The sequence below is a fragment of the Hymenobacter sp. NBH84 genome, assembly GCF_014217645.1.
GTDB lineage: Bacteria > Bacteroidota > Bacteroidia > Cytophagales > Hymenobacteraceae > Hymenobacter > Hymenobacter profundi.
The window spans coordinates 1,776,725-1,833,887 of record NZ_CP043644.1 but is presented as its reverse complement, the minus strand read 5'-3'; the positions used below and the strand labels follow the sequence as shown (position 1 = coordinate 1,833,887).

50 protein-coding genes, 1 pseudogene and 1 riboswitch (2 of these 52 cut by a window edge) are annotated in these 57,163 nt (G+C 57.8%); of the genes and pseudogenes, 20 read left to right on the top strand and 31 right to left on the bottom strand.

Annotation, left to right across the window (positions count from 1 at the left end; translation table 11 throughout):
* From F1C16_RS07670 to F1C16_RS07645, 6 genes are all read left to right on the top strand, one after another.
* Positions 1-316, top strand: partial view of an SRPBCC family protein gene (locus F1C16_RS07670; protein WP_258049062.1) — the 3' portion only. The gene continues 113 nt to the left of window position 1, outside the view; only the last 316 of its 429 coding nucleotides appear in the window; the start codon falls outside the window, past its left edge; its stop codon occupies positions 314-316.
* Positions 317-416: 100 nt separating this feature from the next.
* The gene (locus tag F1C16_RS07665) at positions 417-1,538 is read left to right on the top strand and encodes a type I restriction endonuclease (RefSeq protein WP_185283736.1); all 1,122 of its coding nucleotides are present in this window, start codon (positions 417-419) and stop codon (positions 1,536-1,538) included.
* Positions 1,539-1,667: 129 nt separating this feature from the next.
* Entirely contained in the window at positions 1,668-2,462 is a 795-nt protein-coding gene (locus F1C16_RS07660; RefSeq protein WP_185283735.1) for a thymidylate synthase, read from the top strand.
* A 94-nt stretch (positions 2,463-2,556) separates the two neighbouring features.
* Positions 2,557-3,168, top strand: a complete 612-nt coding sequence (locus F1C16_RS07655) for a TonB family protein (RefSeq protein WP_185283734.1) — start codon at positions 2,557-2,559, stop codon at positions 3,166-3,168.
* A 207-nt stretch (positions 3,169-3,375) separates the two neighbouring features.
* Entirely contained in the window at positions 3,376-3,933 is a 558-nt protein-coding gene (locus tag F1C16_RS07650) for an energy transducer TonB (RefSeq protein WP_185283733.1), read from the top strand.
* A 194-nt stretch (positions 3,934-4,127) separates the two neighbouring features.
* Entirely contained in the window at positions 4,128-4,397 is a 270-nt protein-coding gene (locus tag F1C16_RS07645; RefSeq protein ID WP_185283732.1) for a hypothetical protein, read from the top strand.
* A gap of 18 nt (positions 4,398-4,415) precedes the next feature.
* On the opposite strand, the gene F1C16_RS07640 is transcribed toward F1C16_RS07645, so the two are convergent.
* The 3 genes from F1C16_RS07640 to F1C16_RS07630 all read right to left on the bottom strand — a co-directional run bounded on the left by F1C16_RS07640 (position 4,416) and on the right by F1C16_RS07630 (position 7,073).
* The gene (locus F1C16_RS07640; RefSeq protein WP_185283731.1) at positions 4,416-5,279 is read right to left on the bottom strand and encodes an aminotransferase class IV; all 864 of its coding nucleotides are present in this window, start codon (positions 5,277-5,279) and stop codon (positions 4,416-4,418) included.
* Between the two features lie 50 nt (positions 5,280-5,329).
* Positions 5,330-6,451 (bottom strand): DNA-processing protein DprA, encoded by a 1,122-nt coding sequence (dprA, locus tag F1C16_RS07635; protein WP_185283730.1) that lies wholly within the window; start codon positions 6,449-6,451, stop codon positions 5,330-5,332.
* Between the two features lie 217 nt (positions 6,452-6,668).
* Positions 6,669-7,073, bottom strand: a complete 405-nt coding sequence (locus tag F1C16_RS07630) for a MerR family transcriptional regulator (protein WP_185283729.1) — start codon at positions 7,071-7,073, stop codon at positions 6,669-6,671.
* A gap of 233 nt (positions 7,074-7,306) precedes the next feature.
* Between F1C16_RS07630 and alaS the strand changes: the two genes are divergently transcribed.
* The 5 genes from alaS (at position 7,307) to F1C16_RS07605 (ending at position 14,935) form a co-directional block, all read left to right on the top strand.
* On the top strand, positions 7,307-9,988 hold the full coding sequence (gene alaS, locus F1C16_RS07625; protein ID WP_185283728.1) for an alanine--tRNA ligase: 2,682 nt from the start codon (positions 7,307-7,309) through the stop codon (positions 9,986-9,988).
* Positions 9,989-10,089: 101 nt separating this feature from the next.
* Positions 10,090-10,884, top strand: coding sequence for an energy transducer TonB (locus tag F1C16_RS07620; protein ID WP_185283727.1), 795 nt, complete (start codon positions 10,090-10,092; stop codon positions 10,882-10,884).
* A gap of 59 nt (positions 10,885-10,943) precedes the next feature.
* Positions 10,944-12,431 carry an Asp-tRNA(Asn)/Glu-tRNA(Gln) amidotransferase subunit GatB gene (gene gatB, locus F1C16_RS07615; protein WP_258049061.1) on the top strand — a complete coding sequence of 496 codons (1,488 nt, stop codon included), beginning with the start codon at positions 10,944-10,946 and terminating at the stop codon, positions 12,429-12,431.
* Positions 12,432-12,609: 178 nt separating this feature from the next.
* Positions 12,610-13,626 carry a TlpA disulfide reductase family protein gene (locus F1C16_RS07610; protein WP_185283726.1) on the top strand — a complete coding sequence of 339 codons (1,017 nt, stop codon included), beginning with the start codon at positions 12,610-12,612 and terminating at the stop codon, positions 13,624-13,626.
* A gap of 175 nt (positions 13,627-13,801) precedes the next feature.
* Entirely contained in the window at positions 13,802-14,935 is a 1,134-nt protein-coding gene (locus F1C16_RS07605; RefSeq protein WP_185283725.1) for a TlpA disulfide reductase family protein, read from the top strand.
* Positions 14,936-15,056: 121 nt separating this feature from the next.
* Here the strand turns inward: F1C16_RS07605 and F1C16_RS07600 are convergent, their stop codons facing one another.
* The 3 genes from F1C16_RS07600 to F1C16_RS07590 all read right to left on the bottom strand — a co-directional run bounded on the left by F1C16_RS07600 (position 15,057) and on the right by F1C16_RS07590 (position 17,511).
* Complete coding sequence (locus F1C16_RS07600) at positions 15,057-15,845, bottom strand: hypothetical protein (RefSeq protein ID WP_185283724.1); 789 nt, start codon at positions 15,843-15,845, stop codon at positions 15,057-15,059.
* A gap of 3 nt (positions 15,846-15,848) precedes the next feature.
* Positions 15,849-16,364, bottom strand: a complete 516-nt coding sequence (locus F1C16_RS07595) for an acyl-CoA thioesterase (protein WP_185283723.1) — start codon at positions 16,362-16,364, stop codon at positions 15,849-15,851.
* A gap of 85 nt (positions 16,365-16,449) precedes the next feature.
* Positions 16,450-17,511 (bottom strand): TlpA disulfide reductase family protein, encoded by a 1,062-nt coding sequence (locus tag F1C16_RS07590; protein ID WP_185283722.1) that lies wholly within the window; start codon positions 17,509-17,511, stop codon positions 16,450-16,452.
* Between the two features lie 131 nt (positions 17,512-17,642).
* Between F1C16_RS07590 and F1C16_RS07585 the strand changes: the two genes are divergently transcribed.
* Entirely contained in the window at positions 17,643-18,881 is a 1,239-nt protein-coding gene (locus F1C16_RS07585; RefSeq protein ID WP_185283721.1) for a serpin family protein, read from the top strand.
* 145 nt (positions 18,882-19,026) lie between these two features.
* On the opposite strand, the gene F1C16_RS07580 is transcribed toward F1C16_RS07585, so the two are convergent.
* Positions 19,027-19,680, bottom strand: coding sequence for a protein-L-isoaspartate(D-aspartate) O-methyltransferase (locus tag F1C16_RS07580; RefSeq protein ID WP_185283720.1), 654 nt, complete (start codon positions 19,678-19,680; stop codon positions 19,027-19,029).
* A gap of 170 nt (positions 19,681-19,850) precedes the next feature.
* Between F1C16_RS07580 and F1C16_RS07575 the strand changes: the two genes are divergently transcribed.
* From F1C16_RS07575 to F1C16_RS07565, 3 genes are all read left to right on the top strand, one after another.
* The gene (locus F1C16_RS07575; RefSeq protein WP_258049060.1) at positions 19,851-21,257 is read left to right on the top strand and encodes a sugar transferase; all 1,407 of its coding nucleotides are present in this window, start codon (positions 19,851-19,853) and stop codon (positions 21,255-21,257) included.
* A 111-nt stretch (positions 21,258-21,368) separates the two neighbouring features.
* Positions 21,369-21,959, top strand: coding sequence for a riboflavin synthase (locus F1C16_RS07570; protein WP_185283718.1), 591 nt, complete (start codon positions 21,369-21,371; stop codon positions 21,957-21,959).
* A 35-nt stretch (positions 21,960-21,994) separates the two neighbouring features.
* On the top strand, positions 21,995-22,471 hold the full coding sequence (locus F1C16_RS07565) for a hypothetical protein (protein ID WP_185283717.1): 477 nt from the start codon (positions 21,995-21,997) through the stop codon (positions 22,469-22,471).
* Between the two features lie 137 nt (positions 22,472-22,608).
* On the opposite strand, the gene F1C16_RS07560 is transcribed toward F1C16_RS07565, so the two are convergent.
* From F1C16_RS07560 to hemF, 8 genes are all read right to left on the bottom strand, one after another.
* Entirely contained in the window at positions 22,609-24,984 is a 2,376-nt protein-coding gene (locus F1C16_RS07560; RefSeq protein WP_185283716.1) for a GH92 family glycosyl hydrolase, read from the bottom strand.
* Between the two features lie 51 nt (positions 24,985-25,035).
* Positions 25,036-26,412: a sugar porter family MFS transporter gene (locus F1C16_RS07555; RefSeq protein ID WP_185283715.1), complete on the bottom strand. Its 1,377-nt coding sequence runs from the start codon at positions 26,410-26,412 to the stop codon at positions 25,036-25,038.
* Positions 26,413-26,553: 141 nt separating this feature from the next.
* A complete protein-coding gene (locus tag F1C16_RS07550; protein ID WP_219160023.1) occupies positions 26,554-27,354 on the bottom strand; it encodes a DeoR/GlpR family DNA-binding transcription regulator in 801 nt (266 codons plus the stop codon).
* A 145-nt stretch (positions 27,355-27,499) separates the two neighbouring features.
* Positions 27,500-29,269: a class I mannose-6-phosphate isomerase gene (locus F1C16_RS07545; protein ID WP_185283714.1), complete on the bottom strand. Its 1,770-nt coding sequence runs from the start codon at positions 29,267-29,269 to the stop codon at positions 27,500-27,502.
* Between the two features lie 191 nt (positions 29,270-29,460).
* Positions 29,461-31,794, bottom strand: coding sequence for a GH92 family glycosyl hydrolase (locus F1C16_RS07540; RefSeq protein WP_258049113.1), 2,334 nt, complete (start codon positions 31,792-31,794; stop codon positions 29,461-29,463).
* A 7-nt stretch (positions 31,795-31,801) separates the two neighbouring features.
* Positions 31,802-32,653, bottom strand: a complete 852-nt coding sequence (locus tag F1C16_RS22955) for a polysaccharide lyase family protein (protein WP_258049059.1) — start codon at positions 32,651-32,653, stop codon at positions 31,802-31,804.
* A 139-nt stretch (positions 32,654-32,792) separates the two neighbouring features.
* On the bottom strand, positions 32,793-33,380 hold the full coding sequence (locus F1C16_RS07535; RefSeq protein WP_185283713.1) for a phosphatase PAP2 family protein: 588 nt from the start codon (positions 33,378-33,380) through the stop codon (positions 32,793-32,795).
* On the bottom strand, positions 33,373-34,335 hold the full coding sequence (gene hemF / locus F1C16_RS07530) for an oxygen-dependent coproporphyrinogen oxidase (RefSeq protein WP_258049057.1): 963 nt from the start codon (positions 34,333-34,335) through the stop codon (positions 33,373-33,375). Before hemF ends, F1C16_RS07535 begins: the two co-directional genes overlap by 8 nt.
* A 135-nt stretch (positions 34,336-34,470) precedes the next feature.
* Here hemF and F1C16_RS07525 point away from each other — a divergent pair, with 135 nt between their 5' ends.
* The gene (locus tag F1C16_RS07525) at positions 34,471-36,576 is read left to right on the top strand and encodes a thiamine pyrophosphate-dependent enzyme (RefSeq protein ID WP_219733449.1); all 2,106 of its coding nucleotides are present in this window, start codon (positions 34,471-34,473) and stop codon (positions 36,574-36,576) included.
* A 105-nt stretch (positions 36,577-36,681) separates the two neighbouring features.
* Here F1C16_RS07525 and F1C16_RS07520 read toward each other — a convergent pair whose 3' ends face one another.
* Positions 36,682-39,192 (bottom strand): BamA/TamA family outer membrane protein, encoded by a 2,511-nt coding sequence (locus F1C16_RS07520; protein WP_185283712.1) that lies wholly within the window; start codon positions 39,190-39,192, stop codon positions 36,682-36,684.
* Between F1C16_RS07520 and F1C16_RS07515 the strand changes: the two genes are divergently transcribed.
* Positions 39,183-39,923, top strand: coding sequence for an RNA methyltransferase (locus F1C16_RS07515; protein WP_185283711.1), 741 nt, complete (start codon positions 39,183-39,185; stop codon positions 39,921-39,923). The genes F1C16_RS07520 and F1C16_RS07515 overlap by 10 nt on opposite strands.
* A gap of 83 nt (positions 39,924-40,006) precedes the next feature.
* Here the strand turns inward: F1C16_RS07515 and F1C16_RS07510 are convergent, their stop codons facing one another.
* Genes F1C16_RS07510 through F1C16_RS07500 form a run of 3 tightly spaced genes read right to left on the bottom strand, consistent with a single transcriptional unit; the run spans position 40,007 to position 42,569 of the window.
* Complete coding sequence (locus F1C16_RS07510; protein ID WP_185283710.1) at positions 40,007-41,218, bottom strand: outer membrane beta-barrel protein; 1,212 nt, start codon at positions 41,216-41,218, stop codon at positions 40,007-40,009.
* 12 nt (positions 41,219-41,230) lie between these two features.
* On the bottom strand, positions 41,231-42,010 hold the full coding sequence (locus F1C16_RS07505) for a hypothetical protein (protein WP_185283709.1): 780 nt from the start codon (positions 42,008-42,010) through the stop codon (positions 41,231-41,233).
* Complete coding sequence (locus tag F1C16_RS07500; protein ID WP_185283708.1) at positions 41,991-42,569, bottom strand: RNA polymerase sigma factor; 579 nt, start codon at positions 42,567-42,569, stop codon at positions 41,991-41,993. The genes F1C16_RS07505 and F1C16_RS07500 overlap by 20 nt, the downstream gene beginning before the upstream one ends.
* 231 nt (positions 42,570-42,800) lie before the next feature.
* Here F1C16_RS07500 and F1C16_RS07495 point away from each other — a divergent pair, with 231 nt between their 5' ends.
* Positions 42,801-43,229, top strand: coding sequence for a cupin domain-containing protein (locus F1C16_RS07495; protein WP_185283707.1), 429 nt, complete (start codon positions 42,801-42,803; stop codon positions 43,227-43,229).
* Positions 43,230-43,408: 179 nt separating this feature from the next.
* Here the strand turns inward: F1C16_RS07495 and F1C16_RS07490 are convergent, their stop codons facing one another.
* The 6 genes and pseudogenes from F1C16_RS07490 to F1C16_RS07465 all read right to left on the bottom strand — a co-directional run bounded on the left by F1C16_RS07490 (position 43,409) and on the right by F1C16_RS07465 (position 49,047).
* Positions 43,409-43,768: a CoA-binding protein gene (locus F1C16_RS07490; RefSeq protein ID WP_185283706.1), complete on the bottom strand. Its 360-nt coding sequence runs from the start codon at positions 43,766-43,768 to the stop codon at positions 43,409-43,411.
* 196 nt (positions 43,769-43,964) lie between these two features.
* Positions 43,965-44,675: pseudogene (locus F1C16_RS07485) on the bottom strand (SDR family NAD(P)-dependent oxidoreductase).
* Positions 44,676-44,839: 164 nt separating this feature from the next.
* Positions 44,840-45,691 (bottom strand): AraC family transcriptional regulator, encoded by an 852-nt coding sequence (locus F1C16_RS07480; RefSeq protein ID WP_258049056.1) that lies wholly within the window; start codon positions 45,689-45,691, stop codon positions 44,840-44,842.
* Positions 45,692-46,020: 329 nt separating this feature from the next.
* A complete protein-coding gene (locus F1C16_RS07475) occupies positions 46,021-47,601 on the bottom strand; it encodes an NAD(P)/FAD-dependent oxidoreductase (protein ID WP_185283704.1) in 1,581 nt (526 codons plus the stop codon).
* A gap of 210 nt (positions 47,602-47,811) precedes the next feature.
* Positions 47,812-48,219 carry an acyl-CoA thioesterase gene (locus F1C16_RS07470; protein ID WP_185283703.1) on the bottom strand — a complete coding sequence of 136 codons (408 nt, stop codon included), beginning with the start codon at positions 48,217-48,219 and terminating at the stop codon, positions 47,812-47,814.
* Positions 48,220-48,400: 181 nt separating this feature from the next.
* A riboswitch (cobalamin riboswitch) is annotated at positions 48,401-48,602 on the bottom strand.
* Between the two features lie 85 nt (positions 48,603-48,687).
* Positions 48,688-49,047, bottom strand: a complete 360-nt coding sequence (locus tag F1C16_RS07465) for a hypothetical protein (RefSeq protein WP_185283702.1) — start codon at positions 49,045-49,047, stop codon at positions 48,688-48,690.
* Between the two features lie 172 nt (positions 49,048-49,219).
* Between F1C16_RS07465 and F1C16_RS07460 the strand changes: the two genes are divergently transcribed.
* The gene (locus F1C16_RS07460) at positions 49,220-50,524 is read left to right on the top strand and encodes an MFS transporter (protein ID WP_185283701.1); all 1,305 of its coding nucleotides are present in this window, start codon (positions 49,220-49,222) and stop codon (positions 50,522-50,524) included.
* A gap of 7 nt (positions 50,525-50,531) precedes the next feature.
* Here the strand turns inward: F1C16_RS07460 and F1C16_RS07455 are convergent, their stop codons facing one another.
* From F1C16_RS07455 to mgrA, 4 genes are all read right to left on the bottom strand, one after another.
* A complete protein-coding gene (locus F1C16_RS07455) occupies positions 50,532-50,858 on the bottom strand; it encodes a hypothetical protein (protein WP_185283700.1) in 327 nt (108 codons plus the stop codon).
* 298 nt (positions 50,859-51,156) lie between these two features.
* The gene (locus F1C16_RS07450) at positions 51,157-52,245 is read right to left on the bottom strand and encodes an NADH:flavin oxidoreductase/NADH oxidase (RefSeq protein ID WP_185283699.1); all 1,089 of its coding nucleotides are present in this window, start codon (positions 52,243-52,245) and stop codon (positions 51,157-51,159) included.
* A gap of 151 nt (positions 52,246-52,396) precedes the next feature.
* Positions 52,397-53,698, bottom strand: a complete 1,302-nt coding sequence (locus tag F1C16_RS07445) for an OmpA family protein (protein ID WP_185283698.1) — start codon at positions 53,696-53,698, stop codon at positions 52,397-52,399.
* Between the two features lie 354 nt (positions 53,699-54,052).
* Positions 54,053-55,054 (bottom strand): L-glyceraldehyde 3-phosphate reductase, encoded by a 1,002-nt coding sequence (mgrA, locus tag F1C16_RS07440; RefSeq protein WP_185283697.1) that lies wholly within the window; start codon positions 55,052-55,054, stop codon positions 54,053-54,055.
* Between the two features lie 150 nt (positions 55,055-55,204).
* On the opposite strand from mgrA, the gene F1C16_RS07435 reads away from it, so the two are divergent.
* Entirely contained in the window at positions 55,205-55,762 is a 558-nt protein-coding gene (locus tag F1C16_RS07435) for a DUF2911 domain-containing protein (RefSeq protein WP_185283696.1), read from the top strand.
* Positions 55,763-55,906: 144 nt separating this feature from the next.
* Here the strand turns inward: F1C16_RS07435 and F1C16_RS07430 are convergent, their stop codons facing one another.
* Together F1C16_RS07430 and F1C16_RS07425 are read right to left on the bottom strand one after the other, a co-directional pair.
* Positions 55,907-56,047, bottom strand: a complete 141-nt coding sequence (locus F1C16_RS07430; protein ID WP_185283695.1) for a hypothetical protein — start codon at positions 56,045-56,047, stop codon at positions 55,907-55,909.
* A gap of 214 nt (positions 56,048-56,261) precedes the next feature.
* Positions 56,262-57,163, bottom strand: the 3' portion of a protein-coding gene (locus F1C16_RS07425; RefSeq protein WP_185283694.1) for a tetratricopeptide repeat protein. 94 nt of this gene lie beyond the right edge of the window; the window shows 902 of its 996 coding nt (coding positions 95-996); its start codon lies off the right edge, out of view — the gene reads right to left on this strand; it ends in the stop codon at positions 56,262-56,264.

Below are 57,163 nucleotides of genomic sequence, written 5' to 3'. Positions count from 1 at the left end.
CTTTGGTATTTGGCAAACTTTAACCAGTAAAGTAACCGAACTGGAAACCCCCATTTACTTCTGCGACGAGATGCAGCAAGGTGCTTTTCAGCGCATGCGCCACGAGCATCATTTCGAGAAGCAGGGCAATACTACGCTCATGCGTGATGTATTCGAGTTTGCTTCTCCGTTGGGATGGGTAGGAAAAGCGGTAGATACGTTGTTTATGAAACGCTACCTGACTCATTTTCTGAAAGAGCGTTGCAGTGTGATAAAGCACTATGCTGAAACTGAGGCTTGGCGAGAGGTTTTACCTTTGATGGATAACCTTAAATAACATAGGGAATTGATTTAGTCATTAGGATGTGACTTTTATTTGGAGAGTTTACATAAGAATATTAGATTTCAGAATCTTACAATTTTTATAAAATCGATACATGGAGCTTATTGACCAACTTACCAATCTAGCTGCACGAGCGCAAAAACAGATTGGCCACATTCAAACGGAAGAGGCCACAAAAAACGCATTGGTTATGCCCTTTATCAATGCGTTAGGATACAACGTCTTTGATCCGACTGAGGTAGTACCGGAATTTGTTTGTGACATCGGTACTAAAAAAGGTGAGAAGATAGATTATGCCATTATGCGTGATGGTAAGCCTATTATCCTTGTCGAATGCAAGCCAGTAAGCGGTGATTTAAGTATTAATCACGCTAGTCAATTGTTTCGCTACTTCCATGTAACAGAGGCTCGCATTGCAGTGCTAACGAATGGCACTACTTATAAGCTGTTCACTGACTTGGAACAGCCGAATAAAATGGATGAGCGTCCGTTCATGGAATTTGATCTGTTTAATTTTCAAGAAAATGACGTTGCTGAAATTAAGAAACTGAGTAAGGCCTCATTCAGCATAGAAGACATGCTTTTCGCTGCATATAATTTAAAATATATGCGGGCTTTCAAAAAATACTTCGATGAACAATTCACACAACCCTCGCCCGACTTCATAAATTTCGTCTCGAAACAGGTATATGATGGTGTACTGACACCCAAATTAAAAGAGCAGTTTGCTATACTGGTGCATCGCTCTTTCCATCAGTTTCTCAACGATAAAATAACTTCTCGGCTACGGTCAGCTATGCTTGACACCGGGCAACCATTGCTGACAACTGATTTGCCTGCAATAGCTATTGTAGAGCCGAAAGTAGCTGAGACAGCCCCCGAAGTCGAAACAAAGGATAGGGATATTGTAACGACAGTGGAAGAAACAGAAGGCTTTATGATTGTCCGGGCCATTCTGCGTAAGACAGTGCCAGTCAATCGAGTGGTAATGCGTGATGTGCAATCGTATTGTGGTATTCTGCTCGATGATAATAACCGTAAGCCAATCTGTCGATTACACTTTAATAGCAGCAAGAAGTTTGTAACTGTATTCGATGTAGAAGGTGGCGAACGGGTTGATATTAGTTCACTAGATGATCTGTATGGACTTGCTTCCCGGATTCGAGCAACTGTTCAACGATACGAATCGAAATTAACAGAAGTGCCTGCTGGTTAATTCTATTGGTTGTCAGTTTCTTATAAAGAAAACCTGTCCGTGCCGGCAGGTTTTCTTTATTTTTGGCCCCAACGTGTTGAAAACACTGAAGCTTCTACAAGGCTTTCTTGTTGCCCCGAATCATTCCCCATGCACCAATACCACACCCTCCTCCAGCACATTCTCGACCACGGCACCCAAAAAACCGACCGTACCGGCACCGGCACGCTCTCGGTATTTGGCTACCAGATGCGCTTCAACTTGCAGGAGGGCTTCCCCCTGGTGACCACTAAAAAGGTGCACCTAAAAAGTATCATTCACGAGCTATTGTGGTTTTTGCAGGGCGATACCAACATTGCCTACCTCAAAGAGCACGGCGTGAAAATCTGGGACGAGTGGGCCGACGCCAACGGCGAGCTAGGCCCCGTGTACGGCAAACAGTGGCGCAGCTGGGCCGCCCCCAACGGCGAAACCATCGACCAGATCAGCGAAGTAGTGCGCCTGCTGCGCGAGCAGCCCGACTCGCGCCGCATCTTGGTCTCGGCCTGGAACGTGGCCGACCTGCCCGATATGAAGCTCCAGCCCTGCCATGCCCTCTTCCAATTCTACGTGGCCGATGGCAAACTTTCCTGCCAGCTCTACCAGCGCTCGGCCGACGTGTTCCTGGGTGTGCCCTTCAACATTGCCAGCTACGCCCTGCTCACGCTCATGCTGGCGCAGGTAGCGGGCCTGCAACCCGGCGACTTCATCTGGACCGGCGGCGACACTCACTTGTATAGCAACCACTTGGAGCAGGCCCGCGAGCAGCTCACCCGCACGCCGCGCCCGCTACCCCAGATGCGTCTGAACCCGGAGGTAACGGACATTTTCGGCTTTCAGTACAACGATTTCAAGCTGGAAAACTACGACCCCTGGCCCGCTATTAAGGCGTCGGTGGCCGTGTAATATTTGGTCGAGCATACCGGGCGGTAACTTTGCAGCGTTAATGGAGTAGAATGGGTAAATTCCTATTTCATCTCGTTAACGTGCTGCTCAGGATATGACAACAACTAACCTTTACTCCCTTAAGACCCGTGCCCAGCGTTGGTTGCCAGTAGGCGCGCTGGTATTACTGGCCCAGGCCGGTTACGCGCAAATGTCCTTCAACCGTTGGGAAGGTGGCACCAGCAGTCCTACCGATACACCCATTCGTAAGTCGGGTAAGCGGGCTGCGGCCACTGCCGATGCCACGCTGCCAGTAGTTACTGCCACCCCCGAGCCGGTCCGGCGTACGCCGCCTGCTGTGGCAGCCTACTCCAAGCCCTTACGGCGTGGGTTGGGGCAACGCGTACGGGCCAGCGCCTATAGTGCCCCCGATGCAGAGTTTTATCGCTACGCGTGGCAGCACTTGCGCTACCCCGCCACAGCCTTGCAGGCAGGACTATCGGGGCAGGTGCTGGTGCGCCTCAACGTCAACTCGGCCGGGGATGTGATTGATTCGGAGGTGCTGAGTGCAGATATTCGGCAGGCGCCTACCGGCAAAGAAGCGTCTGCGGCGGCGGGTAAGGCTGCCATGCGCCAAGGTGCCGCAGATCTGCTGTGGGGGCTGCATTTTGAGCCCGCCGCAGGCACCACCCAAGAAGACGTACCCGTACGCTACGTTATCCAGTAGGCATTTCAGACGGGTGGTAGAAGATGCGATAATGGTGGTTCGGAAGGCCATAGTTTGCCGTAAACTTTGTATTTTTAGGCATAAAACAAGATAAAATTGCAGCAAAGGGGGCACCACTTGCGTGCAGTTTTATGTTGCGCTCTGTGAGAACGACTAATGATAATTGGTCGTTCGAGCATATTATAAAGTTCAATGCAGTCTAGTGCGATGAAAAAATGGTTCTACTACCCGGTTATTTGCTTGCTGACGCTACTGGCCACGGCCGAGGCGAAAGCCCAGAACTTTAATACTTGGACGGCCGATCCACCTGCCCCTATAACCCCCCGGCGCAAACGGCCGGCTTCCAAGCCCAAGCCTACACCCGTAGTGCGGGATACCGTTGCCATAGAGGTTCCTAAGGTAGAGCAGTCTAGGCTCATTAAGCGCGGCCTGACGCAGCGCATGAAGGCGCACAAACCGTTGGAAGAGGATAACACGTCGGTGGAGTTCTTCGCGAACAACAGCCGTTATCCGACCGCCGCCGCCATGGCAGGTGCCCAGGGTAACGTGCTCATTCGGCTGCAAATAGCACCCGATGGGCACGTGAGTCGTACATCGGTAGTAGCAGTGGAGCCGCGCCCCATTCCGGGCTATAACACCAACATGCCCCCCGCCGCTATGGACGCCCTGGCCAACGAAGCCCAACGCGTATTTCGGATGCTAAAATTCGAGCCGGCGTCTAGCACATCGGAGGAGGAGCTCAGTGCTAGTTTCTCATTGCAATAAAATTTGAAAAATTATATTATTTCTACGATACGCAAATTATGTTTTATTAATATAATTATATATGGTATGTAATTATATTGTTGAATATGTTGAAAAATATATGCCGTGAGCAATTACTGGGCATGTTGATGTTTTTGAAATTTATACTTCAAAAATAAAATCCAATATTGCGGTGGATTTCGTATCTGCCATTCATGTGGGTTATTCCTAATTTTTCTTCTGGTGCTACGATGGGGCATGAGGGTGGACCAAGCGGTCTGCCCCGCCAGTACCGCGCCTGGATAGCTTTGTACGCTCTGGATGCGAATGAGCGGCCCCGTGCCGACATTTTACGCATCAACGAAGTCACGGAGGCAGATTTGGCCGAGTTCGAAGCCAGCTGGCTCCAATTACGCTGTCGTTCCAGCGGTACTCTCCCTACCCGGTTCGACTTGCCGCCGGCTACTGATTCGCCTTGTACCTGAAGTCTGTAAGGTAGCTTACTAGCTAGTTTCGTCGGTTTCCCACTGGCGGAGTGCCCCTAGCAACGGATGCATTGCTGAAGCGAACGTACTGCCCTCTAAACGCTCTATGGGGCGTATTCCGGCTACGTTGGCCGTAAAAACGGCTTCGGCGGCTAGTAGTTGATCGGGAGTGAATAAGCCTTCCTGGCAGGGTAGGCCCTGTTGGTGAGCCACAGCCAGCAGATGCGCCCGGCGTACTCCCGCCACGCAGCCCGTTGCCAGAGCGGGTGTGTATAGCTGCCCTTCTCGCACCCAAAACACCGCCGCCGATACGGCTTCTGCCACGTGCCCAGTGGCGTCCAGCAACAGCAGTTCATCCAGGCCGCGCGTTTGCCGCTCCAATCCGGCCCGTACGTAGTAGAGCGCGTGCGGCCCCTTGCAAAACGATAGCGGCGTATGAAACGTGTGCGTCTCCCGAGCAAAGCCAGCCTGATTGATCGGCTGGTCGTTGGGCTGAAAGGGTAGGGCCGCAACGAGGTACTCGGTAGGGGCAGCGGGCGGCGGGGAGTACAGACCACCGCCACCGCGCCAAAGCTGTATCCGCACCCGGGCCTCGGTTAGCGAATTGGCAGCCGTCACGCGCCGCATGGTGGCTACAAGGGAAGGGGCGTCGGCCAGGGCGGGCGGCAGCGGCAGATGCAGCGCAACAGCCGCTGCCCGCATCCGCCGTAGGTGGTGCGACAGGTAGCGCACGGTATCGGCGGCCCAGACCAGCGTTTCGAAAAAGCCGTCGTTGAACTGTAGCCCGCGGTTGGGTAGGGGCAGGGCGAGGTCGGCCGCGGGTAGCAGGTGGTCGTTGTAGAGCAGCACGGGCGAGTGACTGAGTGGCTGTTTTGGCTGCACAATATGGATAATCTACACCATCACTCAGTCACTCTTCCGCTCAGTTGTTCCTATGTGAGCACAAATTTTTTGCCTGGCAGCGCTTTCACTATCCCTCTAAACTCCAACCCCAGCAACAGCGTGGCAACCTGGTTTACAGGCAACTGCGCTTTCCAACTTAGGTTATCCAGCAACTCTTCTTTGAGCACTACAAGTAGCTCGATAAGCTTGAATTCCTCCGCCGTGAAATCGTGGGGCGAGTAGGTAGGAGCAGCCTGAAACTTGCCCGACTGGTGCAGGGCGGCATCCCAATTCAGCAATTCTTCCAGGTCTTTGGGTTCGGCGTAGAGCGCGGCTTTGTGGGCCTTGATGAGGTCGTGGCAGCCGGCGGAGGCGGGGCTACCTAAGGGGCCGGGTAGGGCCAGTACCTCACGATCGTAGCTGATGGCCAGCTCGGCGGTGATGAGCGCACCGCCTTTGCGGGCCGCTTCTACCACCACCGTGCCATCAGAAAGCCCAGCAATAATGCGGTTCCGTGCGGGGAAGTTGTACTTATCGGGCTGGGTGCCGAAGGGAAACTCTGTGAGTAAACCGCCCTGCGTGCGCATCTTCTCGGCAGTTTTGCGGTGGGCAGGGGGGTAGAGTATGTCCAGCCCAGTGGCCATCACGCCTACTGTTTCCAAGCCTTCCTGCAAGGCAGCGCGGTGGGCAAAGATGTCGATACCATAGGCTAAGCCGCTTATTACCAGGGGTTGATGCGGTACGAAGCCCAGCACTAGCTTCTCGGTTTGCTCGCGGCCGTAATCGGTGGCTTGGCGCGTGCCCACAATACCAACTGTTTTAGGCGTGTTCAAGTCGGCAGTGCCCTGATAGTAGAGGAGGGTAGGAGCGTCGGGTAGCTGCTTGAGGCGCTTCGGAAACTGCTTGCTGGTGTAGAACAGCAACTGCACGCCCTCCTTCTCGGCGCGGCGCAGGGTTTCCTCGGCCCGGCGCAGAGCTGTAGTACGCTCCGCGCCAGTGAGCGTGGCCACGGCTTTTGGCCCTACCCCCGGAACCTTACGCAGCTTGCCCGGCGGCAGGTGCAGCACGTTTTTGGCGGAGCTGCCGTAGCTCATCAGCTGTCGCGTAAGCTGCGGCCCAATACCGGGAAACAGCGTCAGGGCGACTTCGTGGAGGAGGATATCGTCGTGCATGTGGTAATTCTCACCCCTAACCTCCTCTCCGAAAAGAAGAGGGAGGATTAGCAGCTAGTTTTTAGTACTAGTATTAGCTCCCCTCCTTTTTCCAAGGAGGGGTTGGGGGTGGTTCTGCTACAGTTAGAAATAAAAATAGAGCTATAAACAGTGCAACGATTGGAATACCCCCAACCCCTCCTTTTTCAAGGAGGGGAGCTAGCTTTTAAAACTTGCTCTAGTCTCCCATCTCCTTTTCGGAGAGGGGATTGGAGGGTGAGGCAGACGTAGGATTCTTCCCAAGTCCATCCAACTGTTTGCGCAGTTCCACCAGAAACCCACGCACCTTCTCCAGCGAGTGCGCCACTTCCATGCGTTCCTTGAGTTGGGGGCCGCGCTGGCGCATCAGGTCGCGGGCGCCGGGGATGGTGTAGCCGCGCTCTTTTACCAGGTGGTAAATGGTGCGGAACGTCTCAATGTCCTGGGGCGTGTAGAGGCGGTTGCCCTTGCGGTTTTTGCGCGGGCTGAGGTCCTCAAACTCCGTTTCCCAGAACCGAATCAGCGAGGGCGCCACCTCGAACATGCGCGCCACCTCGCCAATGGTGTAATATTCTTTCTTGATCTCGCGCTCTTTGTACGGCATTGGTCGGGGGTAGGGGCGCGTTGCATGCGCCCGTCGTGGCACGACGGAAAAGGCCATTGGCATCGGCAGCAACGACGGGCGCGTGCAACGCGCCCCTACATTTGCTAACTTTGCCAGAACGGCTTTTCGCAAAGCTGCAAACTACCAAAAAACGGGCCGCTATCAACCACAAAGCGGCCTGCGTACCACGAACCCTCACGATTTGCCGGGCCGAAACCCGGCGTTCCTTCCCTATGTCACTCCCCAAGGCTTCGCACGTTCGCCAGCAGTTTCTCGACTTCTTTGCCTCCAAAGGCCACCACATTGTGCCCTCAGCGCCGCTGGTGCTCAAAGACGACCCTACCCTGCTGTTCGTCAACTCGGGCATGGCCCCGTTCAAGGATTACTTCCTCGGCAACAAGCCCGCCCCCTACAAGCGCGTGGCCGACACCCAGAAGTGCCTGCGCGTATCGGGCAAGCACAACGACCTGGAGGAGGTAGGCTACGACACCTACCACCACACCCTGTTCGAGATGCTGGGCAACTGGTCGTTTGGTGACTATTTCAAAACTGAAGCCATTGCCTGGGCCTGGGAACTGCTGACTGACGTGTATAAGCTGCCCAAAGACCGCCTCTACGTCACCTACTTCCAGGGCGACGAGGGCGACCAACTGGCCGCCGACACCGAAACGCAGAACCTGTGGCGCCAGTACACCACCGAGGACCGCATCCTGCCCGGCAACAAGAAGGACAACTTCTGGGAGATGGGCGATACCGGCCCCTGCGGCCCCTGCACCGAAATCCACATCGACCTGCGCTCCGACGACGAGGTAGCCCAAAAGCCCGGCCGTGAGCTAGTGAATGCCGACCACCCGCAGGTAGTGGAAATCTGGAACAACGTGTTCATGGAGTTCCAGCGTCTGGCCGATAAGTCGCTCGTCAAGCTGCCCGCGCAGCACGTGGATACCGGCATGGGCTTTGAGCGCCTGATGATGGCCGTGTCGGGCGTGAAGTCGAACTACGACACCGACGTATTCCAGCCGCTGATTCAGTTCATTGCCAGGGAAGCCGGTGTAGAGTACCACGGCACTGCCCCGGCCACCGTGAATGACCAGCCCGCCACGGAAAACGAGAAAACGGACATCGCCATCCGCGTCATTGCCGACCACATCCGCGCCATCAGCTTCACCATTGCCGACGGCCAGCTGCCCAGCAACGTGAAGGCTGGCTACGTGATTCGCCGCATCCTGCGCCGTGCCGTGCGCTACGCGTTTTCGTCGCTCAATCAGAAGCAGCCCTTCCTGTATAAGCTGGTGCCGGTGTTGGCCGATCAGATGGCTAGTATCTTCCCTGAGCTGAAAGCGCAGCAGCAGTTTGTGCAGCGCGTGATTGAGGAAGAGGAAATCAGCTTCCTGAAAACGCTGGAAAACGGCCTGCGCCGCATTGACGCGCTGGAAGAAGGCTTCAAAAGCCAAGGCAACACCATCGACGGCAAAACGGCTTTCGAACTGTCTGATACGTTTGGCTTCCCACTTGACCTCACGGCCCTCATCGCCCGCGAAAAGGGCCTGACGGTAGACGAGGCCGGTTTTCAGAAGGAACTGGAAGCCCAGAAAAACCGCTCGCGCAATGCTCAGGAAAGCGAGCAGAGCGACTGGGTAGTAGTGAACTCCGACAACGGCGAGCTGCCCGTATTTGTGGGCTACGACGTGGAGGAAGCCTCCGCCCGCCTGCTGCGCTACCGCAAAGTGACGCAAAAAGGCAAAACCGAGTACCACGTAGTGCTCGACCAAACGCCGTTCTACGCCGAGTCGGGCGGGCAGGTAGGCGACACGGGCTACCTGGAAGGCGGCCTGTCGCGGGTACGCGTGATTGACACGCGCAAGGAAAATGACCTCATCGTGCACACCGTGCTGGAGTTGCCCCTACCCGAGGACTTGGAAGGTGAGTTCACGGCCCGCATCGACAGTAGCCGTCGCGCTCTGATTCGCAAAAACCACACGGCCACACACTTGCTGCAAGCTGCCCTGCGCCGCGTGCTGGGTGAGCACGTGCAGCAGAAAGGCTCCCTGGTAAACGACAAGCTCCTGCGCTTCGACTTCTCGCACTTCACCAAGGTAACCGACGAGCAGCTGCGCGAAATTGAGCAGATCGTGAACGAGCGCATCCGTCAGCAAATTCCGCTGGACGAGCGCCGCAACGTGCCCATTGCCGAAGCTAAAACGCTGGGCGCTATGGCCCTGTTTGGGGAGAAGTACGGCGACTTTGTGCGCGTCATCACCTTCGATAAAGAGTACTCAGTAGAGCTGTGCGGCGGCATTCACGTGCGCGCCACCGGCGAAATCGGCTTCTTCAAAATCACGAGCGAGTCGGCGGTAGGCGCGGGCGTACGCCGCATCGAGGCCGTAACGGCCGACGCTGCCGAGGCCTACGTGGATCAGCAGCTAGATTTGCTGCGTCAGGTGCGCGAATTACTGGGAAATCCTCAGCACTTGCTTCCTAGCCTGCAAAAGGTAGGCGAGGAAAATATTGCCTTGCGCAAGCAGTTGGAACAAGCCGAAAATCAGCAACTTGGTCAGTTGAAAGATCAGCTAGCTTCGCAAGCGAAAGCAGTAGGCGGCGTGCAGCTCATTGCTGCGCAGGTGCCCGCCCGCTCTGCCGATGCCCTCAAGAAGCTCGCCTACGACCTGCGCCAGGTAGTGCCCAACCTCGTAGCCGTCCTCGGCGCCGACATCGACGGTAAGCCCCAATTAGCCGTAATTCTGGACGACGAAATCGCTAAAGTCGGTAAGCTCAACGCCAAAACCCTGATTGGCACGCTGGCCAAGGAAATTCAGGGTGGCGGTGGCGGCCAGCCGTTCTTCGCTACGGCTGGTGGAAAGAACGTTGCCGGGTTGGCGGCGGCTATCGGCAAAGCCGAGGAGCTGGTAGGGTAGGCACTGGCGTAATAGTTGTGCATACAAACGCGGGGCTGAACACCTATTTAGAGTGTTCAGCCCCGCGTTTGTATGCACAACTATTTTAAAATCGTTTTTAAATGAAGAAGTTTTACGTGTTTTTTTCTTTACTAATAGTTGGGTGCTTTAGTAGTTATCATGCCGCTGCTCAAATAAATAATGAGCCGCATACAGTCAAGGAATACTTTGATGCAGACGGTAAGAAGCTGCCTTCCACTGAAGGCGCAGTTGAATGGAGTGAGTCAATTTATCAAGATAGTATCAGGGGTGTTGTGCAAGGCTATTATGGCAACGGCCAGTTAAAATGGCGTAGTGAATGTGAAAACATCCGTCTGCATACCGTGCATGGAATAAGCGAAATGTGGTACGAAAGCGGCCAACTGCGACGCCGTGCGCGCGTCACCCATGGTAAGTGGGATGGTGAGCTTGTTTCTTATCACGCAAACGGCACATTAAAGCGCCGCGAGGTATATAAAGAAGGGGAAAGTGTAAGCGGCGAATGTTTTGATACTGCTGGGAAACCTGTTGCATTCTACGCGTTCGAAAAGATGCCTTCACCACCTTTAGGTGGCTTTAATGGAATGCTTCAATTTATAGGTAAGAATCTGCGCTACCCTGCAGAAGCTTTAAGAAGAAATATTCAGGGTAAGGTATTCATTGATTTTTACGTAGATACACTAGGAGTTGTGCGCGATGTACGTATTAAACAAGGCATACACCCTTCTATTGATAATGAAGCGGCCCGAGTTATTGCTAGCCTACCAGCATGGGAACCCGGTTATCAGGACGGCAACCCAGTTAATGTGAGTTTCACGGTGCCCGTTACATTTGCTATTCAAGACAAGAAGATCAAAAAGCGTATTTCTGCTAATTAAACTGAGAATGCCTTGTGTAGTACGCGGGTGAAGTTAATGACCAACGTAGCCGACCGATTATGGCTTCTATGTTTAACTTGCACCTTACTATGGACGAAAGCATCAAAGCCAAATACCAGCCGGTCATCGGCCTCGAAGTACACGCGCAGCTGCTCACGCACAGCAAGATGTACTCCTCGGATGAAAACGAGTACGGCGCTATGCCGAACAACAACCTGAGTGTGATTACGTTGGGTCACCCCGGCACGCTGCCCAAGGTGAACTACACGGCCGTGGAGTACGCCATGAAAATGGGTCTCGCCACCAGCTGCCAGATCACGCGCGACAACCTGTTTGCTCGCAAAAACTACTTCTACCCCGACCTTCCCAAGGGCTACCAGATCACGCAGGATAAAACCCCGATCTGCACCGGCGGCCACGTGGATATTCGGGTGACGGGCGCCGAGCCGAAGCGCATTGGCATCACGCGCATTCACATGGAGGAAGACGCGGGCAAGTCTATGCACTTGGCGGGCGAGGTAGAGACGCTGGTGGATTTGAACCGCGCCGGCGTGCCGCTCATTGAGATTGTGAGCGAGCCGGACCTGCGCACCGCCGACGAAGCCTACGCCTACCTGGCCGAAATCAAGAAGCTGGTGGAGTACCTGGAAGTGTGCGACGGCAACATGGAAGAAGGCTCTCTGCGCTGCGACGCCAACGTATCGGTGATGCTGAAAGGCGCCGACAAGTTCGGGATGAAGGTGGAAGTGAAGAATATGAACTCCTTCCGCAACGTGCAGCGCGCCATCGACTACGAGATTGAGCGGCAGATTGCCCTGTTGGAAGCCGGTGAGGAAATCATCAGCGAAACCCGCGGTTTCGACGCGGCCAGCGGCATCACCAACGGCCAGCGGAGCAAGGAAACGATGAACGACTACCGCTACTTCCCCGAGCCCGACCTACCCCCGGTAGTCATCGACGATGAGTGGCTGCACCGCATCCAGGCCAGCTTGCCGGCATTGCCCCAGCAGCTCTACGCCCGCTTCACGGGCGAGCTGAGCCTCTCGGATTACGACGCCAACGTGCTGACGGCCGAAAAGGACGTGGCCTTGTTCTTCGACGAGCTCACCCGCCTAACGCCCAACGCCAAAGCTGCCGCCAACTGGGTGACCGGTCCGGTAAAGGCCTACCTCAACGAGCGTGCCCTACCCATGGCTGAGTTCCCGCTCACGGCGCAGCACCTGGCTGGCATCATTGAGCTGATTGATGAAGGCAAAGTAAACCACTCGGTGGCTTCCAAGCAGCTGTTTCCCTACCTGCTGGAGCACCCCACGGCCAACGTAACCGGCGCCGCTGAGCAACTGGGTCTGTTGCAGCAGTCGGACGCTGGGGCGCTGGAAGCCCAAATTCAGCAGGTGCTGGCCGCCAACCCGGCCAAGGTAGCCGAGTACAAAGCGGGTAAAAAGTCGCTGACGGGCATGTTTATGGGCGAGTTGATGAAGCTCACCGGTGGCAAAGCCGACCCCAAAATGGCCAACCAGCTCCTGCGCAAGGCGCTGGACGCGTAAGCTGCGAGTAAATGAGTAGTTAAGTATTAGGTTTATAGAAAAACGCCTGTCATCCTGCGCTTGCGAAGGACCTTATCACGGCAGAACGATTACCGTAACAACGACTCGTTCTAGCGTGATAAGGTCCTTCGCAAGCGCAGGATGACAGGCGTTTTTCTTCTTTTTCAATGGATGCTCCATGCGTATTTCTCTATTACTGCTTTCTGGGCTCCTACTGCTAAGCTGCCGACCAGCTACCCAAGCGCCATCTGAGGCATCGGCTACAGGCTATGAAATTCAGGGGAGCATTCGACCCACGGCACCGCAGAGCCGTGTAGTGCTGGAGCAGCAGGTAGGTAGTACGACGCGGCTGGATTCAGCGGCCCTCGATGCCAACGGCCGTTTTACGCTGCGAGGACAAGTACCCGCGCCAGGCCTCTACCGGCTGGTGCTGCGCGTGCCCGGCGCCGATGCCCGCATCTTTCTCGTACCGCTCGACAACCACGCCCACCTGACGCTGACCACTGATGCAGGCGGTGCGCACTGGCAAGGCTCGCCAGAAGCTGACTTTATGCAAGCGCTGACTCGGGCAACGCCCGCCGAGAAACCCCGTATTGTGCGCCGCTATGCTACGTCCTACCTCGCTCCGAGTGTGGTATGGGACCTAAGCGCCGCTGGTGCGCCCGACGATTTTCTGGACTCTATAACCACGCGCTTCCGGCTTGCTGGCGACTCCAGCCGGGCTGCGTTCGGACTCTATCAATGGCAATGCGCCTACCGCCTCACCGCGCCCGGTACGCAGGTGCCAGAAATAGCCCTACCCACCGCCAATGGCAAAACGGTGAAGCTAAGCAGCCTGCGCGGGCAATATGTATTGCTGGATTTCTGGGCTTCGTGGTGTGGCCCCTGCCGTGAAGAGCACCACAGCCCGGAGCTACAGAAAATCCACCGGCTGTTTCGCGGGCGGGGGCTGGCTTACTACGGCGTGTCGCTGGACGAGGAGGCTGCAAAGTGGCGCCGTGCGCTGGCGACAGACAGCCTGCCCGGCGTGCAAGTGCGGGCGGCCGAGGGCGAGCAAAGCGCAGTAGCGCGGGCCTTTGGGGTGACTACACTGCCCTTCAACCTACTGCTTGATCCGGAGGGTAGGGTGCTGGCCCGCAATCTGCATGGGCATACCTTAGGCTCGCGCATTGCCAGCTATATTCCGTTGGATTGACCCACTTCGGGAACCTGCGCGGCTGATTTGGGTTGTAGCAAACGAAGGACGCGCCAAAAGCCGTGGATTCCGTCCAAAATCCGCAACTTGCGGCCGCAAACGCTGTCTTTTCCGTCAATTCTATTTAAACGCCTTGGCGTTTTGACCCCGCTTTCCTCGAATGAACCACCCTCCCATGAAAAGTCTGTTGCTGTTTGGTGCCCTGCTTGGTATGGCAAACGCCTGTAACAAAGCTACTTCGCCTACCTCTAACGCTGGAAATAGCATTGGTTATCAAATCAACGGCGAGTTAACGAACGCCACGTCAGGCGCCAAAGTGTATTTAGCTGAATTGGAAGATAATCAGCTCGTTTCGCGCGATACAGCTACTATTGACGAGAAAGGGCGCTTCACCTTCACGGGTACCACCCCGGCGCCTAGCATTTATCAGGTGAAGGTAGACGACACCAACCAAGCCTTGGTAGCGCTCGACAATCAAACCAAACTCACGCTACGCGGCGATGCCAGCAAGCTCAACAACAGCTACACCGTGCAGGGCTCGCCCGACTCGGAGCTGTTGCAGCAAGTGAGCAACGCGTTGCAGATGAACAAAACCAGCATGGACCGCCTGGAGCAACGCTTCGTACAGGCCCGGCAGGCAGGCCAGGCCGATTCGGTGGCCGCGATTCAGCAGGAAGCCCAGCAAATCCAAGAGCGTGGGCAAGCAGGTGTGCGCCGTTTGGTACGCCAGCATCCGGGCTCCGTGGTGTCGGGCTTTGTGCTGACGGCTGTGCTGAACCCGGATGATAACTTTGGTCTGGCCGATACCGTGGCCACGGCTCTGAAAGCTGCCGACCCCGAGTCGCGCTATGCTAAGGCGCTGACCACCAAGGTGGATGCCTCTCGCGCTACCGCCACCGGCGCTGTAGCACCCGACATCAAACTGCCTACCCCAGAGGGCAACGTGGTACCCCTGAGCAGCCTGCGCGGCAAGTACGTGCTGCTGGATTTCTGGGCCTCGTGGTGCGGCCCCTGCCGCCAGGAAAACCCAAACGTGGTGCGCGCCTATCAGAAATACAAGGACAAAGGCTTTACCGTCTACAGCGTGTCGCTGGACCAAAGCCGCGACAAGTGGGTGAACGCCATTGCCAAAGACAACCTGACTTGGACGCACGTATCAGATTTGCAGTACTGGCAGAGCGCGGCGGCGCAAACCTATAAGATTGAGGCAATTCCGCAGTCGTATCTGCTTGACCCGCAGGGTCGCATCATCGGCAAAAATCTGCGCGGCCCGGCGCTGGAAGCTAAGCTGGCCCAGGTGATGAAGTAGGGGCGGCTTACAGCCGCCTAACGTTGCATAAAAAACGCCCGCTGAATTCGTTCAGCGGGCGTTTTTGTGTTTTTGTCAACGATATGCAGTCGTCAGCAACGATGGGCGCGTACAACGGCCCCTACAGGAACATGCGTTTCATGGCGTTCCAGAGCAGCTTTTTACGGCCTTGGTCTTCCTCAATCACATCTAGTTCGGCAGCGGGGAGGTAGGCGGCGTCGCCGACCAAAATGACAGGCTCGTAGAGCTGAGTTTTGTGCACGGCCACGTCGAGCAGGTTTTTGCCGAAGCCGATAATCTGCTTGGCCTCCAGCTTGGTGCGCAACGTGCTCAGGGCCACCGGCAAGTGCGATTCCACGTTGATGAGCACCGTGTCTTCCACAATTTGCCCGATGGCCTTCAGCACGTTGTTCAGGAACACGTGCCGGGGTAGGCGCTGAAACTTCACCGCATCCAGGCGCACCAGAATCACGATGCCGCGGGCGTTGCTGCCTAGGGTAGAGAAAGGCGTTTGGGTGAGTGGAGGAGCCGTGCGCTGGGGCGGAGCGGGGGCAGCCAGCGGCGCAATTCTGGTAACAGGGGGCGCAGGCGGTGGGGTTGGGGCACTACTGGGCACCGTAACCGGTGGACGGCTTATTAGTGGCGTAACGGGCGGCACCGAAGCAGCCGGGCGGCTTACGGGCGGTGTTGGGGCTGCAACCAGCGGCGTGGCGGGCGGTGGTACTGGCGCGGCAGCTAGTGGGGTAGGCGGCACGGGCGTAGCCGGCGCTGGGGTAGGTGCCTGCGCCGGCTGTGGTGCGGCAGCTTTTGCTATTGGCGCAGCCTTCTCTTCCCCTACCTCGGGCACTACATAGAGTGTGAGGTCGGCGTAGAACTGCTGATAAAAAGCCAGAGCCGCGTCGTGATTCATGATTTACAGGTCAAATAAGGCCTTCAGCTCTGTAGCATCCGAGGGTTGCATGCGGCCGGCCAGTACCAGGCGTAACTGCCGGCGCTGGAGGGCCCCGTCGAAGAGGCGCATTTCCTCGGGCGTTTCAGGGAGGGCATCGGGCACGTCGATAGGGCGGCCCGACTGATCCACGGCCACAAAGGTGAAAAAGGCCTCGTTGGATTTCACTTTGGTGCCGCTGGGAATATCCTCGGCCCACACGTCAATATGTACCTCCATCGAGGAGCTGAACGCGCGCGTCACCTGCGCCTCCAGCGTCACCACGCTACCCAGCCGGATTCCCTCCCGAAACGACACGTTATCCACCGAGGCCGTGACCACAATGCGGTTGCTGTGGCGCTGTGCCGATACGGCGGCGGCAATGTCCATCAGGTGCATCATGCGGCCACCCATCAGGTTGTTGAGCGTGTTGGTGTCGTTGGGCAGCACCAGCTCGGTCATGCTCACGAAGGATTCTTTAACGGGTTTTTGCTTGCGCATTGGGGGTAGGCGAGAGTAGGCGAAAAGAGCCGCAAAGATAGGCAGCCGCGCCGGGTATGTTGGCAGGAAAGCGGTAAAACAGCCGCTATGGCATTGGAGCAAGTGCTTTCAACTTCTCCTCAACCGCCGCTAAATCGTTGCTCTTTACCAGTACTATGCCTTGCTTGTCGAGCAGCATGTAGGTAGGAAACGCGTTGATATCATACTGCTCGATCACGCCCTTGTCGGTATTCAGCTCCGAAAGCTGCGTCCAGCGCAACTGGTGCTTGCGGATAGCGTTTAGCCAATTGCTCTTATCATCTTTATGTTCCATTCCAATGCCCACTACGGCCAATTGGGAAGCATACCGGGCTTGCAATTCCTTCAGGTGCGGCATCGATTGGATGCACGGGCCGCACCAGTGGCCCCAGAAATCGAGCAGCACATATTGCCCCTTGAATTTATCCAGCGACACGGCCACTCCGGCCGTATCGGGCATGGTGAAGTTGGGTGCCGGGAGGCCCACCTGCGGCCGATTGCGCAAGGAGGCTACACGACTGGCCGCGGCTTGCCCCTGCACGCTGGCGCGCACCGCGGGCGACAAACCGCGCAGCAGCTGCTCGTACGTTTCTACAGGCTGGTCGTTTACTACCCTGGCTTGCGAATAGAGCAAGTCAGCACTCGTGCGGGCCTGTGGGTGGGCTTGGATGAACGCTCGGGCAAATTTCCCGTCCAGCGTCTGTAAGGCTTTCGCCGAGTCTGGGTGAGCCTCCATACGTTGCTGCAGTTTCCATCCGCTGCGCTGGTAATACTGCGTGCTCCAATTGTTTTCCGGCGTGCCTGTAACGGCTATTCGTTCCACACTGGCTATATCACCTGTGACGGTTATCCGGCCCGGCTCGTTCCAAATGGATGTAAAGTACCACGGTACGAGTTTCATGTTGACGGTGCCGTCGTCGCTGGGGTAGGCGGTGTAGGTAAAGCGGTCATTCACCGCACGCACGGTGTCGTGTAGCTGGTGGCCGTTGTGTTCGTAGAAAAACACTACGGGTTTGTTGCCTAAGCCTTTGATGTTGCCAGTGACGCGGCTCGGCTGCGCCTGTTGCGCAAGGGTAGGGGTAGCCAGACTCAAGCCCAGGAATGCGAGAAGAATAGTACGGGTCAGCATAGAAAGGAATAATGAGATGGAGATGCCAACAATATAGGCACAACTCTATGCAACTAATTACCAGCCGGCAGACTCTTCAATGAAAGTTTGTCCGAAGACAGTGTTTTTCTATTTCAGATAAGTAAGGCAGTATGCAAAAGCTATTTACAAAAACGAAGGTGCTGGTTCTACTTAGCGCCGCGCTGCTGGCCGGGTGCCAAACCGACGGCGACGTTTCGCCTGACAACGCGCCCAACGTGCGGCCCCTCACGGCGCAGGAGTCGCAAACCGTTGGTAGCGCCAACGATTTCGCCTTCCGCAGCTTTGCTGCGCTGCGCAAGAGTGAAGGAGGCGAAAACCTGTTCATCTCGCCCCTAAGCATCTCCGCGGCCCTCACCATGACCTACAACGGCGCCGATGGAACGACCAAGGAGGCTATGCGCCAAACGCTGGGCTACGCGCCAACTGCCACCAACGAGGAAATCAGCCAGTCGTACAAAAGCCTGTTTGCGCTGCTGCAAGGGGTAGACAAAAAGGTGAACTTCGCCGCGGCCAACTCGCTCTGGTATGCCCAGCAGTACAAGCTGCAAGCGCCCTTCGTGCAGCTCAGCCAAACGTATTTCGACGCCAAGGTGCAGGGGGTGAACTTCGCCGAAAGCAGCACAAAAAACACGATTAACGAGTGGGTGGAAAGCAAAACCAACGGCAGAATCAAGGACCTAATCAAGCAGACCACGAGCGACGATGCCTTGTACTTGGTGAATGCGCTCTACTTTAAAGGCACCTGGACGTATACCTTCGATAAGAAAGAAACGAAGAAAGCGTCTTTCTACCTGGAAGACGGCAGCACTATCTCCCGGGACTTTATGGCGCTGACAAAAGGCCGCTACCTGTACGCCGCCGACGCCGATATGCAGCTCATCGACCTGCCCTACGGCAACCGCCAGTACAGCCTGACGCTGCTGCAACCCACCGCCACGCGCACGCTGGCCGACCTCACTGCCACCCTCAGCAGTGCCAAGCTCGCCGCCTACCTGTCCCGCGCTGATACCATGAGTCTGCCGCTGCACCTACCTAAGTTCAAGCTGGAGTATGAAGTAGACCTCAAAGAGGTGCTGACACAGCTTGGTATGGACGAGGCGTTTGGCAACAGAGCCAATTTCAGCAAGATGCTGGAAGGGCGCAGTAATTTAGCTATTGGTAAAGTACTGCATAAAACCTTTGTAGAGGTAGATGAGGAGGGCACTGAAGCCGCTGCTGCTACGGCCGTAGGCATGGTGAATAATAGTATTGGTTCACCGACCGAATTGTGGATTAATCGACCTTTTCTATTTATAATCCGAGAAAAGTCCTCCAACGCCATTCTCTTCATTGGGCAGTTGATGAAATAGGGAAAAGGGTGGGGCTGTCATCCTGAGCACAGCGAAGGACCTTCTCACGTGTGAACGATACTCGTTATTACGACTTGTTCACACGTGAGAAGGTCCTTCGCTGTGCTCAGGATGACAGCCGTATAGTTACTCACCATCTCATCGCCTACCCCTCCCAGCCGGCTCTACCCAGCAGGGGCACGAAGCGGAAGGTCTCGAATTCCTCGCGCACGAATTCTTCCCCGCTCTCGCGCACCACGCGCAACATCCGCTGGCTTTGCGCGTCGCCTACGGGAATGACCAGTGCGCCGCCTACCCGCAGCTGGCGCAGCAGGGGGCGCGGGATAGTAGGCGAGCCGGCCGTTACGAGAATCTTGTCGAAGGGAGCGTGGGCGGGTAGGCCCAGCGAGCCATCGCCGCAGAACAGGTGGGCCGGCTGGTGCATGGTGGCCAGGCGGCGGCGCGTGCGCTCAAACAGCACTTGGTTGTACTCAATGCTGAACACCTGGGAGGTGAGCTGGAGCAGCACGCAGCACTGGTAGCCCGAGCCAGTGCCAATTTCCAGCACCCGGTCGGTGGGCGCCAAGCGCAGCAGCTGCGTCTGGTAGGCCACCGTATAGGGCTGCGAGATGGTCTGGCCTTCGCCGATGGGGAAGGCCTTGTCCTGGTAGGCGTGGGCCTGAAACGCAGGGTCAAAAAACTGATGGCGCGGCACGGCCAGCATGGCCGTGAGCACTTGCTCGTCGTGAATGCCTTTGCGGCGCAGCTCGGCCGCGAGGGCGCGTCGCTGGCCACGGTGCCGGTAGCTGTCGGAGTCCATAGCGGAAGGAAGAGGCCGGGCGATGTAGCGGGTTCCAGTGTATGCCCTACCTTTGTGCCCGGCCAGCCCGCAGGGCCAGGCTGGCGGCACGGGCTGCGAAACTACGGTTTCGACCCCACAAAACCGCTTTTTCCGCCTCACCTTTTCCTTTCTTCCCCTTGCTCCGAACTTTGCAGAAGCTTAAACTGGTGGCCGCCGACTTCGGCGCGGCGCTGCTGGCCTGGATCTGCTTCTTCCTGATACGCAAGTACTTACTGAACGAAAGCAGCACAGGCTACCATCTTACAGCCGGAGTGTGGTTGTACTTATTTGGTTCAGCACTGCTCATTGCCTCCTTCTGGACCATTCTATACGCGCTCATCGGCGAATACCGCGATATTTTTCGCAAATCCCGCCTTACGGAGGTCATCCGATTGGGGCGCGTGTCGGTGGCGGGTGCCATGGTTATCTTCTTCGCGCTGCTACTCGACGACGAAGGGGTTAATAGTTACCAGCTGTATTATAAGACCATTACGGTTTATTTTCTGTTGCATTTTGTGCTCACGGCGGTGTTGCGTACCTGGGCTGTATCGAGCGTGCAGCGGCTGGTGCGCAGCGGCATCATCTCCTTCAATACTCTGCTGGTAGGGGCGCAGGCGCTGGCCCACGACACCTACCACGACCTGCGCCGGACGGGCCAGCACCTGGGGCTGCGACTGGTGGGGTTTGCGCAAGTAGGTGAGGAGCCCGATGCGCGCTTGGCCGCCGAGCTGCCGAGCGTAGGCTCCTACCAGGAGCTGGTCAGCATCATCGCGGAGCAGAAGATCGAACAGGTGGTTATTGCCATTGAGCCTTCCGAGCACCGCCTGATTCAGGATATTCTAACGCTTCTGCAAGGCGTGCCCGTGCGCATTAGCGTGCTACCCGACCTTTACCAGATGTTGCTGGGTTCGGTGAAAGTAAATCACTTGTTCGGGACGCCGCTCATCGAGATCAAGCATGATCTGTTGCCCGTGTGGCAAGCGGTGCTCAAACGTAGCGGCGACATAGGCTTGGCCATCAGCTTTCTGCTGCTGGCCTGGCCTATCTACCTATTCACGGCCCTGATGGTGAAGCTAACCTCTACGGGACCAGTGTTTTACGCGCAGGAACGCATTGGACGCAATGGAGAGCCGTTTCGGATCTATAAATTCCGCTCGATGGTGGTAGACGCCGAGAAAATGGGCCCCGCCCTCAGCTCTGATCATGACCCGCGCATTACGCGCTGGGGGCGTTTCATGCGCAAGGTGCGCCTCGACGAGCTGCCCCAGTTCTGGAACGTGTTGAAAGGGGATATGAGCGTGGTAGGTCCCCGCCCCGAACGGCGGTATTACATTGAGCAGATTGCCAAGATAGCGCCCCACTATCGCCACCTGCACCGCGTGCGCCCCGGCCTCACCTCCCTGGGCCAAGTGAAGTACGGCTACGCCGAAACCGTCCCGCAGATGATAGAGCGCCTCAAGTTCGATATTCTCTACATCGAAAATATGAGCCTGGCTATGGACCTGCGCGTGCTCCTCTACACACTTAAAATTATTGTGGAGGGTAGGGGGAAATGATTTTTGATAGGGGGGTGAAACGCTGAAATAGGCGTATCAATCCAAACGTTCTGTCTCATCATCTGTTCTCATTCCACACAGTAGCACATCACCAATCAGCACATCAAAAACGTGTTTACCGGAATCATTGAAGCCCTGGGCACCATTGCCGCCGTGCGGCGCGAGGCAGCCAATATCCATTTTACGGTTGAATCGCCCTTTGCCGAGGAGCTGCAAATCGACCAGAGCGTGGCCCACGACGGCGTGTGTCTGACGGTAGTGGCCGTAGATGCCGTGGCTGGCACGCACACTGTCACAGCTATCGACGAGACGCTGCAAAAAACCAATCTAGCCAACTGGCAGCCCGGCCGCCGCGTGAACCTGGAGCGCTGCCTCTCGGCCAACGGCCGTTTCGACGGTCACATCGTGCAAGGCCATGTGGACCTAACAGCTGAGTGCGAGTCGGTGGAGGACCAGAACGGCAGCTGGCGCTACCGCTTCCGCCACGCGCCTGGCCCCGGCCGCGTCACCGTCGAAAAAGGCTCTATCTGCATCAACGGTACCAGCCTCACGTGCTTCGATAGCGCCGACGATGGTTTTTCGGTGGCCATCATTCCTTACACCTACGAGCACACTACCTTCCAGGACCTGCGCCCCGGCGACCGGGTAAATCTGGAGTTTGACATCGTAGGCAAGTACATAGCGAAGCTGCTGGGTAAATAAAGATTAGAAAAATTATTTGTTAAGTTAGCACTTATATGTTTCCATTTTCTATAAGTTATAGTGTTCAACTCACTAGGAATATAACTTTGGATGAGTATGAATCAGTATTAAAATATGTAAAGGAATTTATTGAGAAAAAAACAGCAGATGATATAATAATATGGGAGAATGGCCTTGAATTCAAATCGCGTTTATTAAAATGGAGGTCGCGCAATAACATTATGTCGGCAATAGATAAAGGAGAATTTTATATACTTTCAAAAGAAGGTAAAACTTTTATTTCATATAAAATATATATGTATTTTCTACTTCTTTCAGCACTTGTTTTTGCTGGATTAGTAGAAGCTTTAACTAAAAATATCGCTTTAAGTGTTTTTGTAATAATATTTATGGGTGGATTGAATTGGCTTATTGCTGTTATTCGTCATAGATATATGCTTAATGATTTAAAAAAGAGAATAGACTTATTAATCCCAAGTGGAATATATCCTTTCTATGCCAATAAAAAATAGTCATGTATAGTAATAGTAAGAAAATTCCACCACTCTCGCTTGGCATAGCCAAGCGAGAGCGGTGCCAGTAAAAGATAACGCGGCCTACGCTCAACTGAGCGTAGGCCGCGGATGCCCTGTGCAAAGGTAGTAAGGCCCTACTGCGCCGAAGGCGGCGGGGTCTTGGTACCCCAGGTTGTGTTGGGTTTGCTACCCATCGTAAATACCAGCTTGCCGCCCTGCATCAGCTCGTCGCGGTACAGCCAACAGTTGTTGAGCGGCTTGCCATTCATCGTGGCCGACTGCACGTACACGTTTTCCTTGGAGGTGTTTTTGGCCTCAATGATGAGCTTTTTCTGGTTGCCCAACTCAATGGTAGCCTTGCTGAAAATAGGGCTACCCAACTCCACAATGGGGCGGGCATCAGTGAAGCCCTTCACATCAAACAAGCCCAGCGCGGTGATGACGTACCACGAGCCTAACTGGCCCTGGTCCTCATCCTGCCCGTAGCCGTAGCCGTGGATGGGCTCGGTGCCGTAAAAATCCTCGCAAATCTGGCGGGTCCATTTCTGCGTCAGCCAGGGCTTGCCCGAGAAGTTGAACAGCCAGCTGATGTGCAGGCAGGGCTGGTTGCCGTGGTTGTAGATGGCGTTGACACCAGCAAAGGCATCGATTTCTTTGCCGCCCCCAAAGTCCGTTTTGGCCGAGGCCGTGAAGATGCTGTCGAGGCGGTTGTTGAACTTTTCGCGGCCCATGGCATCAATCAGGCCCGCGGGGTTTTGCGGCACGTAGAAGGTGTACTGCATGGCGTTGCCCTCCTGGAAGCCGCGCCACGGCTCGTACGGCTTGAAATTGCTTACGAACGTGCCGTTGGCCAGCTTGGGCTGCATGAGCTTGTTCTGCGGGTTCAAAATCTCTTTCCAGCCGTTGGAGAGCTTAATCAGGCGCTCGTAATCATCCTTTTTGCCCAAAGATTTCGCCATTTGCGCGGCGGCAAAGGCACTATAGCTATACTCCAGTGTGTGTGAGTTGGCGAAGTAGGCGCCCGTAGAATCCGTCTTGTACCACTCACCTTTATACTCTTTGTATTCCTCCTTGAAGGGCACGTAACCGTATTGGGTAAAGGCCTTCACGTCCATCTTGCCCGAGCCAAACGGGCGGTTGCGCCAGTTCAATTCGTTGGCCCGCACGGCCTGATAGGCCAGATTCACGTCGTAGTTGCGGATGCCAGTCTGGTAGGCGGCGGCAATGGCTAGGCCCACGAAGTTGGTGCCTACCCCCGATACGTACTGGCTGTTGGCCAAGCCATCGGCAAACCAGCCCCGGTCGCGATAGAGTTGGAGTTGGGTGTTCACGAAGCTACCGTACCACTCGGGGTAGGACAGCGCCCACAACTGCGTGATGTTCCAGTAGCCGCCCCAAATGGCGTCGGTATTAATATACTCAGGCTTGGGGCCGCGGCCGCTAGTCACCAGCTTACCTGTTTTGCCGCCATGGCGGGGGTAGTCGCCGTTCACGTCGCTGGCAATGCCGCGGCCTAGCAGGGCGTGAAAGAGGCCGGTGTAGAACTTGGTCTTGTCCTGCTCATTGGGGCCTTCTACTGCTAGTTTGCCCAACTCGCGCTGCCAGGTTGCCTGCGCGGCGGTGCGGGCCTGGTCAAAGGTCAGGGTGCGGGCTTCGGCTTGCAGGTTGGCCTTGGCATTGGCAATGGAAGTATAGGAGAGTCCTACCTTCATTTCGATTTTTTCCTGCGCAGCGGTTTGGTAGTTCAGCACTAAGCCCGCGCCTTTGCCGGTGGCTTCATTTTTCTTGCCCTGCGTGCCTGCGGCCGTAAAGGCCTCCACGCTCGCCGGCTGCTTGCTGATTTCGCCGTAGAAATACATGTTCACCTTGCCCTCGGGGTCGTAGGTTTTCACATACTTGGGGTAGGTGCTCACGAAGCCCTCCACGTGCGTAGCGTCCACCATCCGAATGCTGGCGTCGGTCACTTCCCCGCTCTCGCCCTGCGTGTTGCCGATGTCGAGGATGATATGGGCCTGATCGTTTTTGGGGAAGGTGTAACGGTGGAAGCCTACCCGCTTGGTGGCCGTCACCTCGGCCGTGACGTTGTAGTCGTCGAGCAGGACTTTGTAGTAGCCGGGCTCGGCCACCTGATTTTTGCGGTCGAAGCGCGAGCGGTAGCCGCTGGCGGGTTTGTCGAGGTCGCCGGGCTTCACGCGCAGCTCGCCTGTGGTGGGCATGAAGCTCACGCCGCCTACCTGCCACTCGTGGAAATGCACGAAGCCCTCGATGGAGTTCTGACGGGTGTCGTAGCCCACGGCTTCCCAGCCCGACTTATTGCCGTAGTGGCCGTTGGTGGAAGGCGCCAGCTTGGCCATGCCGTAGGGCACGGCCGCCGGGGTGTAGAAAAACCACCGGCTGTGCGCCGTGCCAATGTTAGGGTTCACGTACTTCAGCACGTTTTGCGCGCTGGCCTCACTTATCGTTAGCAGCAATGCCAAGGGCAAAATGCCAGCGGAGAAAGACAGTTTCATAGAAGGATGATAAAAGATGGGATGAGGTAGGACGAGGTCTGAGCTGTTTTGCTACTGCCAGCTGCGCTCGATTTCTTCCAGGGTCCGGCCCTTGGTTTCGGGCACGGCCCGCCACACAAAAAAGAAGGTGAAGGCCGACAGCACCGCGTAGAGCCCAAAAGCACCGCCCAAGCCGGCCACCTTCACCAGCGACAGGAAAGTGTAGGAGATAAGCGTGCAGGCTATCCAGAGGGCCACCGTGGCCAGGGAGGCGGCCCGGCCCCGCACCGCATTCGGGAAAATTTCGGTGATGACCACCCAAACGCCTGGCCCCAGGCCCACCGCAAAGCAGGCCACGTAGAGCATAATCAGCCCCAGCAACAGCGTGCCCGGTGCGTGCAGCTGCAAGGCTACCACCAATGCACCCAGCGCTAGCGCCATGCCCCCCGAGGCAAAAAGCAACAGCGGCTTGCGCCCTACCCGGTCAATCACGAACAGCGCCACGACCGTACCTGCGAAGTTGATGCCTCCAATAAGCGCATTTGCCCCAATGGCCGACGAGGCGCTTTGCCCGTTGTACTCGGTGAAAATGATGGAGCCGTAGTAGAGAATAGTGTTGATGCCTGTGATTTGCTGCAATACGGCCAGCACCACCGCAATCCGTAGCGGCTGGCGCAGGCGCGGCTGGTACAGGTTGGCATCTTCGCCGCGCTCGGCCACTAGGGCAGCCTGAATTTCCTCGGCTTCGGCAGCCGCGGCCACCGGGCCGTTGAGGCGGGTGAGCGTACCCAGCGCCTCGGCCTCGCGGCCCCTACCCAACAACCAGCGCGGACTCTCGGGTACCAGCAGCAGCGTGAGCATAAACAGCAGCGACGGCGCCGCCGCCGACGCAAACATCCAGCGCCACGACGCTAACCCTAAATCGGCTAGGTAGTAGCTGGCCACATAGGCCAATAGAATGCCTGTCACAATAGCCAACTGATTCAATGTCACCAGCTTGCCGCGAATACGAGCCGGCGCAATTTCGGCGATGTAGAGCGGCACCAACAGCGAGGCTACCCCGATGGCGAGGCCGCCGGCCAGCCGCGCCACCACAAACTCGGTGAGCGTGCGCGGTATCGCCGCCGCCAGCGCCGACAGCGTGAACAGCATAGCGGCCCCAAACAGCAAGCGACGACGGCCGTAGCGGTCGGTAAGCCAACCGGCCACGGCGGCGCCAGCCACGGCCCCAAACAAAATAGCGCTGGCCGCCAGCTCGGTTTGCGCATCCGTCAGGCCAAAGTCCTTCTTCAAAAAGACTAGGGCGCCGTTGATGATGGCCGTATCGAAGCCAAACAGCAAGCCGCCCAGCGCCGCTACGGTGGCAATCAGGTACACGTAGCCAGCACTACCGGCTGGGCCATCAGCAGCATGGCGAGGAGTAGGGCCTGGGGCAGCGGGTGTAAGCATCAGATGGTGGGTAGGTTAGGGTAAGGACTAGGGTAAAGCGGCGCTCTGCCGATAAATAAGCGTATTCGTAGAGGCCGGCCGCCTACCTTTCTAAATAGGCAGCGAGCAGGGTAGGCAGGTAGCGCACGGAGACCGGGCGCCTCACACCAGCAGCACGTCTATTCCTAGCGCGCGGAAAGGCGCCACCTGGGCCTCGGTCGCGCCGGTATCAGTGATGATTTGGTGCACATCCGTAGCGGGGCAGATAAGCGACGTTGCCACCGTGCCGAGCTTGGTGTGGTCAGCCACCACAATGCAGCGTTTCGCCTGGCGCACCATCACCTGAATCACGGCGGCTTCTTCGGGGTGCAGGGAGGTTAGTCCCTTCTGGGCGTCGATGCCATTGACACCGATAAAGAGCTTATCCACAAAGAATTGGCTGAGCGCCTGCACCGTAGCGGGCCCTACCACCGAAAACCAGCTACCCGTTAGGAAGCCGCCCGTCACGAACACGCGCACGTCGTCGCGGTGGCTTAGCTCCATGGCTACATTCACGGTATTGGTGATGACCGTCACGTTGGACCCCGGCCGCAGGCTGCGCGTTACCTGCGTGGTAGTGGTGCCGGCCGTGAGGGAAATCATTTCGCCCGTTTGGATAAGGCCCGCGGCGGCCAATCCAATGCGGCGCTTCTCGGAAAGGTTGCGGTCAATCTGCTCGTGAAAGCTGGAGTTGTAGCGAAACGGTTCGTAGAGCAGCGGCTCCCGGGGCACCGCGCCGCCGTGCGTGCGTCGCAGCCAGCCCTGCTGCTCCAGCTCCGTCAGGTCGCGCCGTATGGTGGCCACCGACACACCAAATTGCGCGGCCAGCTCCTCCACGACTACGGTGCCGGTATGGAGCATCTTTTCGACAATGGTTTGCGCACGGGTTGTAGCGGCGTTGTCAGAAGTTTGTAAGTCAGACACAGTGAGTAGCGTTAGAGGTGAAAATATGAAAGGTGAAATTGTAAAAGATTTCCCTTTCACTATTCAGCTGGCATTCCTCTTCTGGGGGAGCTGGGGATAGAAGCCTAACAGACACAGCATTGTAGCTGGAAACCTCAAATTCGCTCTAGGTCCGCACGTAGGCCTTCAGGGTAGCGCACTCCGTCCCGACGGCCGCGCCGTGGGGTCGAATGGTGTAGGCGCCTACCGCCGCGGGCACGATAAACGTCTCGGCGTAGTGCACCACAAAGGGCTCGAAGACATTCGTTGGGCTTTCGACAATAGCCTCCGTACCCTGCACCAGGTTGAGCACCTGCACGCCGCCGTGGGTGTGGTGGGGCACAACATCCGTAAACCAGTGGCGGCGCGTCTCAATGAATTCGCGCTCGTGCAGGCCGGTGCGCTCCTCCCGCCAGCCGTGGCCGCTGGCTACGGGCTCTAGGTGGTTTACCAAGTTCTGCTCCACCCACGTAGTGGTACGGTCGGGCTGAATGTTGGCCGCGCCGTGGGTGAGGTGAATGGGCCGGGGGCGGCCATCGAGGCCCAGCCGGTCCCAGTCCCACAGCTTGAAGGTGAAGATGTAGGGGGTAGCCGAAATTTCCAGCACCATCCCATTAGCGCCCGAACAGTGAATGGTGCCCGCCGGAATTAGAAAATGGTCGTGCTTCTTGGCTGGAAACTCGTTGATGTATTTGGCTGCGGGAAAAGGTGCCGAGCTGTCGTCTTGGGCGCGCTGCAAATCAGCCAGCATGGCCGGGAAATCAGCGTTTTCCTTCATCCCCAAGTACACTACCGCGCCCGGCTCAGCATCCAGCATGTAGTAGCTTTCATCCTGGGTGTAGGCTAGGCCAAACTTGTCGAAGGCGTACTCTGTGAGCGGGTGCACTTGTAAGGAGAGGTTGCCGCCACCCATGGTATCGAGAAAGTCGAAGCGGATGGGAAACTCAGTACCGAAGCGCCCGTGCACGGCCTCGCCTAGCAGCTCGCGGGGGTGGGCAAACACGAGGTCGAGGCTCGGGATTTCCACGCGTGCGTCGCCGAAGCCCAGTAGCAGCGAGTTTTCCTCGGGCACGCAGTCGAAGCCCCAGGCGTAGTTGGGCGGGCCGTCGGGTAGGTCGCAAACTTCGCGCAGCCACTGCCCACCCCACACACCGGGGTCAAAAAACGGCACCACCCGGAACGGCCGCCGCACGGCGGCCGCCAGCCCGGCTTGCAGGTCGGCGCCAGTGATGAGCTTGGGTAGGGTAGGGTCGTTGGTGTCGAGCAGGAAGTCGGCGCGGGGTAGGACTTGCTTTTTCAGGCGGTCGGCCGCCCGCCAATCCACAAAATACGCCCGCTTGTACTTCAAGCTGGCTTTTTCGGTGAAGTTGTCGCTGCCCAGGTTGGCAATCTCGCCGCGCCGCTGCCGCAGTTGAATCTCCCAGCGGGCCAGGTCGGCATAGACTACAATAGCGGGGGTAGGGCATACCAAAGTGGCCCCGGTTCCTACAATTACCACCAACTGACCCGCTGCCGAAGCCAGTGCCGCTTGCGCCGCCTGAAGTTTCGACGGGTCAAAAAAGTCGGTCACCGTCAGGCCATTGAGTCGGCCGAAAACGGGGTCGTCGGTGAGCGGGCCGGCCACCATGGCGTCGATGTCGGCGGGCGAACGGTAGAAGTCGTCGGCTACCAAGCACTGCGCTGGCTGTAAGGCCTGTACGAGTTCTTGTTGGAGTTGCTTGAGGTCGGTGCCGGGGTAGCATTCCACGGCGAGCACCAGGGGTTGGTCGGGGGCAGTAGGCGCGGCGGGTAGGGCCACTCGCAGTGCTTCAGTAATAGCCGGCCAGTCGGTTTGGCAAGCTTCTGGCCTCGCGGCGACCGGCACAAAGGGAAACTTATCGTAGTTGGAAGAGCGCATAGAAGGCAGCAACAGGGGTAGTGCAGGGCCGCGCATTACACCCTTAAAGCTGATGCGCGGTCTAGTGTCATCGCGTGCCGACGTATGATGCCGACCGATTAGCGGTGATTTTGTCGCTGCTATATTAAGAATAATATGATCGTTTTGACAGTAAACGATCAAAATAACTTGCTCGCTTTACTATATAATGCTCATTTAGCCGGTGTTACTCCCCACTGTTCGTTGGGATGAGGACCCATCACGAGAACCAATGAGCTGCCTTTCAATAGCTCCGCCGCCGGAAACTGAAAGGACTGCAACGGCTTGCCATTGAGCATGGCCGCCTGCACGTAGAGGTTGCGACGGGAGGCACCCTTGGCTTCGATAGTGAATTTGTGGCCTCGCCCAAAACGCTGCCCCAGATCAATATCAACTTTGGAATACAGCGGGCTACCGATTTCGTAAATCGGCGCGGCGTTGGTGCCGCCATCGGTCTGAAACAACCCTAGAGCCGCCATCACCAGCCACGCGCTCATCTGGCCCTGGTCCTCGTCACCGAGGTAGGCGTTGCCCACGCCGTAGCCGTAGTAGCGCTCCAGAATTGAGCGGCTCCATTTCTGGGTAGACCACGGCTTGCCCGCCCAGTTGAACAAAAAGGCAAAGTGCATGGATTGCTGGTTGCCCTGCACCACGGGGTAGTTCCAGTATTGGTCGTTCAGGCCATTGTAGCGCCACGGCTCACTTTCGCGAAAGCCCCATTCCAGCCGGTCGATAAAGGTTTGTCTACCTACTCGCTTGATCAACGCGGGCACATCCTGCGGCACGAAAAACGTGAGCTGCCAGGCGTTGCCCTCCACGTATTCTTCGTTGGCGCCGCTGCGAAACGGGTCAAACGCTTTCGTCCAGGTGTCGTTGCTGAGTTTCGTGTGGCTGTAGCCGGCGCTGTCTATCGTGTTTTGCCACCAGTAGCCGCGGTCGTTAAATTTCTGATAGATACCAGGTTGGTTGAGCGACTTGGCCAGTTGCCCTACCGTCCAATCGTCGAAGGAATACTCCAACGAGTTGGAAAAGCGGCCTTTGTCGGAGGGCACGTAGTGGTAGCGCTCGTAGGCCACCAGGTCGCGGTTGCCGGCAAAGCCCGTGAACACCTTTTGGGCTGGGGTGGTCTGCATTTTCACCGCGGCCGCCAGCACCTTGTTCGCGTCGAAATCCCGAATGCCCATCTGGTAGGCGGCCACCATCTGCGGAATTTCGTGCTCGGCCACCATCACCGGAATGTAATTCATGCCGGCCGGACCCTTCGCCAGCCAGCCGTAGGCGTCATACATGGCCAGTTGCGAGCGTACCCACCGGCTGCTCCACTCCGGCGTGACGAGATTCCAGACCTGGTTCAGATTCCAGAAAGTGTTCCAGAACGCATCGCAGCCCAATGCCACGTCGGCGGCGGGGTGGGGTAGGCGGTGCACCTGACCGTCGGTGCCGCGCCAGTCGCCGTTGGTGTCGCTCCAAGTATTGCGACTGCAAATGGACCGGTACAGGGCGTTATAGAATCGCGTCTTTTCCAGCCGGTTGGTGGTGGTGATCTGCACGCGGTTGAACAGCTCGTTCCACGTATCGAGCTGGTGCTGGCGGACGGCCTCGAAGCGCCAGCCGAACGGCGCCGTCACTTCGGTTTGCAGATTCTGAGCGGCATTGGCAACGCTCACCAGCGATATGCCGGACCGCACCTGCACCACGGGGTGCTGCTTGGCGTCGAACTCGGCAAACAAGCCGGCGTCTTTCAAGTCTTTGCCAGTGAAGGTGGTGCCGTATTGAATCTGGTTGTTGCGCCAGCCGCCGAGCCGCTTGATCGGCTGATCGAACTCAACCACAAAATGCAGCGTGTAGTCCTGGGAGGCATCGTTGCTCCACACGCCGGGCGAAAACTGATGAATGCTGCCTTCGAGGCGGGTTGCACTCACTTGCTTCACCTGCACTTCTTTCAGCTGATAGTCGTACTCCGATGGAATGTGAAAGTCGAGCAGCACGCGGGCGCTGTCGCGGTCGGCGGGAAACGTGAACCGCTCGAACCCGCAGCGGGTGGTAGCCGTCACTTCCGCCTTAATGCCATAATCGGCCAACTGCACCGCGTAGTAGCCAATAGGTGCCTTTTCCGTTTTCTTGTCGATGCGCGAGCGGTAGCCTGATGTGGGCCGCAGCTCATCGCCAATGTTGGTTTGGAGCTTGCCGTTGGTGGCAAACATGCCGAGGCCGGCCATCGTCCACTCGTGGATGTGGCTGAAGGTGCCCACGCTTTCATAGGTAGGCTGGTAGCCCGCTTGCCAACCGCTGTTCTGGTTGTCGGGGCTCATCTTCACCATGCTAAACGGCATCCACGGCCCCGGCGCAATCATCCACCGGGAGTGGGCCGTGCCCATGCGGGTATCCACGTAGTCGGCCAGGGTTTGCTCTTGCTGAGGTGCCCGCTGCACCACGCCTTCCTGCACCACTTTCCCGTTTTCCAGAATCCTGTATTTACTTTGGGTAGGAACGGTTACGGTGGGCATCGGGGCTTCAAACTCGTACGCGCCCTTTTCTACTGGCTCTCTGAAAATGGTTTGGCCGTCCAGCTGTACGCTTAGGGTAGGCGTGCCCGCCACGTGCTGCACATTCACCAGCAGCGGCTGCCGACGCTGCCCATCGGCAGCCAGCTCGTACGGAGCAGGCGTTACAGCGCGCACAAAAAAGCTGTTGGGGGCGTTGCACCGTCACGCCCGATGGACCAAGCAAACTCACCTGATCGAAAAGAATCCACGAGCCTTCCGTAACGGTGATAGTCACTTGGTTGCCACCTGCTTGCAGAACGCCTTTATCTAGCGGAATTTCGATGATTTTGGGAGTGGCCTTGACCAGATTACCGCTGATAGAGGCCGTATCAGCGGGGCTTTCGGTCATCGTGGGCCGGCGCTGTTGGCGCACGTCGTACCCCGCGGCGCTTAGTTGTATTCGTTCTTCCTGCCCGTTGATGCTGATTTGTAGCAAAGGCAAAAACGTTTTAGCATAATCCGCTAATCGAATGACGAGTTTGTAGCTACCTGTAGCGGGTAGCTTTTTCAAGGTAAATAGCAGATTCACTTGGTTCGTGCGCCAGCCGGCGGTACTCCAGGTGCCGCCCCACGTGTCTACCGGCCCCGGCAGCACGTACGGGAAATCCTGCTTTTCCTTGGAAGCCCCAATGAAAAAGCACTTGTCTTCGTAGCCAAAATCCTGGCCCACAAACTTGCGAAAACCAGCCGGCGCCAGGGCAAATTCTGCCCCCGATTGATCGGCTTTGCCTACTTGCCAGAGTGTGCGCTCCGGTTGTTGCGCGTGGGAAGGGGCCGCTACGCTCAAAAGCAGCAGTAGCCAAAAAAGTGTTTTCGTCATGCCTATCGTGCCAAAGGAAGGGGCAGAAGATAAGCAGAAGTCAGAGGAAACAATAAAGATGCGGTTGATAATCACCCGGTTTCTCCGCGAGCGGGCGTAGGGGCCGCACTGTGAACAAGCGCGTGCGGCCCCTAAGGCTCTACCTGGTTCGGACCATAGTATGCGGCCACCACCGCGCCGCGCCCCATTTATATAGCTCGGCGCAGCCCCAGGCCGTGAGACTACCCAGCGTGGCGCCGGCCACCACATCGGAAGGGTAGTGGGCGCCCAGGTAGATGCGGCTGTAACACACCACCACGGCCCAGGCCAGCGTGAGCCACTTGGCCAGGCGGTAGCGTGCAGGTAGCACCAGCCACAGAAAAATTACCAGCGCAAACGAGTTGGCCGCATGCGACGACAAAAAGCCAAACTGCCCGCCGCAGCCGTTCACCAGGTTTAAGGTAGTCGATACCTGCGGGTCATGGCAGGGACGCAGGCGGGCAAAGTAGGGCTTAAACAAACGGCTGGAAATCACATCGGCCAGCGCCACGCTCAGGCCCAGCAGCGGCAGCAGCAGCAGGGCACGGCGCTGGTAAAGGTAGCCCAGCACCACCACCAGCACAAAGTACGCTGGAAACCACACGAAGCGTTCCGAAAAAAACACCATCCACTTATCCAGCGCGGGCGAGTGGTGCAGGTTGATGGCGATAATCAGCCACCGGTCTAAGGCGCGCAGCTGTTCAAGCAAGGGAATCGGCGTTTGGGGTAGAAGAAACCCAATCGACACCCTTACGCAGCCAAGCGAGGGTAGCAGCCTCCGGCGAGCCGGGCGCGGGCACACGGTTGTAGTGCCACTCGGCGCGGGGCGGCATACTCATCAGAATGCTCTCGGTGCGGCCACCGGTTTCCAGGCCGAAGCGCGTACCCCGGTCAAAAGCCAAGTTGAACTCGGCGTAGCGGGCGCGGCGCACTAGTTGCCACTGTGTTTCGGCCGAGCCATAAGGTAGGGCCTGGTTCTGGCGCATCAGCTCGGTGTAGGTAGGGCCGAACAGGTTGCCCACGTCCTGCACGAAGGCAAACAGCGCGTCGGCTGAGCCATCTTTGCCCACCGTGAGGCGGTCAAAGAAGATGCCGCCCACGCCGCGCGTTTCCTGGCGGTGGGGTAGGAAAAAGTAGTCGTCGGCCCACTGCTTGAAACGGGGGTAGGAGGCCACCTCGTGGCGCTGGCACACGGCCTGTATCTGTTCGTGAAACCAGCGGGCCTGCGCTTCGTCCACGTAAATCGGGGTTAGGTCGAGGCCGCCGCCGAACCACGCCTGCCCGTCGCCGGCCTCGAAGTAGCGCACGTTCATGTGGGCAATGGGCACGCGGGGGCTGCGCGGGTGCAGCACCACCGACACGCCCGTGGCGAAAAACGCCGGGTTGGGCATGTGTAGCAGTTGGGCCGCCTGGGCGCTCATCTCGCCGGCCACCGCCGAAAACGCTACACCGGCTTTTTCCAGCACCGCGCCCTCGGTGAGCACGCGGGTGCGGCCACCGCCACTCTGGTGGTGCTGCCAGGCATCGGTCAGGAACTCGCCGGTGCCGTCGGCCTGCTCCAACTGCCGGCACAGGCGGTCCTGGAAATCACGCATCCAGCTTTCCACGGTGGCGCGAAAAGTAGGGGTGGCAGGGGTAGGGGAAACGAGGGGAGAAGCAGACAAAAGCGCGGTGGATTGAGCCAAAAGAACGCGACGCGAAGAAACGTGCCGCTTGAGCCGGCAAAAATACGTACAAAACCTGCCCCGCAGGCACTTTTCGCCCAAAGCCGTACTTTCGCTTTTTCCTACCCCACCTGCATGACCACCCAGCCCGCCCCGTTTTCCGACCCTGCTTCCCCGTTCACCGTTCCCCGCCCGGATACCCAGATGCGCGCCTACCGCCTGATGCACACGGCCGCCGAGCTGGCGCGTCTTTATGAAGAAAACAAGGCCGTAACGGCCCGCTACGTGCACGCCACCGCCCGCGGCCACGAGGCCGTGCAACTGGCCGCCGCCTTCCACCTGCGCCCCACCGACTACGCCGCCCCCTACTACCGCGACGATGCCTTGCTGCTGGGCCTGGGCCTGGCGCCCTACGAGCTGATGCTGCAACTGCTGGCCAAGCGCGATGACCCCTTTTCGGGTGGGCGTACGTATTACGGGCATCCGTCGCTACGCAGGGAGGGTTTTCCCGTTATTCCGCACCAAAGCTCGGCAACGGGTATGCAGGCCATTCCGGCCACCGGCATGGCGCACGGTATCAAGTATCTGGAAAGCCAGGGCCTGTTGAAAACCGCCGACCAGCGCCCCGTGGTGCTGTGCTCCATCGGCGATGGGGCCATGACGGAGGGCGAGGTGAGTGAGGCCCTGCAAATGGCCGTGCTGCACCAGTTACCCATTATTTTTCTGGTGCAGGACAACGACTGGGGCATTTCGGCTACTGGCCGCGAGATGCGCGCCATGAATGCCTACGAGTTTGCCGCTGGCTTCAAAGGCCTACATCGCCTAAAGATCGACGGCGCTGATTTTGCCGTTTCCTACGCTGGGCTGGCCGCCGCTTTTGCCCACGCCCGCGACACCCGCGGGCCAGTGCTGGTGCACGCCACGTGCCCATTGCTGGCCCACCACACCAGCGGCGTGCGGCGCGAGAAATACCGCGGCGACAACCTGGCCCAGCACGAACCCCACGACCCCCTACCGCGCCTGCACCGCCAGCTGCTGGATATGGGCCTGGCCACCGAAGCGGAGTTGGACGACCTCGCCGCCCAGGCCCGCACCACAGTAGCCACCGACTACCAGCGTGCCCTGCAAGCCGCCGACCCCGACCCCGCTACCTTCGCCGACCACGAGTTTGCCCCGCCCGCCGTGACCGAGGAAGCCGGCGAGCGGAGCCCCGCCGGCGCCGAGAAAGTGACGATGGTAGACGCCGCCCTGCACGCCGTAGACGATATTTTGCGGGAGTTTCCGGAGGCGTTATTCTACGGGCAGGATGTGGGCGGCGCCTTGGGTGGTGTGTTTCGGGAGGCGGCGCTGCTGGCCCAGAAGCACGGCGCGGCGCGGGTATTCAATACGCCCATTCAGGAGGCCTATATTGTGGGCAGCACGGCCGGCATGTCGGCCGTAGGGGCGAAGGCTATTGTCGAAATTCAGTTTGCCGACTACATCTGGCCGGGCCTGAATCAACTGGTGGAAGAGCTGTCGAAATCGTGCTACCTATCCAATGGTCAGTTTCCGGTGCAGAGCCTTATTCGGGTGCCGGTGGGTGCCTATGGTGGGGGCGGCCCCTACCACTCGGGTTCGGTGGAAAGCACGTTGCTGAACATCCGGGGCATTAAGGTAGTCTATCCCAGCAACGCCGCCGATATGAAGGGCCTGCTGCGCGCCGCCTTCCTTGACCCCAATCCGGTGGTGCTGCTGGAGCACAAAGGCTTGTATTGGAGCAAAGTACCGGGTACTGAAGATGCCCGTACTCCCGAACCTGCTATCGGCTACGTGCTACCCCTGGGCCAGGCCGCCATTGCCCAACCCGCTGACCCTGAGCAGACGCGCCGAGGCGCTACCTGCGTGGTCATCACCTACGGTATGGGCGTGTACTGGACCAAAGCCGCCAGCCAGCAGTTTCCCGGCCGCGTCGAAATTCTGGACCTGCGCACGCTCAATCCCCTCGACTATGAGGCTGTGGAACGGGCAGTGCGCCAGCACAGCAAAGTGCTGGTGCTCACCGAAGAGCCCCTGCTCAACTCCTTCGCCGAAAGCCTCGCAGGCCGCATCCAGCGCACCTGCTTCCAGCACCTCGACGCGCCGGTGTTTACCCTGGGTGCTGCCAACCTTCCCGCTATTCCGCTGAATGTAGCGTTGGAAAACCAAATGCTTCCCAACGCTGAGAAGGTAGCTAAAACGCTGGGCGAGTTGCTGGGGTGGTAGCGAGGAGTGAGTACAAAACGACTGTCATCCTGCGCTTACGAAGGATGACAGCCGTTTTGTACTCACTCACTCACTCACTCACTCACTCACTCACTCACTCACTCATTAGAACGGATAGCCAATACCCAGGTTAAACGCTGTTTGGCGGGCGCCGAAGCCGAAGTTGCGAATCACCCATCGGTTGCCGGGGTAAGTGGGGTCGTAGACTTTGGTGGCTATATCGAGGCGCAGAATAAGGAAGGTGAAGTCGAAACGCAGACCAAAGCCCGAGCCCACGGCAAACTCTTTGTAAAAGCGGTTGAACGCAAACTGAGCGTTTTTATAATCCGGATTTTTTTCAATGCGAGACACGTCGGCATGCAATAGCCAGACGTTACCAAAATCTGTGAATACAGCACCATTAATAAAGCTATACAGCGGAAAACGGTATTCTACGTTGCCTTCTAACAACAACTCGCCGGGTTGTTCTTGTGCTAGGTTTTGCTTGCCGTTGATCAAGGTAGAGAAGGAGCCTGGGCCTAAGCGGCGCGGTGCCCAGGCCCGTACACTGGAACTGCCCCCAGCAAACACAAATTTATCATAGGGGATAATCAGACCAGTTTGTTGCTCATCAGAGCCGGGTGGGTAGTAGGTGGTAGGGGTAAGAGCCCGTGCCGCGCCCACATTGAAGCGGTAAACGAAATACGATTTTGAATCCAGCTTGATATAGCGACGATAATCCGCGCTGAAACGGGCGAAGTTGAATACGTTCAGGTCCGGAAAAACCGTCTGATAAATCTTACGCGTGAGGCCGCCTACCTCCGCATACAACCGCAAGTAGCGGGCGTCGCGGGTTTCATTAAAATCGTTGGAGTTGTAGAGGGAAGTGAAGTTGATGCTGGGTACCAACTGCCGCGTAAAGCTCTGGATTAGCGGAAAACCTTGGTTTGATAGCTCTTGTAAGTTTGCTAAGAACGCTGGATCAATTGAGTTAAAGGGCGTATTCACGATGCTCAAATCAGCAGGCGTGAATACGTACTGGTGAAACTCAGAGCGCTGCCAGATATAGTCGTACGTAGCCTCGGCGTTGGTGCGTGTGTACTGCGGCCGGCTAACGAAGGTATACGAAGCGTTGATGCGCGTACGTGGATTATATTGTACCAGGTAGCGCTGGGGTCGGAAGGGAATAATGAACTGCGGAATCACCAGGTTCACGTTGCCGCCAATTTGGGTCGTGAGTACCGCATCTGGGTTACCGCTGGTTTCATCGTCGGTACTGGCAATGTTATACTGCCCCTCGAAGCCCGAACGGATACCAAATTCCAACACCTCAGCTCCGCCAAACGGGTTACGCACGCGCAAGCGCACGTTGGCAAAAGGCCCTACTAAGCCGCTCACATAGGTGCCGCCAAACTCGGTGGTTTCCTGAAATTTTTTGGCTGGTGAGGCATTCACAATGGCCGCCAGCTGGCCTTGTACCGAGTCGGCTAGTGTGTTCGACTGGCGGGGTAGGCGGCGGTAATTCACCGTGTTGAAACGGAACATATCCAGCGTACCCAACTGCCGCTGCGTGAGCAGCGTGTTGGCCAGGCTGTAATGGTCACCGGGACGTACTTCCAGCTTATTATCCAAAATACGCGGGCGAATTTTGTGCTCGTAGGCTAAAAACTTCACCGAGTCGCGCACGATAGTGTCGCGCGCTACCCCGAAGCGGACAATGCCGGCATCGGAAATAAAGCTCACGCGCTCAATGGTATACAGGCGGTGCGATTGGCCGGGTGCTGGATCGGCAACGAAGGTGCGCAGGCGCACGGTGGTCGGCGCAAAGCTGGTATCGGCTTCCAGGGTGATGTATTGTTCCCGAAAGTCGTAGTAGCCTGCGTTTTTCAGCAACGTTTCAAGCCGGGTGCGCTCCTGCCCAATCACTTCCTCGTCGTACTGGTCGCCCACATGCAGCAGCGACTGTGGGCGGGAAGCTAGTACCCGCCGCTCCACGGCCGTGTCGGGGATGGTGTAATTGAGCTGGGTGTAGTGAAAGGGTAGGCCCTCGTGCACGTGGTAGGTTACGGTCACGCGGCGGTCCTCCACCGTGTCGGTGGCGTATACGCTGCTGCGGAAGAAGCCCTTGGATTTCAGGAAGATATCGAGCTGCGTGACCGTTTGGCGCGTGAGGGCCGTATCGTAGAGTACCGGGGGCTCGCCAATGCGCATAATGGAGTTGCCCTTTTCTAGCTTCTGCTGAAAGCGGCGGTTGCGCCGCTCCCGCTTCTGCGTGAGCTTGGCTACCTCCACCGAGTCGGGTCGGGCCTCAGCAATGAGTTGGTTGTAGCGCTCCAGGTCCTCGTTGAGCTTACGCCGGACCTTTGTCGAATCATAAAAATTCGTCCCCAGCTGATAGATGAGTAGCTTTGGGATGGGAAAGCGGGAATTGGGCTGCTGCTGATAGAGCGTTTGCATGCGCTCGGCGTCGGCCTTGTCTACCCCCTTCAACTCAATCTCATTCAGCAAGTTCTGGCCGGGCGGCAGCAGCTTGGTAGGTGCGCAGCCAACCAGGGCCAGCAGCAGCCAGCACACGAGCAATAGGCGCCGCCAGAGCTGGCTGGCCCCAAGCGTATTAACGAATAACGATGGTTTCAAAAGCAGTAGCGAAATATGTGCACGCCCTGCACCAAAAAAAATACCGGTTGCGGCACGGCGCTTTTCTGGTAGAAGGAGGCAAAAGCGTTCTGGAGCTGCTAAGTTCTACACTTCTGACCGAACGGTTGTTCGTGACGGCAGAGTTTGCGGCAAAAATTTCGCCATTCCCGCCTCAGGTACCCGTGGAGGTGGTATCGGCGGAGGAACTGACCCGACTGGGCACGCTGGCTACCAACCAAACGGCGCTGGCCGTAGCCCGCCTACCCCAGGAGTCGCCTTTGCCCACAGTGCCCGGCTTGCTCTTGGCGCTCGACGAAGTGCGCGACCCCGGCAACCTGGGCACCCTCATCCGCCTGGCCGACTGGTACGGCCTGCCCGGCGTAGTATGCTCCGATACCTGCGCCGACCCGTGGAGCCCCAAAACGGTGGCCGCTACCATGGGCTCGTTCACCCGCGTGCCCGTCTGGCAGCGCGACCTGCCCCAGTGGCTCGCTTCCCTACCCCCCGAGATGCCCGTTTACGGCGCCGACCTGCACGGCGATAATGTGCACCACCTCCGGTTGCAGCCCCAAGGCGTGCTGGTGATGGGCAGCGAAAGCCACGGTCTCACGCCGGCTGTGGAGCAGTGCCTCACCAAGCGCCTGCACATCCCTGGGCGTGGCCAAGCCGAGAGCCTAAACGTGGCCATTTCAGCAGCCATCCTGCTGGACAATTTCTTCCGGGCGGGGTAGGGAATTGACTGAGGCGTTACGAAAAAAGGCCGTCATGCTACGCTTGCGCTCAGTATGACGGCCTTTTTAGGTTTTCCTACTCCTTAATCAATCCCGAAAAACGAGACGCCGAAGCTCAGACTCTGGGCCTGGGGGCCGCGGTTGTCCTTGAAGAGCTGGTTGAGGTGGTACTTGGCAAACAGGTCTACCTTACGGAAGCCGATGCTGCCCTGTAGCCCGTACTGGAAATCCTCCAGATTGTAGCTGCCGCGGTCCTTATCTTTCCGCGTGTCACCATCCTGGTCGTACTTCAGCTTGGTGTGCGTGCCCAGGCGGTAGCCCACGAAGCCACCGGCTGCCAGCCGGAACGTTTTGTGGTACTCTTTGTCGCGCAGATTTGCTTGCAGCATCACGGGTAGGTTGACGCTAGACATGGCCAACTTGCTTTTTTCCAGGTTGTAGCCTACCCGCTCTACCGTTGTGTAGTTGGGTTGGCCGCTTACCAAGCTCGTGTTCGATACAAATCGGGTATCATTATCGAGCATGAAGTTGTTGAAGGAAAACTCGGGGCCCAGCAGCAGGTACATGGGCGAGCCTTTGCTGCCCAGGCGCTGGGCGTAGCGCCAGTACAGGCTCACGTAGCGCGAACCAAAAGGCCGCAGATCAATGGGCTGCCCGCTGCTGTAGTTGCTTTTATTGACCAGCGCATTCAAGCCCAAATCCATCCCGAAGGCACTCTGGCTGCTGCGGTTGGCCTCGCGCTGCCGCCGCGCCAGGCGCAACGAGTCGCGGTCTACTTCCTTCTTGCCGTCGTTATCGATGTGGATGGACACGTGGCCGTTGCCGTGCTCGTCCTTGTTTTCTTCTACTCTGATGTTGCCCACGCGGCCCAGGGTCACGTCTACGCGCTCGGCGGTGGGTTTCTGGGGCTTGCCTTGCGCATCCTCGTTGCGCACCGTGATGCGGATTTGCTCGGGCACGCCGGCGCCAGGGTGGTCTTTAGCAGGGTAGAACTCCGTCGTCACTTCACCCGACGAAGAGTTTTTGCCGGCTGCCTCGGCCTGGCTGATATAGCCGTTCAGCACCGTCATCAGCGAGTCGAGCTTGTAGTTCTGCAACTGGCGCAGCTGGGCTTTGTTTTTCACATAAAGCGTCATCACGGCTTGGTTGGGGAGCCGTACAATGATGGTATCGTCGTTGAGAACGGGGGTAGGGCGGAGCGAGCGAGCGGAGAAAAGGTCGGTAGCACGGGCCGAGCAAGGCGCGGCCAGGGCCAGCAGCGCGGCGGCAGCTAGCAGGGAAGTAACGCGTTTCATGGTGTAGGAGCGTTAGAGTTGAATCGTTTTGTTGAGCTGATGGCCGGCCACGCGGGCCTGCACCGTCAGGGTTTCGGGTAGGCCTACTTGCTGTAGATCCACCGGGTCGCCAACTACGGCATTGCGGGCCTGGCGCAGCACGGCACCCAGGCGGGTACGCTGCTGCGGAGCCGAAGCCGGGGTTTGGGCCGCGGCCAGCACCGGCGCTGCCACTTCACGCACCACTTCCACCTCAATGGGGCGGGTAGGCACTTGCGTGGTGGTCAGCGTGGCCGGCACGGCCGCCACGGCTACTTCCGGAGCTGCCACTTCCAGGCGCTCCGGACGCGCTTTGGGGGTAGCAAGCGTTGCCACGGCAGCCGGCGCCGGGCGAGCAGAAGTAGTAGTAGCCGCAACCATGCGGGAAGCCGCCGCGGAGTGGCTGGCAGACAGCGCCGGTTGCGCTGCCGAAGCACTGGGGGCGGTAGCAACCGGGGCTTCTGAAGAGGTAGATGCGAGGTCCTGGGGAGTAGTTGCCTGGGTAGGTAAATCTTTTTTCGGAGCGGAAACGGCGGGTGCCGTGGTAGCCAGTCGGCCCGCCATATCGGTGGTGCCGGGGGCTTGCAGCAGCCAGCCCAGCCCTACTGCCAGTAGTAGGGCTACTACCGCGGCGGCGGAATATAACCACATGGCTGGGCGCTTCTTAGCGGGTTGAAGCTCTTCTTCCAGTTGAGCCCATAGATGGTCGGGCGGGGTAGGGGCGTGGCCCTGGAGCCGGTCCCGAAACAGTTGATCAATATCTTCCGGTTGCATAGTATTCTTTTGGTGGGGTGGTAGAAATGGCCGTAGCGTTGGCCACGGTTAGGCGGCGCTGCAACATGGCCCGCGCCTTACTCAGCTGCGATTTGCTGGTGCCTTCCGAAATGCCCAGCAGCTCGGCAATTTCGGGGTGGGAATAGCCCTCCAGCGCGTACAGGTTGAACACCGTACGGTAGCCGGCGGGCAGCTCAGCCAGCAGGGCCAGCATATCATCGGCCTGGAGCTGGGTATCAGCGGTGGCGGGCGTCACGGCGGCGGTGCTGGGCACGTCGTCGATGGCCAAGTGCAGGGGCTCCTTGCGGCGCAGTTGGCCGAGGGCCTCATTCACCATAATCCGCCGGATCCAGCCCTCAAACGAGCCTTCGTGCCGGTACTGGTCCAACGCCCGAAACACCTTCACAAAGCCGCCAATCATCACTTCTTCGGCATCCTCGCGGTGCCGCAGGTAGCGCAGGCACACGGAGAGCATCAGCCCCGCAAACCGCTCGTAGAGCAGTTTTTGGGCGCGGCTGTTGCCCTGGCGGCAAGCGGCAATGAGGTCGGCGTCAGTCACGGGTGTTGGGGTAGAGGTCTAGGGCGATAGCAAGCGTGTTTGGGAAGGTAGATGGGCGATGGGGAGTAACGGTTGCCTGACGGCAAAGAAAATTTTAGAGTATTTGCCAAAAGCAAAAAGATCATGGATATCATTAGGCTGTCGAAGCAGGGTAGGCATGCTGCCGTTGGCGGCTACTTTTCAACCTGCACGACATCGTACGTCGCGCACAAGTATCTTATTCACAATGCTATGAAAGAACCCAAGGAAATTGTTCAGGTAGGCGCGCTGGAGCTGCGCTTTCTGCTGGATGGCGATGATACCGACCAGCGCCTGGTGGTGTTTGAGTTTTCGGTGCCACCCGGAGCAAAAGTGCCCGCCCCGCACTACCACCAAGACGTAGACGAAATGGTGTACGGCCTAGCTGGGAGCATGACCACTACGGTAGCCGGCCAGAGCCGCACGCTAGAGCCAGGCGACTCGTGCTTCATCCCGCGCGGCGTAGTGCATCACCATGCCAACGTAGGCTCCGAAACGGCTACCCTACTCACCGTACTGACCCCGGCCCTTATCGGCCCGGCGTATTTCCGGGAGCTAGGCGCGCTGCTGCAAGCGGGCAGCCCACCCGACCCAGCGCGGGTGCAGGAAATCATGGCCAAGTACGGACTGGTAGTGGCGTAATAGCGTGTGCATTATTGCTTTAGATGTGATGTCAAAAAGAAGACGCTACCTACCCCAGCACTGTGCTGGGGTAGGTAGCGTCTTCTTTACGAAGTTGGCAGAAAGAAACCTTAGGTCGGGAAGCGCTGGATTTATACGCGTGCTATCCCAAACGCTACGTTTGTCTCTGTCATGCAAGCTTAGTAATTGCCTATCGACAGCATCACCAGCGTGCAGGCTTCTTCGGTCCGGATGCCCTTGGCCTGAGCCATCTTTTCCAGCTCCTCGTTCTCGGTGCCGGGGTTGAAGATGATGCGTTTAGGCTTGAGGTCCAGAATGTAGTCGTACCAACTGGGCTGGTTATGGGGCCCTACGTAGAGCGTCACGGTGTCCACGGCGTCTTCGGCGGGGCGGTCGGTGTGAATATCGAGTCCGGCCACCTGGCCTTTGCGAATGCCGACGGGCACTACCTCATGGCCATGGTTCTTAAGCATGTTCACGGCCCGAAACGAATAACGGGCGGGGTTATCACTGGCCCCGATAACAACGGTCTTTTTCATAAATAGAGTCTTGGGGTCTTAGGAAATTAGATTTTTACTTGAAGGTCATTAGGCTGAACGTTCAAGGAATACGGGTAAATAAAGGTGTTGTTAAACAAATAGGAGAAAACCTCCGACTCGGGTTCACGCAGGTTGATTCGGTGATGGTGGCTAGGCGGTAAGCAAATTCATAGCAATACCGCTTAGCAGCAAACCCTTACCAAGGCAAGACGCCAGTGGAAGAGGATGCCGTGCCGGTGGGGCCATCGGCTGGCAGCAGGGCCAGCCGGATGGCCTCTGCCGCCCCCTGCGCGGGCGTGTCAGTTCCCTCAAAGCCATTCAAGTCGGTGGCCGTATAGCCGGGAGCGGCTGAATTCACCTTGATGGCCGTGGCCCGTAGTTCGTAGGCCAGCTGCACGGTGAGCATATTCAGCGCAGCCTTTGAGGCCGAGTACCCTAGCAGGGCCCAATCGTGCTGCCCCACGATGGTGAGCGAGCCCAGCGGGCTTGACACGTTGACGATGCGCCCCGCCGCGGCCTGCTTCACCAGCGGCAAAAACGTTTGAGTGACGGCCAGTGTACCCAAAAAATTGGTTTGTAGCACTTGCGCTACGCTGCGCACATCGGCGGTGCCCGGTGAGCCGTCGCCGGGCACATTAATGCCCGCGTTGTTCACCAGGATGTCGAGGTGGCCTGTCTCGCGTTGTAGGCGCGCCGCAGCCGCGTCGAGCGTTGCTTGGTTGGCTAGGTCTACTTCGAGGAAGCGAACATCGCCTTCGGCAGCCAGTTCCGCTGCGGCTTGCTCACCTTTGGTGGCCTCGCGGGCTCATAGGTACACCTGGCAGCCTGCCTGCAATAGTCCCCGCACTATTTCGAAGCCAATGCCTTTGTTGCCGCCCGTCACCAGCGCAATTTTCTTGTTTTCCATGTCAGTTGTGGGTTTAGCCTCCTACTTAATAAGGAGGCGAGTAAGTACCCCACAAAGGTCCGGGCAGTAGCTTAGGGGCAAACTTCGTCAGTCAACCCATCTGTTGTAGATTTCAAACATGGCAGCGCAATTTCAAATGCGCCATACAAGTTGACGCCCGATAACTACACCCCAAATACGGCCAAGCGCCGGAAGTCTCCTGGCGTTTGGCTGGCCTGACGCTTGAAAAAGGTGCAAAAATGCGCTACGTCGGTAAAGCCCAGGCTGTCGGCAATTTCTGAAATACTCCAGGCGGTTTGCTTTAGCAAAAGTTTGGCTTCCTGCGTTAATCGGCGGCTGATGAGGGCGGTGGTCGTGTGGCCCGTCATCTCCTTCAGCACGCGGTTGAGGTGGTTGACGTGCACGGCCAATTGATCGGCATAGTCCATGGCGGTGCGTAGGCGAAGCGGTGGTTGCGGGCTTTGGCGCGGAAACTGCCCTTCCAGTAGCTCCGTGAATTGGGTGGCTACCCGTTCGGCGGCGCTGTGGGTAGCCAGCGGGGCGGGGGCCGGCTGTAGCTTCTGCACTAAGTGAATCAGCTCCCAGAGATAGGTGCGCAACAGGTCGTGCTTGTAGGCGTAGCCGGACGTGAGTTCGCGGGCCATCTTCTCGAAAATAGCTTCAAGTACTGCGCAATCGGCCTCGGTTACATCCCACACGGGGTAGGCCCCAGGCTGAAAAATGGGTAGCTCTGCCAGTACCACCCCGGTGCGGGCGGGTAGCAGAAAGGCGTCATCGAAGAGGCAGCTATAGCCCGTAAAATCCTCGGTGAGCGGCAACCACCGATAGGGTACGCGCGGCGTCACCAGAAACAAAGTGTTATTGCCGACGTGCGGGGCCTGATCGGCACACTCTACTTGGCTACGCCCCCGGCAGAGCGTGATTTTGTAGTAGGACCGCCGGTTAAACGTCATCGGGGGTGCTCCGCGGAGGTCTGCCAACGGGAATACGTTGAAATGCCCTACCCCCTGTTCCATATCGGGCGGCGGCAAGACGCCTACTGCGGACTCCGAACTTGGAGCACACGCAGCGTAAAAAGCAGGTAGGGAATTCGGTTTCATACAGGCACTTATACGTAGTAAGCGTGGCAGTAGGCAGCAGCGACGACACGTTGCCATAAGAAACAGGAAGCTACTCTCACGGGGTTGATTCCTGCTATAAAGGCTGACTTGGTCGTTTTCGCTTAGCTTAGGTAGAAGTCAGCGGTTTATCCTAATTTGTTCATTAACATCTACAAAGCAAAAAGGTGTTGTCGGTTAAACAACACCTTATTCCAACAGCCAAACCAGCCAGGTATTTGCTCCAATTAAAGCGCTAAGCTCCCACTAACTGCCTCTGCGCACCGCTCGCCGTCCATGGCGGCCGATACGATGCCGCCGGCGTAGCCCGCGCCCTCGCCGCACGGAAACAAGCCTCGCACCACCGGGTGCTGCAAGGTGTCCCGGTCGCGGGGAATGCGCACCGGTGACGACGTGCGGCTCTCTACCCCCACAATCTGCGCGGCGTTGGTGGCATAGCCCGGAATCTTACGCCCGAAGTTCTCGAAGCCCTGCCGCAGCCGGCCCGCCAGGTTCTTGCCCAACACCTTGTCCATGGGCACCGATACCAGGCCAGGCTGGTAGGAGGTTTCTAGTAGGTCCACTGAAATTTTACCTTTTAGGAAGTCGGCCAGGCGCTGGGCGGGGGCTACCTGGGTATTGCCGGCCAGCTGGCAGGCGCGTTGCTCTATTTGCTGTTGCAAGCGCAGGCCAGCCAGCGCACCGTGCTGGCGCACGTCCATATCCTCCAGCTCCACGGCCGTCACGATGCCGGAATTGGCATATTGCGAGTCGCGGCGGCTGGGGCTCATGCCGTTGACTACCACCTCGCCGGGGGCAGTGGCGGCGGGTACAATAAAACCACCGGGGCACATGCAGAACGAAAATACGCCCCGCTGCCCACCTTGGCCCTGTGTTTGGTGCACCAAGGCGTAGGAAGCCGCGGGCAACAGGCCACGGTCGGGGAGGCGGTACTGGGCGCGGTCGATGAGCTGCTGCTGGTGCTCCACGCGCACGCCCAGGGCAAAGGGCTTGGCCTCGACGAGCACACCGCGGCGGTGCAGCAGTTCGTAAATGTCGCGGGCCGAGTGGCCGGTGGCCAAAATCACGGCATCGGCCAGCAGTTCCTCGCCATTGGCCGTGACGACGCCGCGCAGGTGGTTGCCAGTCAGCACCAAATCGTCTACCCGCGTATCAAACCGCACCTCGCCGCCAGCCTGCCGCACCGAGTCGCGCAGGGCGGCTACCACGGCCGGCAGCTTGTTGGTGCCGATGTGGGGGTGGGCATCGACCAGAATATCGGGGGTAGCGCCGTGCTGCACCAACAGGCGCAGGATGCGCTGCACGTCGCCGCGCTTGGTGGAGCGGGTGTAGAGCTTGCCGTCGGAGTAGGTGCCCGCGCCGCCTTCGCCAAAGCAGTAGTTGGAATCGGGGTTAACGAGCTGTTGCTTGTTGAGAGCCGCTAGGTCGCGGCGGCGGGTGCGCACGTCTTTGCCGCGCTCCACCACAATGGGCTTGATGCCCAGCTCAATAGCCCGTAACGCCGCGAACAACCCAGCCGGACCAGCACCCACAATCAGCACCGTGCGATGGGCGCGACTTACATCCGGAAACTGAAACCAGGGTCCGAACAACTCGGCTGGCGGTGTCGTGCGGTAGATGTCGGCGCGCAGGCGCACCAGCGGCTGCCGGCCGCGGGCGTCGATGCTGCGCTTGCGCAGGTGCACAAAATCGGCTTGGCCGGGGCGCAAGCCAGCCGCGGCTAGCAGGGCTTCGTAGCGGGTCAGCTCGTCGTAGGCTTGCTCGGGCGCAAGCAGCAGCTCGACTTCCTGGGGGGAAGGGGTAGGCATGGGTGAAAGGGAGTTAACCTTTAAACCGAAGTAGGAAAAGGATTGCAAAGATACGGCAGGAGTGGCAGCTTGTCATTTCGAACGCAGTGAGAAATCTGAAGTATTCCTGCTGATCGGATTGTAGGCACACGCAAGATTTTCCTGTCTGCCTGATGGGTAGAGTAGTCTGATGTGTTCCAGATTTCTCACTGCGTTCGAAATGACAAGCAGCTATCCTACCGCCTCCACGGGCGTGTCCAGAATACGGACGGGGCGCTTGTTTTCATCAATGGCCACGAACGTGAACACGCCCGAAACGGCCTTTTCGCGCTCCTCGGAGTACATCTGCTCCACAAACAGGTCCACGCGTACTTTCAGGCTGGTGTTGCCCACGTGCTCCACGCGGCCAATCAACTCCACCAGCGTGCCGCCGGGAATGGGATGGGTGAAATCAACCCGCTCGGACGAGACGGTTACCATTTTCAGGCGCGAAAAGCGGGTGGCTGCTATGAACGCTACCTCGTCCATCATGTGCAGGGTAGCCCCGCCGAACAGCGTGTCGTAGTGGTTAGTAGTGTTGGGGAATACGGCTTTGAAGATGCGCGTCTCGGCGCGGGTAATTTTTTCTTCGATGGTCATCACAACGGAGTGAAAGGGTGAAACGCCCTTCGACAGCTTTCCGCAGGAAGCCAAACCACAACCAAGCCGATAGGGGGGTAGGGAGATACGCGCACGACTCCTGGCCGGCGGCGCGGGGCGCTCCGGGGCGGGTCGTATGCTTCCTCAATACCCGACAACGGCCCCAGGCGCGGGGGCTACGCATTGTCAGTCAGCGGCAGGCAGATTTTCTGACTTATACCTCCTAGCCGCCCAACTCTGCTCGCCCGGCCGTGGGGCCAGGCAATGGGTAGCAAGCGGGGACCCTGCGGGGGTACTTACAGTAGCGCGTCTGTTCGGGAGTTGCACCCGATTCCCTTTTCAGGCCACTCCCAGGGGCGGCCACCTTCCGTTGTCTGATGGAAAACAGGCAAAGAACAACTACCGGCAAAGGTAGGCGCTGGCGCGGGAATTGATAAGCCACGTCCGTGCCGTACCAAAAGCAACCTGCTATTGAACGCGGTATATAGTCACAAAAACTGCATTATATGCCGGCAACATCGTTGTGCAAGCGCGGTCCTCGTTCGCTTTGGCCTTACGAATAGTAACATATAAGGTAGTGCCTTTGGCCAGTGTGGTGGGCAGATTCAGGCCGTAGTAGCTGCCACTAGCGGAAGCAGCGCTAAGTGACGAGCCGAACATTCTCCCTACTTCTTCATTTTGCTGAGTATTGGAAAAGTGTAGCAAGGGCAAGCGGCAGTCACCGCCGATACCTTGGGCTATTACCTCGTATTCCTTCGGTGCAGCATCGTCTTTCTGGCAGCCAAACGCTACGAGTAGAATGCTCAGCAATAGCAAATAACGTATCATGGCGGCAGGGTTTATCAATATAGAATACTAACTAGTGGGGGCTTTCGGAGAAAACTACACCACAGATACTAGAGAACTGATAAGGCAAGAATGGTTGCAGGCGTAGCATCTGAATTGGTGTGATAAGCCATTTCGACGTCTCCCAAAAACAAAGCCTCCGACGACTATTTGCATGACAACAGCTCCTGCCCGCACGATGGCCTCGCGGGTGAAATCCATCTTCAGCGGCTCCATTGGCAACCTAGTGGAGTGGTACGATTGGTACATCTACTCGGCGTTTGCGCTGTATTTCGCGCCGGCGTTTTTCCCCAAAGGCAATCAAACGGCGCAGTTGCTGAACTCGGCAGCCATCTTTGCGGTGGGCTTTCTGATGCGGCCGTTGGGTGGCTGGCTGCTGGGCCTCTACGCCGACCGTCGGGGTAGGAAAGCAGCCCTGTTGCTATCGGTGCTGCTGATGTGCGCCGGCTCCCTACTCATTGCTCTCACGCCCGGCTATGCCAGCATCGGGGTGTTTGCGCCGGTGCTGCTAGTGGTGGCACGGCTACTACAAGGCCTGAGTGTGGGCGGCGAATACGGCACCTCGGCCACCTACCTCAGCGAGATGGCCGATCAGAAGAACAGAGGGTTCTTTTCCAGCTTTCAGTACGTGACCCTGATTGCCGGTCAACTGGTGGCGCTACTGGTGCAATTGGGTTTGCAGGCCGTGCTTACGATTGAGCAGTTGCATGCGTGGGGCTGGCGCGTGCCATTCGTTATTGGGGCGGGGGCAGCGGTGGTAGCCTTGTTTCTGCGCCAGCACATGGAAGAAACCGACGCCTTTGTGAAGAATGACCAGCCTGCGGGAGCAGCGCTAAAGAAAGAAGAAAGCAAGCTGCGCGTGCTGATGCGTTACCCTCGCGAGGTGCTCACGGTGGTGGGCCTCACACTGGGCGGTACTATTGTGTTCTACACGTTCACCACGTACACGCAGAAATTTTTGGTGAACACGGCGGGGTTCACTAAGGACCAAGCTACGCTAGTGTCGTTTGGGGCGCTAGCCGTGGCGATGGTGCTGCAACCCGTGGTAGGGGCGCTGTCGGATAGGGTAGGACGGCGGCCGGTGCTGCTGGCCTTTGGGGTAGGCGCCACGCTGGGCACTGTGCCACTGATGACAGCCTTGGGCCACGCTACCACCACCTGGGGCGCATTCGGCCTGCTGGTCATCGCCATGCTGATTATGAGCGGCTACACGGCCATCAACGCCGTGGTGAAAGCCGAGTTGTTCCCAACTGAAATCCGGGCCTTGGGGGTAGGACTGCCGTATGCCCTCACGGTTGCTATCTTCGGAGGCACGGCCGAGTACGTGGCGCTGCTGGCCAAGGGCTACAACGTGGAAGCGTGGTTTTACTGGTACGTAACGGCTTGCGCCAGTATTTCCCTTGTCACCTATCTGCGCATGGCTGATACCCGGCACACGTCGCGCATGAACCAAGCGTAAAGGCCGGCTACTGCGCATGCCGGGCGTTCCATTCGGCGGCGAGAGCCGGAAGGCGGTCCGAGTCATCTGTCAGCCAACCCATAGCCGATTTCGTATCAGAAAAATACTGCGCGTCGAAGCGGATGGCAGGCTGCACCAGGCTATGCAGCGCATTAATGGCCAACTGGTTATGCGTCTGCCCACTATCCAGCACCAATACTAGTCGCTCCAAGGGTAGGACCACCAAGCCAGGCATCCAGTGTGTGCCCAACCATACCTCATCTTCTAACGATAAGTCGGGCACACTATTCATATCAAGTAGCAACCGCCGCACGGCTAATTGCTGTAGCAGCATGAGCAGTTGCCCAGCGCTGCGACGCAGTTGCCGTACGTTGCGTCCGCTTATCCATTCGACTCGTAATACAGTTGCTACCTCGTCATATTGCAAATAAAAATCAGATATAGTGCGTATAATCACGTTTTGTATAAGCAAAAGTACAGTTACAAAGATATAGAGTATAGTAGGTTGCATCAATATGATACTGACTTTTTTATTTTGGGAAAAAGGGCTAATGCACTAGCAATAAACAAGAAACCCTGGCCACTATAGCAGCCAGGGTTCTAATAGAAGCTTGCCCTATTATGGAAGGAAACTACTTATCCGCCCGCTTAGGGCGCTTGGCGCGCTCGTATTGCACAGGCCAGGCCAGTTCTACGTCTAAATCAGAGGCGGCATGTAGGGGGAAGTACGGGTCGCGAAGGAATTCGCGGGCCAGCAACACCAAATCGGCCTGGCCTTTCTGGAGGATGTCCTCGGCTTGCTGGGCGGTGGTAATGATGCCCACAGCACCCGTAAGCATCCCGGTTTGCTGTTTCACGGCCTCGGCAAACTCCACCTGGTAGCCCGGGCCAGTCGGAATTTTGGCATCGGGCACGTTGCCGCCGGTAGAGGCATCCAGCAGGTCAACGCCGTTTGCCTGGAGTACGCGGGCCAGCTGCACCGAATCGTCCTTGGTCCAGCCACCCTCGGTCCAGTCGGTAGCCGACACGCGCACGATAACGGGGTAGTCGTCGGGCACCTCGGCGCGGATGGCGGCCACCACGTCCAGTAGCAGACGGCTGCGGTTCTCGAAGGAGCCGCCATATTGATCGTTGCGCTCGTTGCTGAGCGGCGATAGAAACTCGTGCAGCAGATAGCCGTGGGCAGCGTGTACCTCAATGATCTGAAAACCAGCTGCAAGGCTGCGGCGGGCGGCGGCCCGAAAATCAGCGACAACCTGCTGGATTTCCTCCTCGGTGAGGGCGTGCGGCGTGGCTTTGTCGGAGGAGAAGGGTAGGGCGCTGGGCGCTACCACCTCCCAACCGTTGGGCTGCGTGGCCGCAATGGCTTTGCCGCCGTCCCACGGGGGCGTGGTGCTGGCCTTGCGGCCGGCGTGGGCCAGTTGCACGCCAATGGCGGTGCCCTGCTGGCGCACAAAGTCGTTGATGCGCTTCAGGAAGGGCACGTGCTCGTCTTTCCAGATACCCAGGTCCTGAGGGGTGATACGGCCCTCGGGCGCCACGGCGGCGGCCTCCGAGATAATGAGGCCTACCCCGCCCACGGCGCGGCTGCCCAGGTGCACCAGGTGCCAATCGTTGGCGAAGCCGTCTTCCGAGGAATACTGGCACATCGGCGACACCACAATGCGGTTTTTAAGTTCAAGTCCGCGCAGATGCAGCGGGGAAAAAAGAAGCGTAGACATAGGTAGGAAAAGCGTTAACGGAAACTCTCGCCCCGGCAGCGGCCAAGCCACAACTGCCGGGGTAGAGAAAACAGCACGCCCTCCAATAAGTTACGACGCCTCTTCCGCGGGGGCAGAAGAGGCGTCGTGTTATAAGCGAAGAAAGAGGCGGTTACTTCTTCACTACCCGAATGCTGATGCGGCGGTTGAGGGCGCGGCCCTCTACGGTTTCGTTGCTGGTGAGCGAGTGCTTGGCACCGTAGCCCTTGGCTTGCAGCCGGGCCACAGGAATACCCATATCGGCTAGGGCGAACATGGCGGCGCGGGCACGCTCCTCACTTAAGTGCAGATTTTGGAGGTCGTTGCCGAGGCTGTCGGTGTAGCCACCTATCTTCACCACGGCGTTCGGGAACGACTTTAGAATGCCGGCCACGTTCACCAGCTGCTGATGCGACTCCGTCGTGAGCACGGCTTTGGCCGGCTCAAAATACACCCGGTCGAAGTTGATCCAGCCCTTTGTGCGGTTCACCGGATCCACCTGAATACTGGGTTCGGACAGGAAAGTATACAGGCGGTTTTCGGTGGAGCGGGCGCCTACCTTCTGGGTAGTGCCATTCGTCAGCTGTAGGATAACCGGCTGGCCTGTATCATAGATGTAGCTGTCGCTCTCGCTGTCGTAGTGGCCGGTAGCGGCAGGGTCGGTAGCCGTAGCCGACGCCGTATTTTCATTGGCTGCATATGTAGTGGCAGAAGGAGTAGGGGCAGTGCCCGCATAGGCCGCAGTACCCGGCACAGCCGACAGGCGCTCGTGTCCGAAATAGTACCCTAGGCTAACGGCTAGCAGCAACAGCAGGCCCCACTGCCAGCGCAGCGAGGTAGCCGCACGCCCACTATCAACGGGCTCAGGAGTAGGGGAGGTGCCCCAGCTACCCACGCCGGCTCGCACCAGCTCGGCCGCTGGCCGGGGTGCCAGCTCAGGCGTGCCGGCGCTAACGGGATGCCACGCGGCCGTCCCCATAGCCCCCAGTTCCTCGGGCTGATTTTGCAGGTAGGCGCTGAGCTGCTGTACGCTCAGCTCCTGCTCGGCGGCGTAGCGCCCCAGCGCTGCCAGCGTAGCCGCCGCTACAGTGCCCAGCAGCGTGCGGGCCGCCGTGGGCTCCACGTAGGCCGATACTGACAACCGATTGAGGGTGAGAGCGTAAGCATCGCCCAGTAGGCCTTGCATCAGGTCGAGGCCGCGGCGCTGCCAGTTGGTGGTGTGTAGGTCGGCCAGGTGGTGCAACGCGTCGGCCCGGTAGGCTTCCTGTGCCAGCGTGGCCAGCACCTCAGTGCCGCCCGGCCGCTCGGTGCGCGCTATCAGGTGCTGCACCACCAGAGTAGACGCTTGGTTGACGACCTGCTCAACGCCCGCTTCGTTCTCCCGAACTGTAGCGCTAATCTGGCTGATCTGCTGCGCGGTGAAGCAGCTTTTCACCGTTTGAAGTAAACTTTTTCCCATGGCTGTAAGACGTAGAACGTGCGGATGGATGCACCGAAGATAGAGATTTTCATGTGTTTTTTAGAATAAAAAAGATGGATAAAATACTATTATTCAATTAGATAACTTGTACTAAAATCCTTTGGATTGCACTGCGATTTGAAACTGTCCAATACCGGTGTGCATAAAAGAATAGCGGCGGTGATGTTTCCCGGAAAAGTGCTTTTATTCAATAAGCTGAACTGTAGTAGTATGGTATTGAAATAAAGCAAAACGCTCAAAGACAGCAAAACCGTGGTTTTGCTGTCTTTGAGCGTTCAGACAAAGCAGAAGCGTTATGGATGCGGGTAGTTACCGCGCCCCCAAAATTTGCTCAATGCGTTGCAGCTCGTCGTCCTGAAAACCGGTGTTGCGCAGGCACTGCAACGAATCGAGGAGCTGGGCGGGGCGGCTGGCGCCAATAAGCACCGACGTCACGCGCGGGTCCTTCAGCAGCCACGACAGCGCCAGTTGGGCCAGGCTCTGTCCGCGCTCCTGGGCCAACTCGTTCAGCTGCCGAATCTGCTCCAGGCGCTCGGGCGTCAGCTGCTCGGGCGTGAGGTGGCGCCCCTCGCGGCCGGCCCGCGAGTCGGCCGGGATGCCGTGCAGGTACTTATCCGTGAGCATGCCCTGGGCCAGCGGCGAAAAGGGAATGCAGCCCACGCCTTTTTCTTCCAACAAATCGAGCAGGCCACCTTCCACCCAGCGCTCAAACAACGAGTATTTGGGCTGATGAATCAGGCAGGGCGTGCCCAACTCGCGCAGAATACGGATAGCCTCGGCGGCTTCCTGGGGCTGGTAGTTGCTGATGCCCACGTACAGGGCTTTGCCCTGGCGTACCACATGGTCGAGGGCGCCCATGGTTTCTTCCAGGGGCGTTTCGGGGTCGGGGCGGTGCGAGTAGAAAATATCCACGTACTCCAGCCCCATGCGTTTTAGGCTTTGGTCGAGACTGGCAATGAGGTACTTGCGGGAACCCCATTCGCCGTAGGGGCCAGGCCACATATCGTAGCCGGCCTTGGTGGAGATAATCAGCTCGTCGCGGTAGGGTAGGAAATCCTCTTTCAGAATACGGCCAAAGTTGGTTTCGGCCGTGCCGTAGGGCGGGCCGTAGTTGTTGGCCAGGTCGAAGTGCGTGATGCCGTGGTCGAAGGCCGTGCGCAGCGTTTCGCGAAACGTGGCGGGCACGTCCACGTCGCCGAAGTTGTGCCACAGACCCAGCGATATAGCGGGTAGTTTCAGGCCGCTACGCCCGCAGCGGCGGTACTCCATTTGGTGGTAGCGGTCGGGGTTGGGGTGGTAAGGGGTAGTCATGAGGGTAGGGATGAAAAGAAGGTCAGCGGCTGCAAATAACGAAAAGCTACTTATCTAGTGGTCTACTCATACGAGCGAAAGCAAATGGCGGGAAACAAAGCCCGACTGTTTTAGCTTATAGCCGCAGTACTCATCTCAACCAACTTTCCCATGAAACGCATTTCCTTCTGGGTAGGCGCCTGCGCCGTCCTGTTGCTGGCGGCCCCTACCCACAGCCACGCCCAAACGACCACGCCAGCCACCAAAACCAAAGCGCCGGAAGACAAGTCGAAGCGACCCAGTCCACCCGCTACTGCCTCGGCCACCGTGGGCGGCACCAAGGTCATGATTGACTACAGCCAGCCATCTGTGAAAGGCCGGGAAATATTTGGTGCGCTGGAGCCGTATGGAAAAGTATGGCGCACCGGTGCCAACGAGGCCACTACCTTCATGGTGAGTAAAGACGTGAAAATCAACGGCCAAGCGCTACCGGCTGGTACGTATGGCCTGTTCTCCATCCCCGGCAAAGATGAGTGGACCATCATCTTCAACAAAACAGCTAAACAATGGGGCGCCTACGAATACGACGAAAAGCAGGATATTCTGCGCGTAAAAGTGAAGCCCACCACACTAAGCCAGCCCGTGGAGCGCTTTACCATCACGGCCGCCAATTCCGGTAAAGTAACCATGCAGTGGGCCACTACCGGAGTAGAGTTCATGGTAAAGTAGAGACAACGCGTAGCAAACCAGTTATATACAGCTAACATTCTGGCGCTGTCCTTACCTTGTCAGTTCCCGTTGCATATTGAAAATATCACGTATGTTTGTGTAGCGAAAATGGCAGCCAACCACTTGGGCTGACTGCCACCTTCACTACTTCAGCCAGTGCGACAGTAGCAGGTACAACCCGCTCCCGCCGCCGCAGGCTGCCAACACTTTCACAACAAAAGTGCTGCTTACCTGGATGTCGAAGCTCAGCTTCAAGCCATCCAGCGGCATACGTCTCTTACCCATAGTCCAGTGGATTTGAGGGTGGCCAAAACACCCTACTTATCCAGAAGCCCGTGCTCGCAACACGGGCTTCGCTGTTTCAGAAGCAGCCGTGTTGGCGGGGTGATAACCGTACGTTAGTTCAAAGATACTAACAAGGGTAGAATAAACCCATCTATTTTGCTAAAAAATTTAGCAAAATAGATGGGTTTAACCACATCATTAATTTCTGTTGTGGCTATCGACAGTTCTTTTTGATAAGCTGCCGGAGTTGCTTCTCCACCGCAGGCTCGTCACCCCACTGCAAGGCTTGGTGCAAGGCGTCGCAGGCACCGGTTTTATCGTTGGCTTTCAGCTTGGTCATGCCAATAAGCCGGTAGAACTGGCTTTTATCGCGGGGCGGCACTAATTGCAGGCAGGTTTGCCAGTTGGCTAGCGCAGCGGGGTGATTACCAGCGTCCGTATATGCCAGTGCGCGGTTGGCATAGGCACTGACATAGTGCGGATTGATTGTAATAGCGCGTGTGTAGTCAGCCACAGCCGCAGCGTATTGCTTCTGGCCGTAGCGCACCCAGCCACGGTTGAGATACGCGACTGAGTCCTGGGGATTCAACTCGGTCGCCCGCGTCAGAAACTGTACGGCGCGGGCCGTATCCTGCTGCTGCATATACCAGTAGCCCGTTTGGCTATGGACAGCGGCATCATTGGGGGTCAGGGCCAGTACTTTCTCATTGGTGGCAATGGCCGCGGCGTAGTCGCGGCGCGCTGCTTGGCCGTGGGCAGTGCTGGCGTAATATCTCACCAGTCCTTTGTTGTGGGTATCATGGCGTTGCGCCAGTGCTTCATACTGTGCGGCTTCGGCGGGGCGGTTTTGCTGGTGGAGATAGGCGCTGAAACCATAGTACACATCCGCCGCCGTCGAATCCAGGAGCCATGCCTGGTTGAAGCGCTTGATGGCGGTAGGTGCGTGCCCCGTAGTCAGGTAGTGCCAGCCAAAATTGACGTGCGCTTGTGCTGCGGCCTGCGCGGTACCGTACTGCTGCAAAACCTGTGCAATAAACCGCTGGTCGGTGGCTACTTGCTCGGGCGTTTTGCGGAGTCCGCCGTAACGCGGCAACTCGTTTATCTGGTTGGGGGCCC

Bases quoted from the DNA above. Each gene is read 5' to 3' on its own strand.
- F1C16_RS07665 (WP_185283736.1), top strand. From the start codon at position 417: ATGGAGCTTATTGACCAACTTACCAATCTAGCTGCACGAGCGCAAAAA.
- F1C16_RS07660 (WP_185283735.1), top strand. From the start codon at position 1,668: ATGCACCAATACCACACCCTCCTCCAGCACATTCTCGACCACGGCACC.
- F1C16_RS07655 (WP_185283734.1), top strand. From the start codon at position 2,557: ATGACAACAACTAACCTTTACTCCCTTAAGACCCGTGCCCAGCGTTGG.
- F1C16_RS07650 (WP_185283733.1), top strand. From the start codon at position 3,376: ATGAAAAAATGGTTCTACTACCCGGTTATTTGCTTGCTGACGCTACTG.
- F1C16_RS07645 (WP_185283732.1), top strand. From the start codon at position 4,128: ATGTGGGTTATTCCTAATTTTTCTTCTGGTGCTACGATGGGGCATGAG.
- dprA (WP_185283730.1), bottom strand. From the start codon at position 6,451: ATGCACGACGATATCCTCCTCCACGAAGTCGCCCTGACGCTGTTTCCC.
- F1C16_RS07630 (WP_185283729.1), bottom strand. From the start codon at position 7,073: ATGCCGTACAAAGAGCGCGAGATCAAGAAAGAATATTACACCATTGGC.
- alaS (WP_185283728.1), top strand. From the start codon at position 7,307: ATGTCACTCCCCAAGGCTTCGCACGTTCGCCAGCAGTTTCTCGACTTC.
- F1C16_RS07620 (WP_185283727.1), top strand. From the start codon at position 10,090: ATGAAGAAGTTTTACGTGTTTTTTTCTTTACTAATAGTTGGGTGCTTT.
- gatB (WP_258049061.1), top strand. From the start codon at position 10,944: ATGGCTTCTATGTTTAACTTGCACCTTACTATGGACGAAAGCATCAAA.
- F1C16_RS07610 (WP_185283726.1), top strand. From the start codon at position 12,610: ATGCGTATTTCTCTATTACTGCTTTCTGGGCTCCTACTGCTAAGCTGC.
- F1C16_RS07605 (WP_185283725.1), top strand. From the start codon at position 13,802: ATGAAAAGTCTGTTGCTGTTTGGTGCCCTGCTTGGTATGGCAAACGCC.
- F1C16_RS07600 (WP_185283724.1), bottom strand. From the start codon at position 15,845: ATGAATCACGACGCGGCTCTGGCTTTTTATCAGCAGTTCTACGCCGAC.
- F1C16_RS07595 (WP_185283723.1), bottom strand. From the start codon at position 16,364: ATGCGCAAGCAAAAACCCGTTAAAGAATCCTTCGTGAGCATGACCGAG.
- F1C16_RS07590 (WP_185283722.1), bottom strand. From the start codon at position 17,511: ATGCTGACCCGTACTATTCTTCTCGCATTCCTGGGCTTGAGTCTGGCT.
- F1C16_RS07585 (WP_185283721.1), top strand. From the start codon at position 17,643: ATGCAAAAGCTATTTACAAAAACGAAGGTGCTGGTTCTACTTAGCGCC.
- F1C16_RS07580 (WP_185283720.1), bottom strand. From the start codon at position 19,680: ATGGACTCCGACAGCTACCGGCACCGTGGCCAGCGACGCGCCCTCGCG.
- F1C16_RS07565 (WP_185283717.1), top strand. From the start codon at position 21,995: ATGTTTCCATTTTCTATAAGTTATAGTGTTCAACTCACTAGGAATATA.
- F1C16_RS07560 (WP_185283716.1), bottom strand. From the start codon at position 24,984: ATGAAACTGTCTTTCTCCGCTGGCATTTTGCCCTTGGCATTGCTGCTA.
- F1C16_RS07555 (WP_185283715.1), bottom strand. From the start codon at position 26,412: ATGCTTACACCCGCTGCCCCAGGCCCTACTCCTCGCCATGCTGCTGAT.
- F1C16_RS07545 (WP_185283714.1), bottom strand. From the start codon at position 29,269: ATGCGCTCTTCCAACTACGATAAGTTTCCCTTTGTGCCGGTCGCCGCG.
- F1C16_RS07540 (WP_258049113.1), bottom strand. From the start codon at position 31,794: ATGCCCACCGTAACCGTTCCTACCCAAAGTAAATACAGGATTCTGGAA.
- F1C16_RS22955 (WP_258049059.1), bottom strand. From the start codon at position 32,653: ATGACGAAAACACTTTTTTGGCTACTGCTGCTTTTGAGCGTAGCGGCC.
- F1C16_RS07525 (WP_219733449.1), top strand. From the start codon at position 34,471: ATGACCACCCAGCCCGCCCCGTTTTCCGACCCTGCTTCCCCGTTCACC.
- F1C16_RS07515 (WP_185283711.1), top strand. From the start codon at position 39,183: ATGGTTTCAAAAGCAGTAGCGAAATATGTGCACGCCCTGCACCAAAAA.
- F1C16_RS07510 (WP_185283710.1), bottom strand. From the start codon at position 41,218: ATGAAACGCGTTACTTCCCTGCTAGCTGCCGCCGCGCTGCTGGCCCTG.
- F1C16_RS07505 (WP_185283709.1), bottom strand. From the start codon at position 42,010: ATGCAACCGGAAGATATTGATCAACTGTTTCGGGACCGGCTCCAGGGC.
- F1C16_RS07495 (WP_185283707.1), top strand. From the start codon at position 42,801: ATGAAAGAACCCAAGGAAATTGTTCAGGTAGGCGCGCTGGAGCTGCGC.
- F1C16_RS07490 (WP_185283706.1), bottom strand. From the start codon at position 43,768: ATGAAAAAGACCGTTGTTATCGGGGCCAGTGATAACCCCGCCCGTTAT.
- F1C16_RS07480 (WP_258049056.1), bottom strand. From the start codon at position 45,691: ATGGAACAGGGGGTAGGGCATTTCAACGTATTCCCGTTGGCAGACCTC.
- F1C16_RS07475 (WP_185283704.1), bottom strand. From the start codon at position 47,601: ATGCCTACCCCTTCCCCCCAGGAAGTCGAGCTGCTGCTTGCGCCCGAG.
- F1C16_RS07470 (WP_185283703.1), bottom strand. From the start codon at position 48,219: ATGACCATCGAAGAAAAAATTACCCGCGCCGAGACGCGCATCTTCAAA.
- F1C16_RS07465 (WP_185283702.1), bottom strand. From the start codon at position 49,047: ATGATACGTTATTTGCTATTGCTGAGCATTCTACTCGTAGCGTTTGGC.
- F1C16_RS07460 (WP_185283701.1), top strand. From the start codon at position 49,220: ATGACAACAGCTCCTGCCCGCACGATGGCCTCGCGGGTGAAATCCATC.
- F1C16_RS07455 (WP_185283700.1), bottom strand. From the start codon at position 50,858: ATGCTGCTACAGCAATTAGCCGTGCGGCGGTTGCTACTTGATATGAAT.
- F1C16_RS07450 (WP_185283699.1), bottom strand. From the start codon at position 52,245: ATGTCTACGCTTCTTTTTTCCCCGCTGCATCTGCGCGGACTTGAACTT.
- mgrA (WP_185283697.1), bottom strand. From the start codon at position 55,054: ATGACTACCCCTTACCACCCCAACCCCGACCGCTACCACCAAATGGAG.
- F1C16_RS07435 (WP_185283696.1), top strand. From the start codon at position 55,205: ATGAAACGCATTTCCTTCTGGGTAGGCGCCTGCGCCGTCCTGTTGCTG.
- F1C16_RS07430 (WP_185283695.1), bottom strand. From the start codon at position 56,047: ATGGGTAAGAGACGTATGCCGCTGGATGGCTTGAAGCTGAGCTTCGAC.